This is a genomic window from Bacteroidota bacterium, assembly GCA_040388375.1.
Taxonomy (GTDB): Bacteria; Bacteroidota; Bacteroidia; order UKL13-3; family UKL13-3; genus JAAFJM01.
Window position 1 is genome coordinate 115,344 of record JAZKBU010000006.1, and the last position, 57,671, is coordinate 173,014.

The 57,671-nt window shown below is 35.4% G+C and carries 57 protein-coding genes (1 of these 57 only partly in view); 37 read left to right on the forward strand and 20 right to left on the reverse strand.

Annotated elements, in window-relative coordinates:
* Positions 1 to 90 carry the end of a prolipoprotein diacylglyceryl transferase family protein gene (locus V4538_10395; protein ID MES2381439.1) on the forward strand. The gene continues 1,200 nt to the left of window position 1, outside the view, so only the last 90 of its 1,290 coding nucleotides appear in the window; its start codon lies beyond the left edge, outside the window; the stop codon is at positions 88 to 90.
* 80 nt (positions 91 to 170) lie between these two features.
* Here V4538_10395 and V4538_10400 read toward each other — a convergent pair whose 3' ends face one another.
* Complete coding sequence (locus V4538_10400; protein MES2381440.1) at positions 171 to 626, reverse strand: hypothetical protein; 456 nt, start codon at positions 624 to 626, stop codon at positions 171 to 173.
* 132 nt (positions 627 to 758) lie between these two features.
* On the opposite strand from V4538_10400, the gene V4538_10405 reads away from it, so the two are divergent.
* The 7 genes from V4538_10405 (at position 759) to V4538_10435 (ending at position 6,604) form a co-directional block, all read left to right on the forward strand.
* Positions 759 to 2,819: a ComEC/Rec2 family competence protein gene (locus V4538_10405; GenBank protein MES2381441.1), complete on the forward strand. Its 2,061-nt coding sequence runs from the start codon at positions 759 to 761 to the stop codon at positions 2,817 to 2,819.
* An 11-nt stretch (positions 2,820 to 2,830) separates the two neighbouring features.
* Positions 2,831 to 3,607 carry an enoyl-CoA hydratase-related protein gene (locus tag V4538_10410; GenBank protein MES2381442.1) on the forward strand — a complete coding sequence of 259 codons (777 nt, stop codon included), beginning with the start codon at positions 2,831 to 2,833 and terminating at the stop codon, positions 3,605 to 3,607.
* Positions 3,608 to 3,810: 203 nt separating this feature from the next.
* Positions 3,811 to 4,665 (forward strand): alpha/beta hydrolase, encoded by an 855-nt coding sequence (locus V4538_10415; GenBank protein ID MES2381443.1) that lies wholly within the window; start codon positions 3,811 to 3,813, stop codon positions 4,663 to 4,665.
* Positions 4,665 to 5,135, forward strand: a complete 471-nt coding sequence (locus V4538_10420; GenBank protein ID MES2381444.1) for a sigma-70 family RNA polymerase sigma factor — start codon at positions 4,665 to 4,667, stop codon at positions 5,133 to 5,135. Before V4538_10415 ends, V4538_10420 begins: the two co-directional genes overlap by 1 nt.
* Positions 5,125 to 5,718 carry a hypothetical protein gene (locus V4538_10425; GenBank protein MES2381445.1) on the forward strand — a complete coding sequence of 198 codons (594 nt, stop codon included), beginning with the start codon at positions 5,125 to 5,127 and terminating at the stop codon, positions 5,716 to 5,718. Before V4538_10420 ends, V4538_10425 begins: the two co-directional genes overlap by 11 nt.
* Before the next feature lie 82 nt (positions 5,719 to 5,800).
* On the forward strand, positions 5,801 to 5,965 hold the full coding sequence (locus V4538_10430) for a hypothetical protein (GenBank protein MES2381446.1): 165 nt from the start codon (positions 5,801 to 5,803) through the stop codon (positions 5,963 to 5,965).
* 36 nt (positions 5,966 to 6,001) lie between these two features.
* The gene (locus tag V4538_10435) at positions 6,002 to 6,604 is read left to right on the forward strand and encodes a GrpB family protein (protein ID MES2381447.1); all 603 of its coding nucleotides are present in this window, start codon (positions 6,002 to 6,004) and stop codon (positions 6,602 to 6,604) included.
* 38 nt (positions 6,605 to 6,642) lie between these two features.
* On the opposite strand, the gene V4538_10440 is transcribed toward V4538_10435, so the two are convergent.
* Positions 6,643 to 10,752 (reverse strand): FG-GAP-like repeat-containing protein, encoded by a 4,110-nt coding sequence (locus tag V4538_10440; GenBank protein MES2381448.1) that lies wholly within the window; start codon positions 10,750 to 10,752, stop codon positions 6,643 to 6,645.
* Between the two features lie 266 nt (positions 10,753 to 11,018).
* Here V4538_10440 and V4538_10445 point away from each other — a divergent pair, with 266 nt between their 5' ends.
* A complete protein-coding gene (locus tag V4538_10445; protein ID MES2381449.1) occupies positions 11,019 to 11,822 on the forward strand; it encodes a class I SAM-dependent methyltransferase in 804 nt (267 codons plus the stop codon).
* A 77-nt stretch (positions 11,823 to 11,899) separates the two neighbouring features.
* Here the strand turns inward: V4538_10445 and V4538_10450 are convergent, their stop codons facing one another.
* Positions 11,900 to 12,913, reverse strand: coding sequence for a T9SS type A sorting domain-containing protein (locus V4538_10450; protein MES2381450.1), 1,014 nt, complete (start codon positions 12,911 to 12,913; stop codon positions 11,900 to 11,902).
* A gap of 235 nt (positions 12,914 to 13,148) precedes the next feature.
* Here V4538_10450 and V4538_10455 point away from each other — a divergent pair, with 235 nt between their 5' ends.
* From V4538_10455 to pbpC, 7 genes are all read left to right on the forward strand, one after another.
* A complete protein-coding gene (locus V4538_10455; GenBank protein ID MES2381451.1) occupies positions 13,149 to 14,123 on the forward strand; it encodes a HEAT repeat domain-containing protein in 975 nt (324 codons plus the stop codon).
* Positions 14,124 to 14,138: 15 nt separating this feature from the next.
* Positions 14,139 to 14,498 (forward strand): DUF4180 domain-containing protein, encoded by a 360-nt coding sequence (locus V4538_10460; protein MES2381452.1) that lies wholly within the window; start codon positions 14,139 to 14,141, stop codon positions 14,496 to 14,498.
* Positions 14,499 to 14,572: 74 nt separating this feature from the next.
* Entirely contained in the window at positions 14,573 to 15,046 is a 474-nt protein-coding gene (locus tag V4538_10465) for a DUF1572 domain-containing protein (GenBank protein MES2381453.1), read from the forward strand.
* 3 nt (positions 15,047 to 15,049) lie between these two features.
* Positions 15,050 to 15,526 carry a GNAT family N-acetyltransferase gene (locus V4538_10470; GenBank protein MES2381454.1) on the forward strand — a complete coding sequence of 159 codons (477 nt, stop codon included), beginning with the start codon at positions 15,050 to 15,052 and terminating at the stop codon, positions 15,524 to 15,526.
* 37 nt (positions 15,527 to 15,563) lie between these two features.
* Positions 15,564 to 15,920: a VOC family protein gene (locus V4538_10475; protein MES2381455.1), complete on the forward strand. Its 357-nt coding sequence runs from the start codon at positions 15,564 to 15,566 to the stop codon at positions 15,918 to 15,920.
* A gap of 42 nt (positions 15,921 to 15,962) precedes the next feature.
* A complete protein-coding gene (locus V4538_10480) occupies positions 15,963 to 16,424 on the forward strand; it encodes an SRPBCC family protein (protein ID MES2381456.1) in 462 nt (153 codons plus the stop codon).
* A 121-nt stretch (positions 16,425 to 16,545) separates the two neighbouring features.
* The gene (pbpC, locus tag V4538_10485) at positions 16,546 to 18,876 is read left to right on the forward strand and encodes a penicillin-binding protein 1C (protein MES2381457.1); all 2,331 of its coding nucleotides are present in this window, start codon (positions 16,546 to 16,548) and stop codon (positions 18,874 to 18,876) included.
* A 4-nt stretch (positions 18,877 to 18,880) separates the two neighbouring features.
* On the opposite strand, the gene V4538_10490 is transcribed toward pbpC, so the two are convergent.
* Positions 18,881 to 19,366, reverse strand: a complete 486-nt coding sequence (locus V4538_10490) for a low molecular weight protein-tyrosine-phosphatase (protein MES2381458.1) — start codon at positions 19,364 to 19,366, stop codon at positions 18,881 to 18,883.
* A 75-nt stretch (positions 19,367 to 19,441) separates the two neighbouring features.
* On the reverse strand, positions 19,442 to 20,152 hold the full coding sequence (locus V4538_10495) for a phosphatase (GenBank protein MES2381459.1): 711 nt from the start codon (positions 20,150 to 20,152) through the stop codon (positions 19,442 to 19,444).
* Positions 20,153 to 20,423: 271 nt separating this feature from the next.
* On the opposite strand from V4538_10495, the gene V4538_10500 reads away from it, so the two are divergent.
* A complete protein-coding gene (locus tag V4538_10500; GenBank protein MES2381460.1) occupies positions 20,424 to 21,602 on the forward strand; it encodes an HTH domain-containing protein in 1,179 nt (392 codons plus the stop codon).
* 103 nt (positions 21,603 to 21,705) lie between these two features.
* Here the strand turns inward: V4538_10500 and V4538_10505 are convergent, their stop codons facing one another.
* On the reverse strand, positions 21,706 to 21,927 hold the full coding sequence (locus V4538_10505; protein MES2381461.1) for a DUF2795 domain-containing protein: 222 nt from the start codon (positions 21,925 to 21,927) through the stop codon (positions 21,706 to 21,708).
* A 150-nt stretch (positions 21,928 to 22,077) separates the two neighbouring features.
* Here V4538_10505 and V4538_10510 point away from each other — a divergent pair, with 150 nt between their 5' ends.
* Entirely contained in the window at positions 22,078 to 22,881 is an 804-nt protein-coding gene (locus V4538_10510) for a hypothetical protein (protein MES2381462.1), read from the forward strand.
* 142 nt (positions 22,882 to 23,023) lie between these two features.
* Here the strand turns inward: V4538_10510 and V4538_10515 are convergent, their stop codons facing one another.
* The 6 genes from V4538_10515 to V4538_10540 form a co-directional block, all read right to left on the reverse strand.
* The gene (locus tag V4538_10515; protein MES2381463.1) at positions 23,024 to 23,641 is read right to left on the reverse strand and encodes a hypothetical protein; all 618 of its coding nucleotides are present in this window, start codon (positions 23,639 to 23,641) and stop codon (positions 23,024 to 23,026) included.
* Positions 23,642 to 23,700: 59 nt separating this feature from the next.
* Positions 23,701 to 26,034, reverse strand: coding sequence for a TonB-dependent receptor (locus V4538_10520; protein ID MES2381464.1), 2,334 nt, complete (start codon positions 26,032 to 26,034; stop codon positions 23,701 to 23,703).
* Positions 26,035 to 26,169: 135 nt separating this feature from the next.
* The gene (locus V4538_10525) at positions 26,170 to 26,565 is read right to left on the reverse strand and encodes a hypothetical protein (protein MES2381465.1); all 396 of its coding nucleotides are present in this window, start codon (positions 26,563 to 26,565) and stop codon (positions 26,170 to 26,172) included.
* 137 nt (positions 26,566 to 26,702) lie between these two features.
* A complete protein-coding gene (locus tag V4538_10530; protein MES2381466.1) occupies positions 26,703 to 28,316 on the reverse strand; it encodes a CTP synthase in 1,614 nt (537 codons plus the stop codon).
* A 191-nt stretch (positions 28,317 to 28,507) separates the two neighbouring features.
* Entirely contained in the window at positions 28,508 to 29,278 is a 771-nt protein-coding gene (locus V4538_10535) for a DUF1223 domain-containing protein (protein ID MES2381467.1), read from the reverse strand.
* Positions 29,279 to 29,324: 46 nt separating this feature from the next.
* Positions 29,325 to 29,471: a hypothetical protein gene (locus V4538_10540; GenBank protein ID MES2381468.1), complete on the reverse strand. Its 147-nt coding sequence runs from the start codon at positions 29,469 to 29,471 to the stop codon at positions 29,325 to 29,327.
* Between the two features lie 39 nt (positions 29,472 to 29,510).
* On the opposite strand from V4538_10540, the gene V4538_10545 reads away from it, so the two are divergent.
* The 15 genes from V4538_10545 to V4538_10615 all read left to right on the forward strand — a co-directional run bounded on the left by V4538_10545 (position 29,511) and on the right by V4538_10615 (position 46,285).
* Entirely contained in the window at positions 29,511 to 30,665 is a 1,155-nt protein-coding gene (locus V4538_10545) for a methionine aminotransferase (GenBank protein ID MES2381469.1), read from the forward strand.
* A 6-nt stretch (positions 30,666 to 30,671) separates the two neighbouring features.
* On the forward strand, positions 30,672 to 31,469 hold the full coding sequence (locus V4538_10550; GenBank protein MES2381470.1) for an amidohydrolase: 798 nt from the start codon (positions 30,672 to 30,674) through the stop codon (positions 31,467 to 31,469).
* 64 nt (positions 31,470 to 31,533) lie between these two features.
* A complete protein-coding gene (locus tag V4538_10555; GenBank protein ID MES2381471.1) occupies positions 31,534 to 32,643 on the forward strand; it encodes a DUF1573 domain-containing protein in 1,110 nt (369 codons plus the stop codon).
* Between the two features lie 51 nt (positions 32,644 to 32,694).
* The gene (locus V4538_10560; GenBank protein ID MES2381472.1) at positions 32,695 to 34,140 is read left to right on the forward strand and encodes a trypsin-like peptidase domain-containing protein; all 1,446 of its coding nucleotides are present in this window, start codon (positions 32,695 to 32,697) and stop codon (positions 34,138 to 34,140) included.
* 55 nt (positions 34,141 to 34,195) lie between these two features.
* Positions 34,196 to 35,635 (forward strand): oligosaccharide flippase family protein, encoded by a 1,440-nt coding sequence (locus tag V4538_10565; protein ID MES2381473.1) that lies wholly within the window; start codon positions 34,196 to 34,198, stop codon positions 35,633 to 35,635.
* Between the two features lie 52 nt (positions 35,636 to 35,687).
* Positions 35,688 to 36,692 (forward strand): Wzz/FepE/Etk N-terminal domain-containing protein, encoded by a 1,005-nt coding sequence (locus V4538_10570; protein MES2381474.1) that lies wholly within the window; start codon positions 35,688 to 35,690, stop codon positions 36,690 to 36,692.
* 2 nt (positions 36,693 to 36,694) lie between these two features.
* Positions 36,695 to 38,155: an O-antigen ligase family protein gene (locus V4538_10575; protein ID MES2381475.1), complete on the forward strand. Its 1,461-nt coding sequence runs from the start codon at positions 36,695 to 36,697 to the stop codon at positions 38,153 to 38,155.
* 119 nt (positions 38,156 to 38,274) lie between these two features.
* Positions 38,275 to 39,168: a T9SS type A sorting domain-containing protein gene (locus V4538_10580; GenBank protein MES2381476.1), complete on the forward strand. Its 894-nt coding sequence runs from the start codon at positions 38,275 to 38,277 to the stop codon at positions 39,166 to 39,168.
* 7 nt (positions 39,169 to 39,175) lie between these two features.
* On the forward strand, positions 39,176 to 39,763 hold the full coding sequence (locus V4538_10585) for a hypothetical protein (protein ID MES2381477.1): 588 nt from the start codon (positions 39,176 to 39,178) through the stop codon (positions 39,761 to 39,763).
* Positions 39,747 to 40,028: a transcriptional regulator gene (locus V4538_10590; protein ID MES2381478.1), complete on the forward strand. Its 282-nt coding sequence runs from the start codon at positions 39,747 to 39,749 to the stop codon at positions 40,026 to 40,028. The genes V4538_10585 and V4538_10590 overlap by 17 nt, the downstream gene beginning before the upstream one ends.
* Positions 40,029 to 40,244: 216 nt before the next feature.
* Positions 40,245 to 41,465, forward strand: coding sequence for an ADP-forming succinate--CoA ligase subunit beta (gene sucC, locus V4538_10595; protein ID MES2381479.1), 1,221 nt, complete (start codon positions 40,245 to 40,247; stop codon positions 41,463 to 41,465).
* A 108-nt stretch (positions 41,466 to 41,573) separates the two neighbouring features.
* Entirely contained in the window at positions 41,574 to 42,269 is a 696-nt protein-coding gene (locus V4538_10600) for a 2-C-methyl-D-erythritol 4-phosphate cytidylyltransferase (GenBank protein MES2381480.1), read from the forward strand.
* 30 nt (positions 42,270 to 42,299) lie between these two features.
* The gene (gene hisS, locus V4538_10605; GenBank protein ID MES2381481.1) at positions 42,300 to 43,721 is read left to right on the forward strand and encodes a histidine--tRNA ligase; all 1,422 of its coding nucleotides are present in this window, start codon (positions 42,300 to 42,302) and stop codon (positions 43,719 to 43,721) included.
* A 24-nt stretch (positions 43,722 to 43,745) separates the two neighbouring features.
* A complete protein-coding gene (locus V4538_10610) occupies positions 43,746 to 45,002 on the forward strand; it encodes a hypothetical protein (protein MES2381482.1) in 1,257 nt (418 codons plus the stop codon).
* Positions 45,002 to 46,285: a hypothetical protein gene (locus tag V4538_10615; GenBank protein ID MES2381483.1), complete on the forward strand. Its 1,284-nt coding sequence runs from the start codon at positions 45,002 to 45,004 to the stop codon at positions 46,283 to 46,285. The genes V4538_10610 and V4538_10615 overlap by 1 nt, the downstream gene beginning before the upstream one ends.
* 8 nt (positions 46,286 to 46,293) lie before the next feature.
* Here V4538_10615 and V4538_10620 read toward each other — a convergent pair whose 3' ends face one another.
* The 3 genes from V4538_10620 to V4538_10630 are packed head-to-tail and all read right to left on the reverse strand — an operon-like array spanning position 46,294 to position 48,696.
* Positions 46,294 to 47,043: a DUF3298 domain-containing protein gene (locus tag V4538_10620; protein MES2381484.1), complete on the reverse strand. Its 750-nt coding sequence runs from the start codon at positions 47,041 to 47,043 to the stop codon at positions 46,294 to 46,296.
* On the reverse strand, positions 47,024 to 47,896 hold the full coding sequence (gene dapA / locus V4538_10625) for a 4-hydroxy-tetrahydrodipicolinate synthase (protein MES2381485.1): 873 nt from the start codon (positions 47,894 to 47,896) through the stop codon (positions 47,024 to 47,026). The genes V4538_10620 and dapA overlap by 20 nt, the downstream gene beginning before the upstream one ends.
* 26 nt (positions 47,897 to 47,922) lie before the next feature.
* Positions 47,923 to 48,696 (reverse strand): methyltransferase domain-containing protein, encoded by a 774-nt coding sequence (locus tag V4538_10630; protein ID MES2381486.1) that lies wholly within the window; start codon positions 48,694 to 48,696, stop codon positions 47,923 to 47,925.
* Between the two features lie 236 nt (positions 48,697 to 48,932).
* On the opposite strand from V4538_10630, the gene pckA reads away from it, so the two are divergent.
* On the forward strand, positions 48,933 to 50,528 hold the full coding sequence (gene pckA / locus V4538_10635) for a phosphoenolpyruvate carboxykinase (ATP) (protein MES2381487.1): 1,596 nt from the start codon (positions 48,933 to 48,935) through the stop codon (positions 50,526 to 50,528).
* A gap of 158 nt (positions 50,529 to 50,686) precedes the next feature.
* Here pckA and V4538_10640 read toward each other — a convergent pair whose 3' ends face one another.
* Together V4538_10640 and V4538_10645 are read right to left on the reverse strand one after the other, a co-directional pair.
* Complete coding sequence (locus V4538_10640; protein ID MES2381488.1) at positions 50,687 to 51,496, reverse strand: HNH endonuclease; 810 nt, start codon at positions 51,494 to 51,496, stop codon at positions 50,687 to 50,689.
* Positions 51,497 to 51,553: 57 nt separating this feature from the next.
* Entirely contained in the window at positions 51,554 to 52,099 is a 546-nt protein-coding gene (locus tag V4538_10645; protein MES2381489.1) for a transposase, read from the reverse strand.
* A gap of 600 nt (positions 52,100 to 52,699) precedes the next feature.
* Here V4538_10645 and V4538_10650 point away from each other — a divergent pair.
* The 3 genes from V4538_10650 to V4538_10660 all read left to right on the forward strand — a co-directional run bounded on the left by V4538_10650 (position 52,700) and on the right by V4538_10660 (position 56,042).
* On the forward strand, positions 52,700 to 53,962 hold the full coding sequence (locus tag V4538_10650) for a lactonase family protein (protein MES2381490.1): 1,263 nt from the start codon (positions 52,700 to 52,702) through the stop codon (positions 53,960 to 53,962).
* 9 nt (positions 53,963 to 53,971) lie between these two features.
* Complete coding sequence (locus V4538_10655) at positions 53,972 to 55,453, forward strand: rhomboid family intramembrane serine protease (protein MES2381491.1); 1,482 nt, start codon at positions 53,972 to 53,974, stop codon at positions 55,451 to 55,453.
* Between the two features lie 136 nt (positions 55,454 to 55,589).
* A complete protein-coding gene (locus V4538_10660; GenBank protein MES2381492.1) occupies positions 55,590 to 56,042 on the forward strand; it encodes a DUF1569 domain-containing protein in 453 nt (150 codons plus the stop codon).
* Between the two features lie 14 nt (positions 56,043 to 56,056).
* Here the strand turns inward: V4538_10660 and V4538_10665 are convergent, their stop codons facing one another.
* Genes V4538_10665 through V4538_10675 form a run of 3 tightly spaced genes read right to left on the reverse strand, consistent with a single transcriptional unit; the run spans position 56,057 to position 57,648 of the window.
* Entirely contained in the window at positions 56,057 to 56,428 is a 372-nt protein-coding gene (locus tag V4538_10665) for a DUF1801 domain-containing protein (GenBank protein ID MES2381493.1), read from the reverse strand.
* A gap of 2 nt (positions 56,429 to 56,430) precedes the next feature.
* Positions 56,431 to 56,880, reverse strand: a complete 450-nt coding sequence (locus V4538_10670) for an effector binding domain-containing protein (GenBank protein ID MES2381494.1) — start codon at positions 56,878 to 56,880, stop codon at positions 56,431 to 56,433.
* Between the two features lie 54 nt (positions 56,881 to 56,934).
* Positions 56,935 to 57,648, reverse strand: coding sequence for a YafY family protein (locus V4538_10675; GenBank protein ID MES2381495.1), 714 nt, complete (start codon positions 57,646 to 57,648; stop codon positions 56,935 to 56,937).
* Between the last annotated feature and the right edge of the window lie 23 nt (positions 57,649 to 57,671).

Below are 57,671 nucleotides of genomic sequence, written 5' to 3' on the forward strand. Positions count from 1 at the left end.
ATCATCTCCACTTTAATGGTTGTATGTGGCGCTTTGATGTTTTACTATTTCAATAAACAAAAAAGCCCTGCTTCAAACGCTCTAAGCTAATCTTAACAACTTAAAATATGGGCATAAAAAAACGACATTATTCAAAAGAACAATGCCGTTTCACTCATAAATCTAAACAATTATAAGCCTCTAAACATTTCGGAAGTAGCCCACGGAATGCAGGAAAGGATAAGTAATAACCCTAAAGAGTAATAAATTAAACTGCGGGTATGTTTTACTTTATCTTCATAAGCCTTTTTGCTTTTTATTCTGCCAAACTGAATTAAAAAGGCTCCAAGTATATTTACTATTGGGTGTTCTATTACCATAGCACGCATTACTTTATCTTTCATAAAAACGGATGCACCCTGCGATAAAGCAGCCTGCACATTAGGGCTCACAAACCATAAAATAATACCTAACAATAACATGGTATGTGTTAAAGCAACTAAAATAGTAGCTGCGGTATTGTCGTCTTTACCAAAAGGTTTGTCGTTAAACTTACCATTAAGTGAACGGAAAATAGCGTATAAAGCGGCTAATAAGAAAAGCCAACGCAACCAACTGTGAATTAAAAGAATAGTATAGTATGCCATAAAATAACTAATTTATTATTACAAACATAAAGCACCTACACTTTAAAAATATTTAGTTAATGAACACTTTTATGCACCTTTTTAAGAATTTGTATAGCCATTTTACACTAAAACACTTTAATTGTGGTAGAAATGTTTGCAGGTTACTGGCACCACATACCTTTTGTAAGAGTTATTATACCTATGTGCATAGGCATTGGTATCAATATGTTTTTTCCAATGCCTCTTCTTGTTAATGGTATTGGGCTTATTGTTTCTTTTGTATTATTACTTGCAGTATGGCATTTCTCCAAGTATAAAATGCGAGGTATTTTATTCGGACTTTGCTTTAACATAAGTTGCTATTTTACGGGTGTGGCCATTCATAACAGTCATAACCATTTAAACTATGCAAACCATTATACTTACCATCAGGCGGAACAATTATTGGTAGAGGTAATAGAACCTGCTCAAATGCGTAAGCATAGCATTAAGTGTAAGCTACGGGTACTAAAGGTTTATAACCATAAAATAAGTACTGATGTTGATGGCTTTTTGTTGGCCTATTTTAAAAAAGATGCGGCTATATTGACCAAACTTAAATACGGAACGCATTTACTTATTCGAAATGATTATAAGTTAATCAATGAACCACAAAACCCTTATGAGTTTAACTACAAACGTTATTTAGGTTTCAATCAAATTTACAGGCAAATATATTTACAAGCCAACGACTTTTTAGTGGTTGACAATGACGGTGGAAATGGTATATGGCAGTTGGCTTATGGCGCACAGGATTTTTTCAATGTAGCACTCCAACAATATGTAAATGGTGCTACTGAAATTGCTATTTTAAAAGCGCTGCTATATGGTTTTGATGATGACATTGACCCTGACTTGGTAAGTGCTTATTCTAACACGGGAACTTTACATGTACTAGCGGTTAGTGGTATGCATGTGGGCTTAATATTCTGGCTCATTAATTTGGTGTTACGTTACTTTGACAAACGCCATTACCAACGTATGTTCAAAGCCATTATTTCCATAGCTTGTATTTGGGCCTACTCTGTTCTTTGTGGTTTATCGCCATCTATTTTAAGAGCCAGCGTTATGTTTAGTTTTGTGGCCGTAGGCAGTGCGTTTAAAAACAAACCAAACATATATAATACACTGGCAGCATCGGCTTTTACACTTTTATTGTTCGATAGCAATATGTTGGCTAATGTTGGGTTTCAATTGAGTTTTTTAGCGGTATTTGGTATAGTAAGCTTACAGAAATATTTTAAGCAATGGTTTAGTTTTGACACCTGGATTATGAATGAAATCTGGACTATTATCTCTGTTTCTATTGCAGCTCAACTAGCTACTTTTCCGCTTGGCTTATTATACTTTCACCAGTTTCCGGTTTATTTCATGGCGAGTAACTTATTAATTATTCCGCTTACCACTGTTATTATTTTTGTAGCTATCGGCATGATTGTATTAGCGGGTTTAACACAAGTCATTCCTGCTTTAAGTATTGCTACTTTAGCACTTGGTTATATAGTAAAGTACCTGATTGTGGCTACCAACTATATTGTGGTTTGGTTAGAAAAACTTCCGTTTTCTTTTATAGCCGGCATACATATTAATGAAATTGAAACAATACTCATTTTTGTGTTAGTAGCTTATACATGTAATTATTTTATCAGCAGAAAACAGTATTTATTTAAGTATGCATTGGTATGCCTGTTATTACTAGCTATTACACATACTATTGAGCAAATAAAAATAAGCAAACAACAATTTATTTGTTTGTACAATATCAATAAAACATTTGCTATGCAAATTTTTCAAGGCAATAAAAGCACTTTAATTGCTGATGCTTCTTTGTTAAATGATAAGGATAAATTTCATTTTCATATACAACAACATATTTGGGCATGTGGCATTGAAAGTGTTGACACCATTGCTTACACACAACCTTTGCAACTACAAATACAAAACACAACCATTGGCATTGATGCAAGTATTCACCCAAACACCATTAACATTTTAACACAAAAAGAAAAGATAGATACTACACCACTGTTTAAACAAAACGAATTGGTTTTGCTCAGCTCTAAATTGAACAACAGGCAAATGAAAGTATTGCTGGAAGTATTAAACACCAAAAATTTAAGTGCAAAAAATGTTTGCGAAAGTGGTGCTATTACCATTAATCTTGAACCATAAATAATAACCCTATGGATAATTTGGTTTTATACCATGTAAAGGAACGTGTTGGATACATAACCTTAAACAGACCTGAAAAAAGAAATGCTTTAAGTTTTGAGTTTGTAAAGAACATAAAACAAGTATTTACACAAGCTGAGGCAGATACTAACTGCAAGGTAATAGTGATAAAAGCCAATGGCGAAGCTTTTTGCAGCGGTGCTGATTTAAGCAGCTTGCAAAAAATGCAAAACAATACTTTTGACGAAAACTTAGCCGACAGTAAAAACCTGATGGAGCTGTTTGCTATGATTTACCAGTCGAAAAAGGTGGTGATAGCACAGGTAGAAGGTGCAGCATTGGCAGGAGGATGTGGCTTAGCAACCATTTGCGATTTTTGTTTTGCTACTACTGATAGTAAATTCGCTTATACCGAAGTTAAAATTGGTTTTGTACCTGCTATAGTAATGGTATTTTTAATTAGAAAAGTAGGCGAACAAATAGCTAAAAAAATAATGCTCACGGCCGAAATTATAGACTCTGAACAAGCCCAAGCATACCAACTGATAAACGAAGTAGTTAACTACGACCTGATAGAAGAACATGTATTTAACTTTGCGCAAAAGTTATGCAAGCAGGCATCGGGCGAAAGTTTAGCGCTTACCAAGCAAATGATAAATGAGGTACAAAACAAAACCTTAACTGATGCATTAAACTATGCGGCTGCTATGAATGCGCAAGCACGCCAAACAGATGATTGCAAACGCGGTATCAATGCCTTTTTGAATAAAGAAAAATTAAGCTGGTAGATAAAGACGTTGCATGCAACGTCTCTACATGCAGGCTATCGCTCGTGTGCCTCGAGTGATTATATACATTGGCATTTCGTCTATTAAACGATTCTTATCCGATAGCTATCGGACGAGAATCTAAAAAAATTTCTGCTAAGAGTGTAACATTTTTATAAGTACTGTATCTAATGGTCGAATTAAATTATTTAACCATGACAAAAATGAAAAAGTACTACATTCTTATTATCGCCTTATTATTTGCCGCTTTGTGTTTAAACGTATTCGGACAAACAAAACCATTGCCTTTTGAAGTTAAAAAATCGGGTCAGGGAAAACAATCTATTGTTTTTATTCCGGGCTTTGCCAGCTCCGGCCAGGTTTGGGACGAAACAAAAGCTGTATTCGAAAAAAACTATACTTGTTACACGTTTACCATGGCAGGTTTTGCAGACGTTAAACCTTTGGTCAATCAGCCTACATTTAAAGCATGGGAAACGGCTATAGCCAATTATATAAAGGACAACAAAATTGAAAAGCCTATTATTATCGGGCATAGTATGGGTGGCGGTTTAGCCTTAGCCATTGCGGCTGACTACCCTCAGCTTATTCAAAAAATTGTAGTGGTTGATGCATTACCATGCTTATCTGCTTTAATGAACCCCTCATTTAAAGCCAAAAGCAATAACAATTGTTCTGAAACGGTTCAACAAATAACGAGTATGAACGATGAGCAATTTAAGCAAATGCAAAAAATGACTATTCCACGCCTTTTGGCCGATACGATGAAACACGACTTGGTAGTAAACTGGAGTATGCAATCGGATAGAAAAACATTTGCTGAAATGTTTTGCGATTTCTCCAATACTGACTTAAGGGAATCAATTAAAAATATACAGTGTCCTTCGTTAATTTTACTGGAAGCTAATTTTAAAGGCATACACACCAGTATTGAGGAACAATACCGTAATTTAAAAACAGCCCAATTACAATATGCCAACAAAGGTTTGCATTTTATTATGTATGACGATAAAGAATGGTATTTTACGCAACTAAATAACTTTTTGAGTCCGCAATAATGGTTTTTGAAGACGTATACAAAACATATTGGCAAAGGATATTTCGTTTATGTATGGGCTATGTAAACGATTATGCTTTGGCACAAGATATGGCGCAGGAAACCTTTATTATAGTATGGCAACAACTACCAAAATTTAGAAGCGAAGCCAATATAGGAACCTGGATTTTTAAAATTGCATCCAATAACTGCTTGCGGCAAATGGAAAAAGAAAACCGTTTTACCAAAACTGATTTACCCCACAATTTAGCCGAAGAAAAACAAGTTTCTATAGAGCCACATATTCAGTTTTTGTACAAGTGTATTGCTGAATTGCCAGAAATGGATCGTATTATTATTTCACTTGAACTGGAAGACGTAAAACAAGCTGAAATAGCCAATATAGTTGGGCTTTCAGAAGCCAACATCAGAGTAAAAATTCATAGAATAAAAGAGAAACTAACGCAACAGTTTAAAAACAATGGACAATAATATTGATTTTAAGGATTTATGGAAAAAGCAAGTTGTCAGTGAACCTAACATGGATGATTTGATGCAAAAACTTAATCAGTTTAAAAAACAGAGTTTACTAAAATTGATAGTAACAAATGTTTTATTGATTGCTACCAGTTTATTCATTATATACATTTGGTACGCTTACCAACCACAACTCATCACAACCAAATTAGGCATTGTACTTGTTATTTTAGCTATGTTTATATACCTTATTGCGTACAATAAACTATTTACTGCTTACCAAACAATTGACAATACACAAAGTAATAGCGAGTACCTGCAAAAGTTAATTGGCATCAGAACCAAACAACAGTTTATGCAATCAACCATGCTTAACTTATATTTTGTGCTACTATCATCGGGTATTTGCTTGTATATGTACGAATATGCCTTAAAAATGAAAACAGAAAAAGCCGTTCTTGCCTATGCATTAACCGTTGCCTGGATTGCGTTTAACTGGTTTTATACAAGGCCACGACAAATGAAAAAACAACAATTAAAAATAAACGAATTGATTGGCCAGTTTGAAAAAATAAACAAGCAATTAAACAACGACTAAAACAAGTCACTAATTGTAAAAGTATTAAGCCCTTATGGAATTGCTACAGCAAAATTACTATTCTTGTATTTTACAGAAACACATGAAAAAAGCATTTCTCGTCATTCTTTTAATATTAAATGTAATAGTACTATTGGGTCAGATTTGGCCGGCAGGTGCACCACCTTTTGCAAGGGTAGTTAACATTATTTTCCTAACTGGCAGCTTTTTATTCTTTGCTTATTCAGTCAAAGATTTGAAGCAGTAAAATATTACTACAAATAGTACCGGCATACAACAAACAATGAAAGTTCAATTTGAAAAATACAACCCCGACTGGCCGCTTACTTTTGAAAAAATAAAAACAGACTTGTTAACCACCATTGGTTTTGTCAATCCAATAATTGAACATATTGGCAGTACATCGGTAGAAAGCTTATCAGCCAAACCTATTATTGATATTTTAGTTGGCTTAACACACGAAAATGACTTAGACCGGGTAATTGAACCTTTGGTAAAGGAAGGATATATTTATTACGAAATATACAATAAGGATATGCCTTACCGCAGGCTTTTTGTAAAGCATAAATCCAACGTGCAGAACTTGCATATGGCTAGTGTTATTACAGCCGACAATGAAATACCACGGTATACGGAAGAACACAAACAGCGGCTGGCTCATGTGCATATTTTAGCTTACAATACGGAGCACTGGATAAGACATATTGCTTTCAGAGATTACCTGCGCAGCCATCCAAAGGTGAAAGAAGAATACCAGCATTTAAAAGAAATATTAAGTACCAAAGAGTGGAAAGATGGAAATGAATACAGCCAGGCAAAAAACAACTTCATTAAAGCAGAGGAACAAAAAGCCATTCATTGGTATAGTGATAAAAATAAGTACTAAACTAATGGTTCTAGACTTCGCTCGAACTGAAAAAGAAGTTAATACTTAACCAATTTAAATGGTTCTTTTGTATTCATATCGGTATACATAAAATATACGCCTGCTGCCAAATGACTTAAATCTATTGCGGTTTCTTCCTGACTGGCTTCATCCGTCAATATTGTTCTGCCTAACTCATCATGGATAGTATATTTTAATGGTTCTTTTGAAAAGTGTTTAAGTACTATTTTTCCGCTTGTAGGATTTGGATACACACTGATATAAGCATTAGATAACAACTCTTGTGTGCCCATTTTTGAAACAGAAAGGTAGGCATAGTTGCTGGTATCAGCACAACTGTTGCTATTAATATAACACCTATACATTTCATTGTTTTGTGTCAGAGAAACATTGGTAATAGTTAATTCATTGCTATTAACTCCCGCATACTTGGCATTGTTACTTAGGTTTATATAATTATTACCTGTTTTTATTTGCCATTGATACAAGACACTGCTTCCGCTCACTACTAAACTAAATTTAGCATTACTGCCTTCGCTGGCAGAAACACCTGTTGGCTGTGTTAAAATAGCGGGAGCAGCATTAGCTTTTACTGTTTGGTTAGCGGTATTGGTACAACCATTGCTATCTGTTCCTGTTATGGTATATTGGGTATTACCCACCGGTAAAAAATAAGTGTTGTTGGTAATGCCACCATTCCATGTATATGTTTTTGCACCTACACCTGACAATTTAACCAAAGTACCGGCACATACTACAGCACTTGGCACCACATTGATAGTGATGGTTGGTTTAGGCAATACATTTATTGTTTTGGTAATTGTGCTTTTACAATTATTGAAATCGACAGCAGTAAGCGTATAAGTATGCGCATTATTGATGGCAAAATAATGATCGTTAATAATATCATCGCTCCAGGTATATAAGTGCGCACCAGAACCTATCAGTTTAACAAAAGTACCAGAACAAACTTTATCGGCAGGCACCTGCTCCACACTTAATACAGCAGGTACAAAAGTATTTACTGTTTGTATAAGGGTATCAGTACATCCACTTACATTATCAGTACCAACCAGTTTGTATTGATTAGTAGCGGTAACTATAAATGCTTTTCCATTTATAACTCCTTTATCCCACGTAAACGTATTGGCTCCCTGTGCGGTCAATGTTACAGAGTCGCCAATACAAACTGTACCTGCAGGATTGGCTATTATACTTAATGGCGCTATTTTAACTGTAACCAATTTGTTTACCATATTGGTACAGCCTGTTGTAGTATCAGTCCCTATTACTGTAAATTGTTTTGTTTGCTTAACAACAAATGGCTCTCCATTAATTACATTATCTGACCAACTGTATTTATGTGTTCCAACACCATTTAATACAATGGATGATCCTTTACATACAATAGAATCAGGCGCAACAACAGCACTTATTACGGGTAATGAATTTACTTTAACCGTTTGGTTATAGCTATTGCTACAGCCGTTGCTATCGGTTCCGGTTACGGTATATGTATCGGTCAATAAAGGACTAAAGCTAACACCATTGTTTACATTTTTATTCCATGTATATGTTTTTGCACCTGTACCTGTTAGTGTTACTGATGTGCCTTTGCATATACTATCGGCAGGAAAAGTACTCGCACCAACTATAGGCAATTGATTGACGGTAACTGTAACAGAATCCGTATTGGAACACCCACTAATTGTATCAGTTCCTATAACTTTATACTTTTGGGTAAATGCGGGTATAATGGCTGTACCACTTACAACACCTGAATCCCAAGTATATTTTGTAGCGCCAGTAGCATTTAAATAAATAGATTGTCCGGCACAAATAACATTGCCCGGTGTAACATTTGCCTCTACAAGTGGCAATGGTTTTACAAAAACAACAACTGATTTTGTATTGGTACAACCGTTGGTATCAGTTCCTGTAACAGTGTATGAACCAAAAACTGATACGGGAATAAACGGAAGCCCGTTGCTAACACCTGCATCCCAGGTATAAGTGCTTGCTCCCGCCCCTGACAAAACAACAGGAGAGCCTTTACAAACAGAGTCGGATGGAAAAAAACTAACACTTAAAACAGGTTTTTTATAAACCGTAATATATATATTTTCTGATTTCCGGCAACCATTGGTATCAACACCTACAACTGTATAAGTACCAGAACTGGAAGGATTAAAAGGTACTCCGTTGGTATTGCCCGTTACCCATATATAAGCATTGGCACCTGATGCAGTCAGTGTTAAAGGAGTAAGCGCACAAACGGCCATGGCTGATGCTGTTATAGTAATAACAGGCAGCGGCTTCACCTTTATTCTTACGCTATCTTTACTTGAACAACCGTTGGTATAAGAGCCTGTTACAATATAAGTGGTATCAAAAGTGGGTGATGCAATCACATTTGCCCCATTGGTAGAATTCAATCCAAATGCAGGACTCCACACATAAGTATCAGCACCTTTTGCTTTCAATAATGTACTTGATCCTTTGCATATAGTCTCTAATTCAGTGCTATCCTTTACAACAGGTGTTCTCTTTAAACGAACACTTACTACATCTGTATCAGTACAACCATAAGTATCAGTGCCTGTAACTTTATATGCTTTATAAACTGATTTAAAAACCTTGAATATGTTATTGTTTATATTGGTAATTAATAATTCCTTGATGCCATCATTATCCAGATCACCTGAAGTTAATTCGAACGATCCGGTACCTATGGGATATGTTAAGGTATCTAAAAATGAGTTAGCATTGATCACATTTTTCAGCCCTGCATTCCTGTGTATTTTAATGAGTCCTACATCGCTCGATACGGCTATATCATTTTTTTCATCACCATCTATATCTTCCACTAATAAGGAGCTGGGATATGCATTGGTATTAAAATCGACTTTAGCTTGTAGGGAACTTGTAGTAAGAGTGCCTGTGGTATGTATATTTTTAAATACTGAAATGGTATTAACAAAAAGATTAGTAATTACTACATCTTTTTTATTGTCCCTGTCAATATCAGCTACCGCTATATTATAAGGGTAGTTGCCTGTAACAAAATCAACTTTGCTGGCGAAAGAACTGCTGTTAATGGCACCTGAAGTGCTATTGTTTTGCAGAATAGAAATGGTATTGCTGGTGGAATTGGTTACTATAATATCCTCTTTGCCATCATCGTTCATATCAGTCATAGCAATATCAAAAGGTAAAGCTCCCACAGCAAAATCAACCCTGGTAGAAAAACTACTGCTTATAATACCTCCTACACCTGTATTACGCAAAACAGAAACAGTATTGCCTCCCTGGTTAACAGTAATAATATCCTTTCTCCCATCGCCATCTACATCGCGGATTACTAAATTCAGCGGATTAGTTCCTGTTGCAAAATCAACCTTTGTGGCAAATGAAGCTGTATTAATTGCACCGGCTAAACCCATATTCCTGAAAACAGAAACGGTGTTACCCAAATAATTTAATACCACTATGTCATTCTTGGTATCACCATCCATATCTGCTATTTCTATTCCCTGCGGGCCATTGCCTGTTGTAAAATTAACTTTGGCTTCTAAAAAGCTATCTACAATAGGCACTAAAGTTGATCCATATTTATTGCGGAATACTGATATGGTATTAGTGCTGTAACTACCCACTATTACATCTCTTTTACCATCGCCATCTAAATCGCCACTGGTTATGCTTTGCGGATTATTTAAAGTAAAAAAATGGCTTTGAAAAGCCATTAAATCATCATTATCTGTTAATGGTGCAGGAAAAGAAACTCCATTTATTACACCATTATTCCACGTATAAGCATTCGCTCCTGTACCTGTTAAAGTTATAGGTGATTTAGCACAAACGTAATCACCGGGACTAATTACCCCCCGCACATTTGGTTTCGGTCTTAAAAAAACATTTTTTACATATGTAGTTCCATTGCCGGATATATCTAAAGGTTTAACGGTTACAGCTCCTGAAGTAGTTCCAAATATTACATAAATAGAATCTGTATTTTGTCCGTAGCTAATAAAGGTGCCCGCTGGCACTGTCCATAAATAAGAAACCGTTCCAGGTACAGGAGTCATTTTATAAGCAGCAGCATAACCTATACAAACAGAATCGCTACCAGCAATCTGAGCTTTCATTTGCAAGCTAATCAGTATAAAAAAACATATCAATATCCTGCTTTTCATTTTTAATAAATTAAATGATGAACAAATGGCCACAAAGTAATACAAGCACTTTAACGAAGTAAGCCAATTATAATAATAGAAAAAATAGTAAAATTGTTAATAATTTATAAATTAATGGCGGTAAACACCCTTGCTTGTTTGCATACTCAGGGCAAATAAGTTTATTTGCCTGTAATAAAATATAAGGCTACGAAAGCCTGCTTTAACAACAAAACTAAATGACAACAGAAATAGATTACTTAAGTATTAATAAAGAATCGTGGAATAACAGAACGGATGCACACGTAGCTTCTGACTTTTACGATGTACCGGGTTTTATAAAAGGCAATACCTCGCTCTGCGATATAGAACTAAAATTGTTAGGCGACATAAAAGGCAAAAGCATTTTGCACCTCCAATGCCATTTTGGACAAGACACCATTTCATTACAGCGATTGGGAGCACAAGCAACGGGCGTTGACTTATCAGACAAAGCCATTGCAAGTGCCATTGATTTAGCTAAAAAAACAAATACCGATGCTCGTTTTATTTGTTCTGATATTTATGATTTACCCAACCATTTAAATGAAAAATTTGATATTGTATTTACCAGCTATGGAACCATAGGTTGGTTACCTGACCTTACCAAATGGGCTCAGGTAGTATCAAAGTATTTAAAGCCAAATGGGCAATTTGTGTTTGCTGAATTTCATCCGGTAGTTTGGATGTTTGATGACTATTTTAAAGAAATTGGCTACAATTATTTTAATACAGGCGCCATTGTAGAAACTGAAAGCGGAACTTATGCCGACCGCAATGCCGATATAAAACAAGAGTACGTAATGTGGAACCATGGCATGAGTGAAGTGTTAAATAGTTTAATTCAAAACGGATTGGAGATAAATTCATTTGATGAGTTTGACTACTCGCCATACAATTGTTTTAAAGAAACCGTTGAAGTAGGCCCAAAACAATTCCGTATTAAACATTTGGGTAATAAAATACCAATGGTGTATGCATTGGTAGCCACTAAAAAACAGTAATCGTTTAAAATAAAACACCCAACTATTTACGAAAAACAGTTAGGTGTAATGAGGATAGTCTTATTCTTAAATTAAAACTAGTTTTTTATAAACTTCTTGCTACTGGTACCAATAGCAGTAGTAAGCTTAACGAAGTAAAATCCGCTTGTTAAATGGCTTACTGCAATACCTGCACTGGTTTCATTTCCTTCAGTCAATAACTTTCCGGCAATATTGTAAACAGCATACGATAAAACCGGCTGTGCTGATTGAATATATAAAACATCGGTAACGGGCATAGGATATATATTAAAGCTATTACCATCCAATTCCTTTGTTCCTGTTTGCGGATTTCTGTTTACCCAAGTTATAAAGTTATGTAATCCTTTCATTGGGTTACTGTCTTTACTAAACAAGCAAGTACTGTTTATACTGGTACCGGCAATGGTATTATCCCAAGTGTGCGTTGCATCTGTCATGCGGGTAGCAAAATCAGTATTACTGGCTCCTTTTATGCCTACCGATAAATTATTACTTACATTAGCGTTTAATCCCATGTAGCCATAAGTAATTTGTACACGGTCATCTTCAAAAGCAAACAATTGCATTTGAATCGTCATGGTATCAGCACCATCAACATCGTTCAATGCATCAAAACGCGAAGTATTTTTCCACTCAATAATAAAGTTATCAATGCGCCCAATAAAATACTGAGGACCCGAGCGAATAGTAGTTGCAGGGCCAGAAATACGTGGATGCAAATCAATACCAAAAGCACATACTACACCCTTAACACCGGCAGGTAAAACAGCAGTCATGGGATTTGTAATACCAAACAACTCACTTGGTTGTGCAGGGCCAAACCATATAAAACCATTTTCCGAAATACCCACTGAGTCATAAAAAGCACCATTAAATTTAAAGTTGTAACCAATTTTCACTTTAGCCGGCAATACCATATCATCGGCAATGGTGTGTGTAGTTACATTGGTATCGTTAGGATCTAATTCAAATAGCTGTCCACCCTCTCTTATAAATTGGTACTGACTAATTTGCGCCATGCCTGCAAAGGCAAAAAATAAGGGCAATATGCTTGTAATAATACGTTTCATGTTATGTATAAAATTTAGGGGTGCAAATAAACAACATCAACTATTTAATTTATGTAAAGAATTAATCCAACCCGTGTTTGTTTGTAATGAACGCCATAAATAAATGTTTAAACCATTTTACACATCACACTTTTTGTTCTTGTTAGCCTGTTGAATTTTAAAACTTACAGGTATTCAAAACTTATTTGCAAACTACCCGTAAATGAATTTATTTGCTTGTAGTAAATATCAAAATATGACAATAGACCCTTACTTGGCTGACTTAATAGATAGAATGACTGACCGTTCGGACAGCATAATAGATATGCCTGATGGGACAAAGCAATCAAACTCACATGCAAAATTTTACAATGCATATATAGAAGCAAAAGCATTAAACAATACTGCCTATTTTGAACAGCTAAAACATTTTATTGAAAAAACAAAAAAGGAAGATTTAAAACAAAAAGCTTATGCGATTTTAATATCCATCTATGCAAACACCGGGGAAGAAAGCATTATAAACTATGTACTCGACAGGCTTGCTGTGGAGCAAAAAGAATGGACACTTCATACTATTTTATTCGAAATTGAGCACATGAAGAATCCATTGCCAAGCCATATATTTATTGATAATATTCTACATTTAACAACCAATAAAAAACATATAGTCCGCGATAATGCTATAACCTGCTTAAAAAACACAAACAATACCAAAGCGGAAGAAAAGTTAATTGAAATAATCAGCCATGCCACCGACCCATTTCAGTTAACTTATGCTAACGGTACATTAGCAAAAATAGGAACCCAAAAATCAATACCCTATTTACAAAAACTAACAAACCATAAGCAACAAAATGTAGCAGCAAGTGCATTGGGTGCTATTTTAAAGCTGTCTGACAGTTCTTATTTGCCTTTATTTATTGAACACCTTGAAAATGGAAAACTAAAATACTTAGGATTGGAAGGAGTTATTAGATATGGCGATAAAGATGTTGTTCCCATAATTGAAAAACGAGTAAAAGAACTTGTATCTAAAAAGAGAGCAATGCAGCTATATTTATCAAAAGACGAAACTGAACTAACCTTTGCAATGCGTTTTCTGACAAACTACGTAGCAGAATTTAACAGTATAAAAAACCTGTATCAGTTACTCATTACAAAAAAGGCGGCCCTGCTTTGGAACAATGAAATACAATGGTTGAACGACAATAAAAAGAGTTTTGAATAAAAACATTAACACCAAATGAAAATTGAAACACACCATATAAAAAATACAAAAATTGCCGAAGTTATTTCTACTGATACCATTATAAAAAGGGCTGAGGATGGATTGGATTTATTAGGTAATTTATACTATCAGGACTTTGATAAAATAATTATACATCAACACAATATTACTCCTGATTTTTTTGATTTAAAGACTGGCATAGCAGGCGATATACTGCAAAAGTTTTCAAACTACAGAGTACGTTTGGCTATAGTTGGTAATTTTACCCACTATACTAGCAAAAGCATAAATGACTTTATATTTGAGAGCAACAAAGCAGGGCAAATTAGTTTTGTAAATTCAACCGAAGAGGCCATCAATAAACTTTCAAGTTAAGCTTACAACAATACATTTCCCTTGAGTAATTTTCCCATCAATGTAAAACACTGGCAAAGCAAAATACAAAGTATATGAATTTAACTAAACAAATAGCAAAGCATGTAAGAGATGTTCATTTTGGAGGCAACTGGACTACCTCCAACCTGAAAGATAATTTAGCCGGTGTTACATGGCAACAAGCCACTACGCAAGTATATTCATTCAATACCATTGCAACGCTTGTTTTCCATATAAACTATTATGTAAGTGCCGTACTAAAAGTATTACAAGGCGAACCACTACAAGCACACGATAAATTTAGTTTTGATTGTCCACCTATTCAATCACAGGCAGACTGGGAACAATTACAGCAAAAAGTGTGGACAGATGCAGAAACCTTTGCTAACTTAATAGAGCAGCTACCTGAAAACAAGTTACTCGATTTTTTTTCAGACGAAAAATATGGAAACTACTTTAGAAATTTACATGGCATTATTGAGCATACCCATTACCACCTTGGGCAAATTGCCTTAATCAAAAAAATAGTATTACATAACAATAACTAAACCATGCTAATCAGACAATATACTCCTGCCGACAGACTCCAATGCATAGACATATTCAATAGCAATTGTCCAACCTATTTAGACCCGAGTGAAATAAATGGATTAGAGAATTGGCTCAATGGCTTAGATAAAGGAGAAATAGTATATAAAAATTCCGCTGCTGATTTCTTTTATGTAGTAGAACATAACAATACCGTAATAGCCTGCGGTGGATTTTATATTGTTAAAGACAAACAACAAGCCAACATGACCTGGGGTATGGTTAACAACTTATGCCATAAACAAGGTTATGGCAAACAATTGTTTCAATACCGTGTAATACAAATAAAAAAACTATTCCCTACACATAGTATTGTACTAGACACCTCTCAACATACCTATCCTTTCTTTGAGCGATTCGGTTTCACTGTAACCAATATAATACCCAATGCTTACGGCCCCGGGCTAGACAGATACGACATGATTAATACCGGACAATAACTTAAGAAAATTTACATTTACAACGAATAAAACCATTATGCTGACAGCAATAAACCCTAAATTACCGATGCGCGATAAAGCCACCACAAAAGACTTTTACCTGAATAAATTAGGGTTTAAAGAACTGGGAAGTGCTGATTTTGACGGCTACTTAATGGTAGCTAAAGACAATATAGAAATTCACTTTTTTGAGTTTAAAGCACTTGACCCAAAAGAAAATTACGGGCAGGTTTATGTAAGAACAAACAGCATTGACAGTTTGTACCAAGAGATGTTAGACAACAAAGTGGAGATACATCCCAACGGACATTTGCAAACCAAACACTGGCAACAAAAAGAATTCTCCATACTTGACCCGGACAACAATTTACTGACCTTCGGGCAAAGTTTATGAACCGATATTAAATGACAAAAGAAAATTAATAATCTTACAAAAATGACTTCAGAAATTATTACTACAACACCAGACTGCGAAATTGTAAGCACTAGAATTGTTAACGCACCAAGAGAACTTGTATATAAAGCATGGACAGACCCAAACCATTTAAAAAACTGGTGGGGGCCTAAAGGCTTTACCAATACGTTTAACGAGTTTGACTTAAGACCGGGTGGAAAATGGAGTTTTATTATGCATGGACCCGACAAAGGAAATTATGCCAATGAATGTGAATTTATAAAGATAGAAAAGCCTGCACTTATTGCCTGGAAACGATTTTCCAAACCATTATTTCAAGTACTGGCAACATTTGAAGAAGTAGCAGACAACAAAACAAAAATTGTTTTTAAAATGCTTTTTGATTCAGCAGACGAATGCAACAAACTAAAAAAATTTGTACCCGAAAAAAATGAAGAAAACTTCGACAAGCTGGAAGATGAATTAATAAAAATGACCTTATAGTAGAGCCGTTGCACACAACGACCCTACCAGTTTGAAACAATAGCCTAAAAAATTTGATGTAAATAAATAGTTTTGTGATTTACAATTGCGCTTCCTAAAAAAACATATATACAAACTCCTGTTGCTACTGCTGGCAGTATGGTTTTATTTGTTACTACCCAAGCCCTTATTTAAAGTACCATATAGCCTTGTATTGTTCGATGAACAAAACAACCTGTTACAAGCCCAGATAGCACGTGATGGTCAGTGGCGGTTTCCGCAAGCCGACTCCACTCCTTTTAAATTTAAACAATGCCTTATCCAATATGAGGATAAAAGATTCAACTACCACTTTGGTATAGATGTATTAGCATTGGGTAGAGCCATTCAGCTCAATACAAGCAAAGGTAAAACAGTAAGCGGAGCCAGTACCATTACCATGCAGGTAGCGCGTATGAGCAACCACGGTAAACGCACCATATGGAATAAAATATATGAGTTGCTATTAGCCATTCGCATTGAATGTAGTTTCTCCAAAAATGAAATCATTAACCTATATGCATCACATGCACCATTTGGTGGCAATGTGGTAGGTTTAGAAGCTGCCAGTTGGCGTTATTACCAACGTCCTGCCCATTTACTCAGTTGGGCAGAAACCGTAAACCTAACCATATTACCCAATGCACCATCTATTATTCATCCATCAAAAAACAGGGATTGGCTACTCAAAAAACGCAACCAATTATTAGATAAACTTTTACTGGCGCATATTATAGATGCAGAAACCAATCGCTTATCAAAACTAGAACCCATACCCGATAAGCCCGGCAACTTGCCACAAAATGCACCACACCTTATACAGAATATTCAAAAGCAACTCAAAAAAGCCAAAGAACCTAACAGCGTTGTTAAAACCAGTATCAATACCTATTGGCAACAACAGGTAAACCAAATACTATTTGCCCACCACAAAGCTTTAAGTGCTAATGGTATTCAAAATGCATGTGCCATGGTAGTGCATGTGCCCACAGGTACCATTAAAGCTTATATTGGTAATATATACAAACCACGCGAAAATACATTTGACAACTATGTAGATATTATACAAGCAAGCAGAAGTCCGGGTAGTATTTTAAAACCTTTACTATACGAAGCCATGTTAGAAGATGGCATTATATTACCCAAAACATTAATAAACGATATACCTACCCAAATAGCAGGTTATTCACCACAAAATTTCGATTTGGGTTACAGTGGTGCAGTACCCGCTAATTTAGCTTTATCGCGCTCCTTAAACGTACCTGCTATACGTATGTTAAATGCTTACAAGTACCAACGTTTTTACGAGCGTTTAAAAATGTTAGGCATTACAACCCTTACCAAACCATCGCCATATTATGGCTTAGCACTTATATTGGGTGGCTCGGAAAACACCATGTTTGAGTTAGTTTCCGTTTACGCTAACATGGCAAGGCTATTAAACAATTACCATAGTCAGGCTGGTCATTATAACAATGCACATTGGTTTAATGCAGGTTATACTTACCAGGCCATTAGCCAAACCCCATTTATGCAGCTACCTACTTTTGGAAAAATGAATGCGGCATGTGTATACCAGACTTTCGAGGCTATGGACGAAGCCATGCGCCCCGGTGATGAAGCCCTGTGGCAACAATTTGAAAGCAGCAGAAAAATAGCTTGGAAAACAGGCACCAGCTTTGGTTTCAGAGATGCCTGGAGCATAGGCATAACACCCGAATACGTAGTAGCCGTATGGGCAGGCAATGCCGATGGACAAGGCCGTGCCGGTTTAATTGGCGTACAGGCAGCAGCACCCATTATGTTTGATATATTTAAAATACTACCACGTACTACTTGGTTTGAGCCTCCGTTTGACGAAATGAAACAAAGCCTGATATGCCACCAAAGCGGCTATAAAGCCAATCCTTACTGCACACAAACAGATACCCAATACATAGCCAAACAAGGCGAAAGAACAGCAGTTTGCCCTTTTCATGAATTAATACATATTGATAAAAAAAGTAAACTGCGTGTAAACAGCAATTGCGAAAGTGTAAGTAATATGGAACATATACCTTGGTTTATTTTACCACCTTCCATTGAGTATTATTACCGTGCCAGTCACCCCAATTACAACACTTTGCCACCTTACAGAAACGATTGTAGCGATGGTAGCAATAAACAGGTTATGGAATTAATCTATCCTAAAAAATCGAACAAAATATTTATTCCTATAGAGCTAGATGGAACAACCGGCAAAGCCATTTTTGAAATTGCCCATAAATATACCGATGCTAAAATATACTGGTATATTGACGAAGCCTTTATGGGCACTACAGAAAAATTTCACGAATTGGCTGTTAAATCAAAACCGGGCAAACACAGCTTAACCGCAACGGATAACAAAGGAAACAGTATTGCTATTAATTTTGAAATAATAAACAGGGAGTAAATAACTAAAGGGCAATGCTTTTTTCTTCCACAATAGCTTGCAGCAAATTTTTAGTACAATCTTTCAATAGTTTATGTACCTCTTCAAAATCTTTGGTAGTGCCGTAATACGGATCAGGAATAATTTCTTCCGTTATGTTTTTCGAATCGTAATGGCGCATCATTAATACCTTGGCTGTACCTTGTAATGGTTTTAACATAATTATATTCTGGTAATTTGTTTTATCCATAGCCACTATATAATCAAAGCTAAAAAAATCGTTGGCAACAAATTGTCTGGCCTTATGGCTAAGTGAAAGACTATCTTGTCTAACAGCCATTTCCCTGGTTCTTTTATCGGCTAACTCGCCTAAATGATAAGCTGCAGTACCGGCAGAATCTATTGTAAAAAAATCTTTTAAGCCTTGTTCGTTCACATGCATTTTAAACAGACCTTCCGCTAGTGGCGACCTGCATATATTACCCAAACAAACAAAAAGCACCGAAATCATTGTTGCAAATATGATTGATTAATTGAAATAAACTATTGCTTATACGTGTACACTATTAACAATTTATTCAATACTTTATAAAGTGGTATCAGCTTTCACATGATTTCCTTCCATTGTAAAAAATGCTGTAGGCAAAGTTTGACGTTGTGTAATGTAAGCAGCATACGTATCGCTATAGGCTGTTCTGTGTTGCATAATACTGTTGTAAGTTCCGCTTAAACCTATCATCATTTCACAAGCTTCTCTTACCGCAAAATTGCCACTTTCGTGTGCGGTTATATAATCGGCCAATTGGTTATTTATTACATAGTTTTTAAACAAAGGATTGGCCTTTCTGTTAATTAACACACGCACACCACAAACCTCGGCCATACTCAAATCCAACACATCGTCAAACATATAACATACCTCCTCAGGTTTTATGTCATGCTGCTGGCAAAAATGTTGCAAGGCTATTATTTTATTAGGCACTTTGTAATACGAGGCATCAAAATGTTCTCGCTGGCAAAAGTAAAAAGCCATTTCGTTTTTCTCTCCCGATATAATTGCTGTTTTAGGTAACACATCGTTTAACAAATAATGGTTAAACCGAATCAGATTAGTTCCCATACTATCGGCTTCGTTAAAATTAGAGCTTTTGTTTTCATTCTTAACGGCATTGTTAAACACACCATCCCAGTCAAAAATAAAAGCTTTAATGGTTTTTAACTTATCAGCCAACTGAGAAGCTGGTGTACAAAAAGTACCGCCAATATTAGAAAAAACCAATGCTACATCGCTAATCATACTTGCTATTTATTATTAATTATAATTTGCAATTATATTATAATTTACTTTCATTATTGGCACTAAATATTACCTGGCAATAGCCTATCGTTAAGCAATTATTAACACCAAAAAATTCAACTGTCTATTTTCTCTAGTCCAGCTAAGTTACTGTATTATCAATAGCTAACAGCAATGCAAGTATAAATAAAAACACTTCCATTGGCTTATCCACCATACACTGCGCTAAGCTCCATTTTGGCCATAAAATGTCGCACTTATATTCGTATCAATGATACTGATTAACAAATACGAGCCTGCTATTAGCATTGATGAAGCCTTTGTACAATGCCTGCATCAATATGAAGAATTGAAAAAGATTTTCAATTTTATTGATTTGCCAGAAAGTATTGTAGAAACAGAACAAATAAACAGTTCTATTCTTCGTAACTACTATGCCAATGCTATTGACCATAATTTGTTAGAAGTAAAAACAGTTAAATATATAGTTAACAAAAATGTGCGCCCAAGTGGCTCAGCCGAAGGTGCCGTTTACCAATACTTTAAAGCTGAACAGTTTTTACAGGCACATATAGCCGAACCTTTATCATTATCGTTAATTTACCAATTACACAAAGTATTGGTTACCGATTTGTACAACCAAACGCCAGAAGTAAGCTTATTCAACAACAACTCATTTAAGCAACCGGAAAAACTACATCAGGAAACCGAAATGGAGTTAGACAGTTTGTTTGAGTTTTTAAATAACGACAGTGAATTCCATCCTATTATTCAAAGTTGGATATTACATTTTAAAGTATTGGCATTACCGCTATTCAGTGAAGCCAAAAACAAATTTGCATCGTTGTTACAAAACTTCTGGTTACGTAAACATAACATGGACTTAAACGGTATGTTAAGTTTAGAGCACGAGTTGTACATTCAAAAAAATGAATACCAATCGTACTTCCATGAAAACAAAAAAACGGATGCTCCTGTTAACAACGACCAACATTTAAACGACAAAATAACTTTTGGACTGGAACTACACGCTAACCAATTAACACGCTTATACCAATTATTACAATCGTATTTCCGCAAGCAAATTGATTACGATAAGTTAACACCTCGTCAGAAAAACATTATGAACTTTGTTTTTCAACGTGGTTATAAGTTAAAAGAAATTGACGACTCTATTTTAAACAAACGCCAGAAGTTAATCATGTACATTATACAACACCGCGGTTTTGTAAGCACCAAAGAATTGGTAAGTGAGTTTGAGTGTAACCGCAAAACCATTCAGCGTGATTTTGTGCATTTATTGGAATTAAACCTCGTAAAAGTAATTGGTCAAGGTAGCGCCTTAAAATATTCGCTTAATCTGGACGAACACAAACATGAGCCTATTAACGAATACCAAGCGGTTTACCTTAAAAACAGTGACGAGCAGGTTATATTAGGCGAAGTGTAGATTCAATTCATGTAGAGATGTTGCATGCAACGTCTTTACATGATGAAAACCCTATAAAACAAAAAAAGGAACTTAAATAACTCAAGTTCCTTTTTTTATAATCTTACAACTCATCTTCATTGTAAAAATAATCTTCATTTGTTGGGTAATCAGGCCAAATCTCCTCTATACCTTCAAATGGCTCTCCATCGTCTTCTATTTCTTGTAAGTTTTCAATTACTTCAAGTGGAGCACCACTTCTAATTCCATAATCAATTAACTCATCTTTTGTTGCAGGCCAAGGTGCATCATCTAAATAAGAAGCAAGTTCAAGTGTCCAATACATAATATTATAAGGTTTTTAAATTTAACGCGAAAATATATTTTATTCGCACTTAAGCAACCACAAAATATTTACTTAAAAAAAAATTATTATTGATTTAAACCTTTTGGTAAATAATACATCAGACTGGCATAAATTAAATAAAATCATTTTATGAAACGCAAACTATTAATCGCCATTATGGCCTTAGGTTCAGTAAGTTTAGTTCTTTCTTCGTGTAAAAAAGACAAAGAAAATGACTTTGATACTGAAAGTACCGTTGACAATAGTAATTCTGAAAGCAGTTTTGACCAGGTTTTTAAACAAGTGGATGAAGCTGCCAGCAGCAAAGCTTTAGGAAAAACAGGCCCGACCGTTACTATTGACTCCAGCAGTTCACCAAAAGTAATGACCATTGATTATGGAACGGGTACTATTTGCAACGATTTAAAAGTGCGCAGTGGTAAAATAATTGTTACCTACACCGGCAGATACAGGGAAACAGGAACAGTTATACATGTGACGTTTGAGAATTTTGTGCAAAATGGTAAACGTATCAACAATGCATCAACCAAAACCATTACCAATAATGGCCGCAATGGACAAGGTAATTTAAGTTGGACTATACAGGTAAATGCTTCTATTTTACTGGAAACAGGCCAAACCATTACTTGGAATTCAACCCGCAGCCGTACCTGGATAGCAGGCGAAAGCACTCCTGCTGATTGGACCGATGATAAATATGAAATTACCGGTAGCACAACAGGTACAAACCGCAGAGGTGTAAACTACACTTGTAATATTACCTCACCTTTATTAATTGATTTAAGCTGTAACCTACGCAGAATAACCAAAGGTATAGTTGAACTGACTCCTGAAGGTAAAAATGCACGTACCATTGATTTTGGAAATGGTGAGTGCGATAACGAAGCTACCTGCAATGTTAATGGCAGAAGCTTTAAAATAGGTAAATTTTAAAATATATTTCATAAGTATATTGGTTAAACACCCAAAGCCGCAAATTTTTCAATTTGCGGCTTATCTATTTTTATACTTTATACTAAAAAAGCCGGTATCCTCTTTCGAGCATATCGGCTTTTTTGTTAGCTATGATTAATGTTTACTTTAACTTAACAGGAAAGTTAATATCAATATCACTCTCTGCCGATTTAGCCGTTGTTTTAGGCACACCATCATAATGGCTCAATACCATATTTAAGGACCCTAGCAAAGGCGTTGTATACGAAGCATTGCTGGTGGTATTTAAATGAAACTCCAAACCAACCGGTAATGCAGGTGTATTGTTGTCAAAATCCAATATCTCCGTTTCAAACTTATCATCCAGGTTACTGCTGGCCGTGTAAAAAAACTGGTGCATATTTTTCTCGTCTTCAATGGCATAAGAAACCGTATCAACAGGTATTTTTGTTTTATCTAAAATAAGGACATGGCAATGGTATTCAATACCCGTATCCAAAGCCAAAGTATCAATAACGGGATTTAAGCCTCCGTCACCATCCAAATCTTCCCACTTATAGCTAAAATGGTATTGGGTATTATTAGGATCATCGTGGTTATAACCATTAATAATGATAGTAGTTAATACTTCCTGCGGATTGGTAGCAACAGGTTGTTTGGGGTCATCTTTTTTACACGAGGAAATGACTAATATGGTAAATACTGTTAGCATAGCTAAAGTACTTAATTGTTTTGTGATGAAATTATTGTTTGTGTTCATGATTTTTTGATTAAATGTTTTTACTGTTATTTTTTTATTGTTTATCTTATCGTCTGTTATTACTTCCCAAACGGAATAGTTAATTTTAAACTAATATTTCTGCCCGGGTCTAATGCGTAATAACGATACCTGCTTAAATAATCGCGGTAGGAGGTATTAAATATGTTTTGTACACCAATACTCCAACGAATATTTGCTTTGGCTATATTACTCCCACCAAAAGCCATATCAAATAATTGATAAGCTGCCGGAGGATTTGTAAAATCTATACCCAAAGGAACTCTTATCTGCTCAAATACATATTGATAATTGACTTGAAAAAAAGCATTTTTTATTTTTTTAAGCGATGATATTTGCCACGTTAAACTACTTTGTATTTTATTAGCCGGCATAAATATTAAGGGCACATTTTTGCTTATATCATTGGCATATAAAAAAGTATAGGCAGTAGTTACATCTATGTTTTTATGCAATTGATAGCTTATATTGGTTTCAAAGCCTTGCAGCAAAGCATTTGTTTGCATATAATTAAACACAGGAAATACACCCCTGAAACTGGTATTAAAAGTGTTGCTCGGCAGGCGGTATATAAAGTTATTGATTACATTATTGTAAAGGCTTATATCAAACGCTAATTTGTTTTTAGCATACTTAAGCGTTAACTCACTATTATAACTTTGTTCCATTTGTAAACCGGCATTACCTTGCTCATAAGTAGCTACTGCTGCATGCAAACCTTGTGCGTACAATTCATTAATACTTGGAGGTCGCCAGGCAGTACTAAAACTACCCGTTATTTTCCATTGCGTATTAAAGAGGTAAGCTACACCCGCAGAACCCGATGCGTTATGGTAATAAAGCGTATTGTTTAACACCACATTGTTTACATTGATATAGCGTGTTAAGTCCATCCAATCATACCGAATACCCGCCTCTGCCTGCCAGTGTTTTTTATTCCATTTTTCTATAATAAATAAGCCATAATTATTACTTATAAAATTAGGAATAAAAAACTGTTTGCCCGTAGCGTAGTTACCTTGGTTGGTATAACTTAAACCCAACAAACCTTTAACACCAAAATACTTTTTGTGTTCGTATTTCACATTTACTTGGTTTGTTGTTAATGTTAAATCGTAAACAGGTTTATCTTTTAAATCGCTGTTGGCATTTAAAAAACTCAATACATCAAATTCCTGTCGGTTATTTACTTGTTGGCTTATGTCTACACTTAACTTACTTACATTTTTAAACTGATAAAACCATTTTACTGCATTTATTATATGCGTAACATCTTGCCTTGGGCGTCCGATCTGATACGTAAAATCTTTAATTACGCTGGGCCTTCCACTAGCAATGGTATTCTCCAAATCAGTTCTGTTGTGTAAATGTGCAGCACGTAATATACCCAGGCTCGATTGAAAATAACTAAACGTATACTCAATGCTGCTATGTTTAAACCGGTATTGCGCAGCCATATTTACATCAAACTCCGTAAAAGCCGTATTGCTTAAAATATATTCAGGTGTTTTCGCATCGCCAGCCTTGCGGTAACTGCTTTGTAAACGCCAGCTTAAATTTTGCTTTTTTAGATGATTACCTTCTACAAATAAACTATTAGCCACTTGCCAGTTATTACTAAACGCATTTAAAGTATAAGCACCGGCTATTCCATTTTGCTGTTTAAAATCTTTAGCCGAAACTTTAATAACACCACCAATGGCTTCCGGCCCATACTGCAAACCACTGGCTCCTTTTATTACTTCTATTTTATTAATGGCAAACGGATCAATTTCAGGTCCGTGGTCGGCACCCCAATTTTGTCCTTCTTGTTTAACACCATTATTTAAAGTAACCAATCTGTTGCTATGTAAACCTCTTATAACAGGTTTGACAATACTTGGCCCACTGCTTAACAAAGTAATACCCGGTGTATTTTTCAGCATTTCACCCATTGTTTGTCCGCGTAAAATATCCAGTTTTTTAGCATCTATAAGCAAATGGTTTTGTAAATTATAATCGCTTAATGCTAAATTTTTATCCGTATTAATCACTACTTCATGCAAATGGTTTTCTTCAGATGCCAGTTCAATTTTCAATAAATCGGTAACAGGTACTTTAACTTTTACCGTAACAGGATGGTAACCTATATAAGCAATGGATAGCTGGTACTTGACTCCTGTTAAATTGGTAAACTCAAAAAAACCTTTGGCATCAGTATAAGTTTTTAACTGGCTGGGCAATAAAGTAACCACAGCGCTTACCAAGGCCTTTTTAGAAACACTGTCCGTAATAATTCCTTGTATGTTATAGGAGGCTTTTTGCTGTGCATAGTTATGGCCTGTAAAAGCCACAAACAATAAACACCCCACAAAAAGTGCTTTTAATTGTGTCAAAATAAAAAAATAAAATGTTTTTTAGATAAGTGTGCTTTACGCACAAAATGAATTCAATTATTTCTACAGACACTGCATTACATGGACTGATTCGTCAAGTCGAAACAATCATGCTGCTTTATCTCAAAATAATTTTTAACTAAAAAAGCTTTGGGGTGGTCCTTTGTTATTGAGCAGTAAAACAAACTGAATTTGTTTATTGATGATGATTTGCTCAAAATAATGTGCTTTAAAAAACTCCATAAAGCTACAAGGGCTTGAAGCTAAACTTATATTTTTTATAAAATGATATTTGCTTACAAAACACTTCTCTCCGCTTTCGTCCACGTGTTGTTCATGGTCACATTGCTTTAAAGAGCTGTCCTGGCAATAATTTTCATCTAACTTACAATGGTGGTCTTCTGTATTTTTTGAAGCACTGGCCACATGATGCACTATTTCCATGTGTTCGTGAAACGCATGAAAAGGAATGAGTGTAGCTATAAAAATAGCTGCAAGCACTAAATGGCAATATGTTTGAATTGTTTTCAAAAAAACCGAAATGCAAAATTAACTTTTGCAAACGTAAAAACTAACCGTTTAAAAAAAGGCGAACTAAAATTTAGTTCGCCTTTTTTATTTGTAAAGACGTTGCATGCAACGTCTTTACAAGATCTCTACCAGATGGGTTAATTACCTAAACTCTTTGTTAAAGCCGCTTTTATAAAGCGTACAAACAAAGGATGCGGGTTTAACACCGTACTTTTATATTCAGGATGAAACTGTACTGCCACAAAATAAGGGTGCGATTTTATTTCAACAATCTCAGCCAGTTTGGTTTCCGGGTTTATACCTGTTATACTTAATCCTTTTTTCTCAAAGTCCTTTTGAAACTTATTGTTAAACTCATAACGGTGGCGGTGACGCTCTGTTATTTTACTTTTTTCATAAGCCTTATATGCCTTACTATCTTTGGCAATTTCACAAGCATAAGAGCCTAAACGCATAGTGCCACCTTTAGCCGTAATATTTTTTTGGTCAGCCATCATATCTATTACCGCATGTTTGGTATGTGCATCCATTTCAGTACTATGTGCATCTTTCCAACCAATTACATTGCGTGCAAACTCAATAACGGCCATTTGCATACCCAAACAAATACCAAAAAATGGAATATTGTTTTCACGTACATATTTTATAGCGGTAATTTTTCCTTCTATTCCCCTATCGCCAAAACCCGGAGCTACTAAAACACCATCCAATTCACCTAATTTCTGCGCTACATTTTCGTCCGAAATTAATTCACTGTGAATATACTGAACCCTTATTCTGCACTCATTGGCAGCACCGGCATGAATAAATGCTTCTATAATTGATTTGTAAGCATCAGGCAATTCAACATATTTCCCCACTAAACCAATTTGCAATTCGTTTTTAGGGTTTTTATGGCGGGTTAAAAACTGTTTCCAGCTATCCAAATCAGGGTCGATTTTAGACGACAACTTCAACCTGTTTAAAGTAATTTTATCCAACTTTTCCTTTAACATCATTAAAGGCACATCGTAAATAGTTGGTACATCCAATGCTTCAATTACCGCATCGGGCGATACATTACAGAACAAAGCTAACTTACGTTTTTGTTCTTTGCTGATTGAATGTTCTGTTCTGCAAACCAATATATCAGCTTGCAAACCACTTTCTAACAATAATTTTACCGAATGTTGGGTCGGTTTGGTTTTAAGCTCTTTGGTCGAACTTAAATAAGGCAATAAAGTTAAATGGATAATTAAACAATCTTCGTCCTTCAATTCCCAATGTAACTGACGAACTGCTTCTATATATGGCAATGATTCAATATCGCCAACCGTTCCACCAATTTCAGTTATTACAATTTCGTACTCACCCGTTTCGCCTAATAATTTTATTCTGCGTTTTATTTCATCTGTAATATGCGGAACTACCTGCACTGTTTTACCTAAAAAAGCACCTTGGCGCTCCTGGTTAATAACATGCTGGTAAATTTTTCCGGTAGTTACATTATTAGCCTGCGAGGTAGGAACATTTAAAAAACGTTCGTAATGGCCTAAATCCAAATCTGTTTCGGCACCATCATCAGTAACATAACATTCGCCATGCTCATAAGGGTTTAAAGTACCCGGATCAACATTAATGTATGGATCTAACTTTTGAATGGTAACAGAATAGCCGCGTGCCTGAAGTAATTTAGCTAATGAAGCAGCAATAATTCCTTTGCCTAATGATGACGTTACACCGCCTGTAACAAAAATGTATTTGGTTTGCATAATTTTTTGTGAATAAAACACAGCTAATGCCTTTACCAAAAACCAATTAAGTATTTTTCCGTAAGCAACAAAGTGTATTTACGGGTCACAAATATAAGTTAATGTGGTTGACAAATTACAAGTCGTTTTCCATATTTTTTAAACATCCTACTTAAGTCCTTTTGTTTAGGTGTTTAAAAAATTCTTTTCGGCTAATTTACCAATTGATCTGCCGCTTTTACGTGCCAGTTATTTTCGTCCTGTATGTAGGTAATAATCCTGCTTTGTTTCAAAGCCACACCAGCAGGCACTCTTATATAAGCTGTCCCTTTAGCCCCTTTTACTTTTTCCGTTTTAAAAACCCTTACTATATTATGGTGGTGCAGTAATTTACCTGCATTTTCTCCTGCAGTTACTTTTGTATAAATATCGTTTTCGGCAATGGCAAAATTAATAAGCAAACTATCCGTTTTTCCTAAAATTTCGTACTCAATGGTAATTGAATCGGCATGAGTTTGGTAAGCGTTGGTGGTAATATAATGGGTACTTGGAATTTTTAAATTTTGTTTTATAAATCCGCTTATATTCTTTTTATCAGAACCCGGCACAGTAAACAATCCATTTAAAAAACTTTGTGGCGTGTACATAGCCTGCCCTTTCATTAAACTCAAATAAGTAGCCTGGCGTTTGGTATTTAAACTATCGCTGTATTTATCAACCCAGCCGCTTTTATCCCACACATCCACATGAAAATCCAATATATAAACCGGTTGAAAAGCACTGTCAACCACATGGCGTAATTCACCTAAAAACTTATCAGCCTCAGGGCAGCTACTACAGCCTTCCGAGCTAAAATTTTCAATTACTACAGATGGTCTGTAAACCCTGCTTGAATCTTTTTTCAATAACTGCGCATAGGCATTATTGAAAAAGAAAACACACAAACAAAAAGCTACTAATAATTTTATATTTACTATTTTCATGAATTGGGTTACACTAAAAATTTTGCCAAAATTATATTATTAACATTTAAAAATTTATCAAAATTGCTTCCGTTATCGTCATATTTATTTCTACTCCCGTTAAAACAAATCTATCTACCGTTAAAATATTTTTTTTGATGGCAAATAAAGCAAGTCCCCTGTCAACTAAAAACTTATTAACAATAACAGTCATTGTTTTGCCTTATCAAACCAATATTTGCATATTGCAAGCATGCAATTCAGTGGGTCTATAAAAACTAAATTACCTAAGGTTAACACCAGTATTTTTGCTGTAATGACAGCTTTGGCTAATGAGCATGGTGCCATTAATTTAGCACAAGGCTTTCCGGATTTTTCTGTATCGCCTAAATTAATTGAACTGGTAAATAAATACATGCAACAAGGCATGAATCAATATGCACCTATGCCTGGCCTATTGAGTTTACGCGAAAAAATAGCACAAAAAACATTTGATTTATACTCAGCCCAATATGACCCCAATACAGAAATAACCATTGTACCCGGGGCTACACACGGCATTTATGCAGTAATGAGTGCTGTTATAAGAGAGGGTGATGAAGTAATAATAATTGAACCTTGTTACGACAGTTATGTACCCGCTATTGAATTAAATGGTGGCAGAGCGGTGTACGTTGAGCTCAAATTACCTGAATTTAAAGTTGACTGGAACGAAGTAAAAAAACTGGTTAACTATAAAACCAAAATGATTATTATAAATACACCACACAACCCAAGTGGCAGTATTTTAAGTTCGCAAGACTTATTGAAACTGGAAAAAATAGTACGTGGCACTGATGTAATAGTTTGCAGCGATGAAGTGTATGAGCATATTATTTTTGATAAAGTAGAACACCAGAGTGTGGCCAGGTTTCCGGCTTTGGCCGAGCGGAGTTTTATCATTTCATCGTTTGGAAAAACATACCACACTACCGGTTGGAAAATGGGCTATATATTGGCTCCGGCTAACCTGACAACTGAGTTACGCAAAGTGCACCAGTTTATGGCTTTTAGCACCAATACACCCATACAGTATGCCATGGCTGAGTTTATGGACGACACCAGTGCTTACAAAGAGTTGAATGAATTTTATCAGGAGAAAAGAGATTATTTCAGAAAACTACTCAAAGGCTCCAACTTTAAGCTAATGCCTTGTCAGGGAAGTTATTTTCAACTGTTAAACTACGCTAAAATAACCCAAGAAAAAGATACTGAGTTTGCAACCCGCTTAACCAAAGAAAATAAAATTGCAAGTATTCCGGTATCCGTTTTCTACCAAAAACATACCGACAATAATTTACTCCGCTTTTGTTTTGCCAAACAAAACGAAACATTGGAGAAAGCAGCAGAAAAACTAGTTAAAATATAAATAGCTATGCAAAACGAGGAAACCGATAAACTCTCCATAACCTTAATACAAAGTAATTTGTTTTGGGAAAATAAACGTGGCAACCTCAATCAATTTGCAAACCGAATTTCGAACCTAACTACCAAAATAGATATTATTGTTTTGCCCGAAATGTTTTCGACCAGTTTTACGATGAATGCCGAAAAACTAAGCGAACCAATGGATGGCATTACCGTTACCTGGATGAAAGAGGTAGCTAATTTTACAGGGGCAGCCGTTTGTGGCAGTGTAATTATTAAAGAAGGCACTGCTGTTTACAACCGCTTTATATGGATAGAACCGGGTGGCTACATTACCTTTTACGACAAAGCCCATTTGTTTAGAATGGGTGAAGAAAATAAACATTATGATGCAGGCAAAACCCGCACCATTATTAACTATAAAGGTTGGAAAATAGCACCCTTTGTTTGTTACGATTTGCGTTTTCCTGTTTGGCTGAAAAGAACCACTTCATTTGATTACGATTTAATGATAGTAGTAGCAAGCTGGCCCGAAAAAAGAAGTGCCCACTGGCAAGTGCTATCACAAGCACGTGCCATTGAAAACCAATGTTATGTAGCAGCACTAAATAGAGTTGGCGAAGATGGAAATCAGGTAACCTTCGATGGTAAATCAGCTTTGTACAACCCGCAGGGGAAAATAATTAACCAGCTTACTTCAGACGAATTTGAAGAAACATACACCATTCATTTACCTGAGTTAAAAACATATAGAAAAGCCTTCCCTGTGTGGCTTGATGACGATGACTTTGAAATAAAAAAATAATACACGCAACTATTTATTTTTAATTACATCAAACAAAAACTAACAAACTTTATTATATATAAACATGAACAGACTTCTTATTCTATTTATTTGCTTCACTTTTTCTTCTCATTTAAGCTTTGCACAAAAAAACAAATCAACTAAAAAAGAAACCGTAGTTGAAAAGGCAAATTTTCAAATGGACGAAATCGAATTTGACTTTGGTGTGGTAAATGAAAACGGAGGATTGCTTATTCACGAATTTTCTATTAAAAACACAGGTAATGTTCCGCTACTTATAAAAAACATTGATCCTGAGTGTGGTTGTACCAAAACCGAATACTCAGACAAACCAATACCTGTTGGCTCAGTTGGTTATATAAAAGCCGTGTTTAACCCGATAGGCAGACCCGGTATGTTTAGAAAAGCCATTACCATATTTACCAATACCGAAAAAGAAAAATCGCAAATATTTTTAAAAGGCAATGTAGCTCCTGCCAAATATGAGTTTAACTCAACCTACACTTACCAGTATGGTTTTTTAGCGGTTAATAACAACACGTTTAACTTTAACGTTTTAAATACCAAATCAGACAGTACTTACTTAAGAATGTACAACCTGAGCAATAAAAAAATAACCATCAACAAAATAATGACTCCTAACAATATTGAAATTACAGGCCCTTATTACGAAATAAGACCTAATACCGATATTGAATTATTGATTAAATACAGGCCTAAAAGCCCCGATGATTTTGGAGACTTTAGTCAGGAAGTAAAACTAATGACCAATGACGATTCATTGCCGATAAAACTCATTTATATTAATTCAACTGTTAAAGAAGACTTCTCCTACTTAGGCCCTAAAGACTTGAAAAAAGCACCTAAGTTTACCATTGATAAGTTAGCCCATAACTTTGGCGATATTGGCCATAAGGACAATATGAATACCGAGTTTACCATAACCAACAAAGGCAAACAGGATTTAATTATCAGAAAAATTAAACGCTCATGCAATTGTGTAAGTGCCGATATGGAAACAATGGTGATTAAACCTAAACAAAAGGTGAAATTAAAAGTGGGTTACACTTCATTTAACACAGTAGGTATTGATTACCGACAAATTAAATTAATTACCAATGATCCTAAAAATCCGGAAATTGTTTTAAATATTATTGCCAATATTGTGCGATAATTTTAAACTTTTTAAATTTGCATTCTCGTTAATTAAACTTTTTTATTGAAAATGATGATGAATAGAATAGCTATTATTTTAGTAAGTTTTATCAGCGGACTTGCCGGTTCCTATGTGTTTTACAAAACAATTGTTCCTGTAGTACTAGTTCAGGATTTTAGTAACAACAAAACAGAAGCCGAAGTTTCAGCCATCAGTTACAAAGGCAGCAGTTTAAACAATACTGATTTTGTAAAAGCTTCGGCTCTGTCAACACCAAGCGTAGTGTTTATTAAAACATTAAGCAACCAACGCAATTATGTTGATCCTTCATTTGACTTTTTTAACAATTTCGACTTTTTTGGAAGACGCGGTCCTGTAGCCAGCTCGGGCAGTGGTGTAATAGTAAGCACTGATGGTTATATAGTAACCAATTACCATGTAATAAAAGATGCCACCACCATTGAAGTTATTTTAAACAACAACAAACAATCATACCCGGCCAAGTTAATTGGCAGCGATCCATCAACAGACATAGCCGTACTGAAAATTGAAGGCAAAAATTTACCCCACATTGTATTTGGCAACAGCGATGATGTAGCCATAGGCGAATGGGTTTTAGCTGTTGGTAATCCATTCAATTTAACATCGACCGTTACAGCCGGTATAGTAAGTGCAAAAGGCCGTAACATCAATATAGTAAACAACCAGTTTCCTATAGAATCATTTATACAAACCGATGCAGCTATTAACCCCGGTAACAGTGGTGGTGCTTTGGTTGATTTAGAAGGCCGCTTAATTGGTATTAACACCGCTATTTCAAGCCAAACAGGAAGTTATATTGGTTACGGATTTGCCATTCCGGCCAACATCGTTTCAAAAATTTTCCAGGATTTAGTTAAGTTTAAAGAAGTGCAAAGAGGTTACACCGGTATGGACATTGTCGATATAGATAGTCGCTTGGCACAAAAATTAAATATAAGCAATAACTTAGGTGTATATGTAAATTCAGTATTAGCCGAAGGACCTGCTGATAAATCAGGCATTAGAACTGGTGATGTGATTGTTAAAATAAACGGTAAGGATATTGACAGCAAAGCCATATTTGATGAATACATTGCTTATATGCGCCCGGGTGATAAAGCCAAATTCACCTTGCTAAGAAATGGCAAAGAAGTAGAATCGAGCATTGAACTATTAAACAGAGAAGGCACTACCGTTATTATGCGCAAAGGAACTGTTAGTTCAGAGTTATTGGGTGCCGACTTCCAGGCTTTACCTAAACTGGAAAGAGACAAATTGGGTATTAAAAACGGTATTCGCATTAGCAATATACGCAACGGAAAAATTGCCAATATCGGCTTAAACGAAGGCTTTATATTAATTGCCTTAAACAAAAGAGAATACGAACGTCCGGAAGATTTAATTAAAGATTTTGAACAGGTAAGAGGGCAAGTGGTAATGGAAGGTATTATGCCAAATGGTGGCCGTATGGTGTTTAGTACTTACGTGTACTAGCATTTACGCTTTTGCAATATGCCAATAGCTATAATAAACTATATTTGCCCTTTGCATGAGAAAAACTTTTATTACCAACCTAATATTAATGTTGGGTGTAAACCTGCTTATAAAACCCTTTTGGATATTAGGTATTGATAGAGTTGTACAAAACAAATTAGGTTTTGATGTTTATGGGCAATACTATATTTTATTCAATTTTGCCTTACTACTATCCGTTTTACTCGATTTTGGCATAGCCAGTTATACCACTTCCAGCCTTGCCCGTAACCTCAATCTGCTCGAAAAACAGTTTCCTGCTTTACTAACGGTAAAAATTATTTTTTCAGGTATTTACTTATTGGCCACCTTAATACTGGCTATTGTTTTAAACTTTGACAGCAGTATTTGGTATTTGGTTTTTATGCTTGCTATTAACCAGATACTATCGTTTTTTCATATCTATTTCCGAAGCACCATAAGCGGTTTACAACTATTTAAAACCGACTCGCTATTTTCAGTAGTTGATAAGTTTTTAATGATTGTGCTCTGCGTTATTTTAATTTGGGGTAATGTATTTGAGCTTACCATACTTAATTTTATATATGCGCAAACATTGGCTTATTTCCTAAGCGCCCTCGCTTCGTTTTTATTTGTACGCACCAAATTAACACATATTCAATTATCGTTTGATAAAGCAACCCTTTGGCAGGTTTACAAGCAAACAGCCCCTTATGCTTTGCTGGCACTGATAATGACTTTATACACCCGTACCGACAATATTTTAATTGGAAAATTATTACCCGATGGCGATTACCACGATGGTATTTATGCTTTAGGCTATCGCTTATTGGAAGCCGCTAATATGTTTGCCGCTTTGGTATCTATGCTATTGTTGCCCATTTTCTCCAAAATGATTGCCGAAAAACAAAAGCTAATGCCCATTATTGAATTGGCGTTAGGCTTAATGGTAGCTCCGGGTTTAATATTTGGTGTAGCCTGTTTTAGTTTTCAAAGCGAAATAATGCTTTTGCTTTCGCCCAATGCTACTAATTATGCTATCAGTGTTTTTGGTTATGTAATCCTTTGTTTTATACCACTCACTTTTATGTATATTTTTGGCACCTTATTAACAGCCAATACATCCCTTAAAACATTAAATATATTAGCCGCTATAGCTTTTGCTATTAATTTTATTCTAAACCTCATACTTATTCCTAAGTACCAGGCTTTAGGCGCAGCCTATGCAGCTATTATTACTCAAGGTTTTATTGGTTTAACCAATACCATTTATGCTTATAAAATATTAAAACTACCTTATAACTTAATGCTGTATTTTAAGTTACTGATTTTATTAGTTTTAGTAATACTTGCCGCCACTATTTGCAAAACATATACTATTGCGTTAATTCCCTCGTTAATAGTGCTTGGATTTGTTGGTTTTTTAACAATTTTTGTTTTTAAACTGTTGGATATAAAGCAGCTAAACGTTTTATTAAAGAGCAAATTCAATTAAAATTTCGCACCTAAACATATTTTTATATTTTTGGCCTATTCATAATTAAACAATGACGCAAGAAAAAAGAACGTACTATTTTGAACTAGTTGATGTAGTAAAATTCCTGATTAAGTATAAAAAACCACTTAGTATTATATCAATTGGTGCAGCTATTGTTGCTATTATATTTTCAAGCCCTTGGTTTATTAAACCTTTGTATAAATCAACCGCGGTATTTTATCCTTCTACCAATAACTCTATTTCCTCAGCATTACTTTCAGATACCAGGGTAAAATCAAAAGATCCGTTGGAATTTGGAGAACAAGCCACCGCACAGCAGTTTATTCAAATGCTTGAAAGCGATAATTTAAAAAACAGGGTAATTAGTAATTTTAAATTACGCGAGCATTATAAAATAAGCGAAAGCGATGGCGAAAAAAATTACAAAATGGGTAATTTGTACAAAAAAAATATAAGTGTCCGTAAAACCCCCTATGCCTCTATTGAAGTAAGCGTATTAGACGAAGTGCCTGAAAAAGCAGCAGAAATAGCCAATGGTATTATAGTTTTATTAGATAGCGTAAAAACAGATATACAAAGAAGAGTAGCCTTACAGGCACTGGCCATTGTGGAGCAACAATACAAAAACAAAGAGGCCGAAGTAAACCAGATTAAACAAACCATGCGCGACTTAGGTGCTAAAGGTGTTTATAGTTTTGAAGAGCAATCAAAAGCCTTAACAGAATTAGCAGGAAAAGGTGGCAACCAGGACTATATTAAAAAACAACAAGCCAGTTTAGCGCAATATGGTAGCGAAGCTCTTTCATCACAAGAAACATTGGTGCTTGAGTTAGAAAAGCTGAGTGATTTACGCAAAAAACTAGAACAGGCAAATGTAGATGTAAATGCTACCTTGAGTAATGTATTTGTATTACAACAAGCAACAGCGGCTGAGAAAAAAGCGTATCCTGTTAGATGGTTAATTGTAGCCATATCAATAATGGGTTCTTTTATTATGGGCTGTATCGTGTTATTGTTTACCGAAAAAATTCGCCAAATAAATATTAACGCATAATTTTGGAGTTAAAGCAAAATCAAACTTGGTTTTATGGTATTGGCATTGCATATATTATTTTAAATGCAATAGCTTTATCGTTTGGCTTTGAGTGGTTAGCTGTTTTACCAGTAGTGGCACTTATTTTATTAGCTGCTATTTTCCGTTCCGATTTATTAATATTATTCCTTTCCTTTATTATTCCCCTGTCAATTGAATTTGACAGTATTGGCGGTGGCTTAGGTATTAGCTTACCTGACGAGCCTTTACTTATGCTGTTAACGAGTACCGTTATTTTTAAATACATTATTGATGGCAACTACGATTACAGGATTTTTAAACAACCCATCACCATTGCCATATTTATCAATACTGCCTGGCTCTTGTTTGACTGTGCTTTTAGCGACCATGTATGGGTATCTATTAAATTTGTTATAGCCCGTATCTGGTACATTACTACTTTTTACTTTCTGGCCGTAGTATTGTTTAAAAACATAAAAAACATCCATGCTTTTATCTGGCTGCATATAGCAGGTTTGTTCATCGTTATTGTTTACACCTTTGTACAACACAGCCAATACGATTTTGCACAAATAGTTTCCTTTACCATTATGCAACCCTTTTATGTGGGTCATGGTGTGTATGCAGCGGCTATAGCCTTTTTTATACCTTATTTGTTTTTAAACCTGTTGTATGCTTATCGGTTAAAAATATCACCTTGGTTACTCAGCGTAACAGGTGTTATGTTGATGGCCTTTATACTGGGTGTTATATTTAGCTATACACGTGCGGCTTGGTTAAGCCTTGCTGCTGGTTTTGGCTTACTTTGCCTTATATGGATAAAAATTAAATTCCGTTTTTTATTAGCTGCTTTTATAGCTGTTTTATTAGTGGTATATATAAACAGCGATGAAATTATTTATCGCTTATCCGATAACAAACAAAACAGTGCCGAAGGCTTTGACAGGCATTTAGAATCGGTTAGTAATATCAATAACGATGTATCAAATTTAGAACGTGTAAACAGGTATGTGGCCGCACTCAATATGAATAAAGAACGCCCTTGGTTAGGCTTTGGACCCGGTACTTTTTCATTTGCATACGGAGTATACCAGGAACCTGAATTTGAGACAGAAATTACTACTTATTTTGGCGATGTGGGCGCTTCGCACAACGAGTATCTAGGACCTTTGGCAGAGAGTGGCTGGCCGGGCTTATTAACTTTTTTATTTATTATTTATTTGGTGTATAGTGTTGGTTATAAAATTATTTTCAAAACCAATAATATCGAAGTGAAAATTATTGCCATATCAACCTTAGTAGGTTTATTTACTTACTTAATACATGGCCTTTTAAACAGCTATAGCGAAACTGATAAAATAGCGATTATTCTATGGGGCAGTTTTGCTATTATTACTGCATTAAATCAATACCACTTTCAGTCGTCAGACGAAGTAGATAACTCCCCTTCCCTAAGCAATTAAATTACTTTTCATAAAAAATAGTTCTGACTATCAGTCAATTGTATTTTTATTTATAAATTAGTTTATAATATAAACTAATTTATAAATATTTGCTCCATCAAATTAAAAATACAAACAATATGAAACACTTATTTATTTTACTAATCAGTTCATTTGCTTTTGGCAGCGCTGTAGCCCAACAAGTAGAACCTTTACCAAACGGAAATTTTGAACAATGGGATTCTATTGACGGTTATGCAAATCCCCGTAATTGGTACACACTTAACGAATTAATTGTTTTCGGTTTCCAGGCCACTACCGAAATGACTACAGATGCACACAGTGGTAGTTATGCAGCAAAACTGGAATCAAAAGATGGTCAGTCTGCCGACTTATCAGGTGTAATTTGCACCGGCCCTATTTTAAACGCAAGCGGACAGCCTGATTTTTCGCACATGAAAATTGCTTTTAACAAACGTCCTTCGGCACTTCGTTTCTTTTACAAAACCACATTCAATCTTCCTGACACTGCAGTATTGGGTTACTTTTTAACCAAGTGGAATGCTACTACTCAACAAACTGATACCATAGGAATGGCGCAGGCCGAATTATTCGGAACCTTTAGCACCTACCAACAAGCAGTAATCAATTTTGAATATTTTTCCAATGCAACACCGGATTCTGCTTTTTTCATTGCTTCATCAAGCATAGATGGATTTAACCCAACCGTTGGTTCTACGCTTTACTTAGACGATATGGATTTGTTGTATTATGCTGCAGGAGTGAATGAAACGACTGCAAACTTAAACCGCTTAACCGTTTGGCCTAACCCAACCAACGCTACTATTCATGTAAGTGCTGGTGAAAAAATACTAAACGTTAGCATTTTTGATATGGAGGGTAAGTTAGTTTACGAGGCTAAGCATAACGATACACAATACCAGGCTGATTTAAGCAACTTAAAAGAAGGCTTGTATATTTTACAAACCGAACATGCATCAAGCATTAACCGTACAAAAATTTTAGTTAAGTAATAGTGCCATGAAAGAGAAAGAAGCTATTTTGTTAATTGAGGAAATGATTAGCAAAACAAAAGAAGATATACGCGACAATGGATTTCTCTATTATTTCTGGGGTTGGTTGGTATTTATAGCTGCCCTCCTTAATTATACTATTCTCCACTTTGATTTGTTTGAGTTTCATGGTTTACCCTGGATGGTATTAATGCCATTGGGTGGTATAGTAACAGCTATTATTTCAAGGAAAAATGCCAAACTAAGAGTGAAGGTTAAAACTTATGTATCTCAGAGTATGTCAGTTTCGGTTACTGCTTATGCTATATCGCTATTTATTGTTTGTTTTGCCATGCCGGCAGGTGAACAATGGAAAGCCTTTTACCCAACCATTATGCTCATTTATGCTATCTGGCTTTACATATCGGGTGGTTTATTAAAATTTAAACCTCTAATGTGGGGAGCAGCTTTAAACTGGTCATTGGCTTTAACAGGCTATTTATGGGCCAGTACCGAAGTACATTTATTACTAATAGCACTCGGTGTATTGGGTGGTTTTATTATTCCCGGCTACTTATTAAAAATGAAAGCAAACAATAGTGTTCAAACAGCTTGATCCCATATTACACTCGCAACTTCGCTTGGCTATTATGTCGTTATTAATGACCGTAGAAGAAGCTGAATTTAATTACCTGAAGGAGAAAACAGATGCTTCTTCAGGTAATTTGAGTGTGCAAATAGATAAACTAAAAAAAGCCGAATACATTACGGTAAACAAAACTTTTAGAGACAACTACCCGCTTACCATTTGCAAAAAAACCGATAAAGGGGCTAAAGCTTTTGCCAAGTATGTAGAAAACCTAAAAAGTTATTTAAATTGATTGCTTCACTAGGCTGCATCATAAGCCTGTAAACGGGAATGATTATACAGGGCCATTCCTTCTTTTTTCAGAACATCTAATTATCAGCCCATTCACCTGTTTATTGGCTTCCAAAAGCAAACAAATTATATAACATATATCTATAAATTTTTAATTGCTAAATTGGTGTAAACTGCTATTTTCGTGCGCACTTTAAAAGAATTATAATTTTACAAAATGAATATACATGAATATCAAGCCAAACAAATTTTAAAATCGTTTGGCGTTGCTGTGCAAGAAGGCATAGTTGCAGAAAATGCTGATGAAGCCCATGCTGCAGCGTTAAAATTAAAAGACCAGTTTGGTAGTGATTTTGTTGTGGTAAAAGCACAAATTCATGCCGGTGGCCGTGGTAAAGGTAGCATTATAGGAAAAGAGCAACGCGGTGTTGCTGTTGCTAAAAATGCTGATAAAGCCAAAGAAATTACAAGCAACTTAATTGGAGGTACTTTAGTTACTATTCAAACAGGCCCTAAAGGTAAATTAGTAAGCAAAGTTTTAGTAGCGCAAGATGTATATTATCCGGGTCCTAACGAGCCTAAAGAATATTATATGAGTGTAATGCTTGACAGAGGTCAAAGCAAAAACATTATTGTTTACAGTACTGAAGGTGGAATGGATATTGAGCACGTAGCTGAACATACTCCACACTTAATTCATAAAGAAACTATTGACCCTAAAGTAGGTTTACAAGCTTTCCAGGCTCGTAAAATTGCTTTTAACTTAGGTTGCGAAGGTGAAGCTTTTAAACAAATGGTAAAATTTGTTACTGCTTTATACAAAGCTTATGTAAATTCAGATGCAGCTATGTTTGAAATCAATCCTGTTTTAAAAACCAGCGATGATAAAATTATAGCGGTAGATGGTAAAGTTGATATTGACGATAACGCTTTATACCGTCATGCTGATTACGCAGCTATGCGTGATACGGCTGAAGAAGATCCAACAGAAGTAGAAGCTAAAGAATTTAACTTAAACTATGTAAAATTAGACGGCAACGTAGGTTGTATGGTTAATGGTGCAGGTTTAGCTATGGCTACTATGGATATTATTAAATTAAGCGGTGGCGAGCCTGCTAACTTCCTTGATGTTGGAGGTAGCGCTAATGCTAAAACAGTAGAAGCCGGTTTCCGTATTATTTTAAAAGACCCGAACGTAAAAGCTATCTTAATTAATATTTTTGGTGGTATTGTTCGTTGCGACAGAGTTGCACAAGGTGTTGTTGATGCTTACCAGTCAATTGGTAATATTCCGGTACCTATTATAGTACGTTTACAAGGAACAAATGCGGAAGCAGCTAAAAAATTAATTGACGAAAGCGGATTAAAAGTTTACTCTGCTATCGTATTAAAAGAAGCAGCTGATTTAGTTCAGAAAGCAGTAGCAGGAACTATTTAATACAGCTTAATTATATTTTTAAAAAGACCGGACTTGTAATGAGTCCGGTCTTTTTATTTATACAGTTTAAGATTACTTTTACCCTCACGTTTTGAAATGGCTTCAGCAATGAAAAAAATAGCATTAATAGTAGCAGGTGGTAGCGGAACCCGTATGGGAGCAGATGTGCCTAAACAATTTTTACTGATAGGTAATAAGCCTGTTTTAATGCATACGATGGAAGCCTTTCATACAGCAAAGGTTGATGAAATATTGATTGTTTTACCCAGCAGTGAATTTGATAGCTGGCAAAACTTATGTAAACAATACAATTTTAAAATTCCGCACCAGGTAATAGCCGGTGGCGATGCCCGTTTTTATTCGGTACGCAACGGGCTTGACCAAATAGATAATAACAGCTTAGTAGCCATACATGATGGGGTAAGGCCCTTTATTACAACCGCTATTATTGAAAACAGTTTTAGTACCGCACAGGCAAAAGGCAATGCAGTAGTCAGTGTGCCTTTAAAGGACTCTATACGCAGGGTTGATTTATTAAGCAACAGAAGTGCAAACAGAAACAATTACTACTTAATACAAACGCCACAAACTTTCCAAAGCAAGCTTATTAAAGAAGCTTATGCAAAGGCTGAACATATTAATTTTACTGACGATGCGGGTGTATTGGAAGAAAACGGGCATGCTATCCATTTAATACATGGTGATTATAAAAATATAAAAATAACTACGCCTGAAGATTTGATTATAGCGGAAGCTTTTTTGAAGCAGACTTCGACTCCGCCTGACACAACATCCATTCATTAAGCTCAGTCAAAGTCGAGCTAAAACTTAGTTTTGAAACTTGCTGTAAGTGCCTTTACTTTGCCGGCTACTATTATGGCAAAAGAAAAACCAGGCATTCCTAAAGGTACCCGCGATTTTGGACCTCAGGAGGTTGCTAAAAGAAAATATATATTAAACACCATTGAGCAGGTTTTTATAAAATACGGCTTTATGCCTATTGAAACACCTACCATGGAAAACCTAAGTACCTTAACCGGTAAATATGGCGATGAAGGTGATAAGCTTTTATTTAAAGTATTAAACTCAGGTGAATATTTAGACAAAGTAACGCCTGAAATACTTGCTACCAACAACACACAATTAGCCACTAAACTTATTTCGGAAAAAGGTTTGCGTTATGATTTAACTGTTCCTTTTGCCCGTTACGTGGTAATGCACCAAAACGAAATTACTTTCCCTTTTAAACGCTACCAAATGCAGCCTGTATGGCGTGCAGACAAGCCACAAAAAGGCCGCTACCGCGAGTTTTGGCAGTGCGATGCAGATGTGGTAGGCAGCGATAGCTTATTGAATGAGCTGGATTTAATTCAAATATACCATGAGGCTTTTTCGCAATTACATATTCCTTATGAGTTGCGTTTTAACAACAGGAAAATATTAGCAGGTATAGCTGAAGTAGTAAAAGGTATTGAGCATTTAAATACCATTGCTGTAGCTATTGATAAGCTGGATAAAATAGGAACGGAAGGGGTAAGCAAAGAATTAAATACACTTGGCTTTACGGAAAGCGAAATCAATACTTTGTTTGATATTATTGCCATTAAAGGCAGCAATACTGAAATGCTTGCTACACTTAGTGGTAAATTACAGGCATCAACCGAAGGTTTAAAAGGCATTGAAGAATTGTTATTTATACTTAACCTGAACCAGTCAACCAATCAAGATATAAACCTGAAACTTGACTTTAGTTTAGCACGTGGCCTCTCCTACTACACGGGTTGTATTTTTGAAGTAGCTGCAACTGAAGGCTCTTTAAAAAGTAGCATTGGCGGTGGCGGACGTTATGATAACTTAACGGGTATATTTGGTTTAAATGGCGTTTCGGGTGTAGGTATATCGTTTGGCTTGGATAGAATATATGATGTAATAGAGGAGTTGAATAAATTCCCTGTTGCGTTGAACCAATCAAGCACCAAAGTATTGGTTTGCTGCTTTGAGGAAAACGATTTACCACAAGCATTACAAACTTTAAAACAACTACGCGAAGCAAACATTGCTGCGGAGATATATGCTGATAAAGTAAACCCTAAAAAGCCATTGGAAAAGCCTATTAAATATGCTACAGGTAAAAAAATTCCTTATGCACTTTTATACAATTCGGATGGCAGCTTAACTTTAAAAAATCTAGTGGCAGGTACGCAGGAAAATGTATTGCTTAATGCTGCCATTAATCAAATTAGCCAATCTGTTTAACTCCATATATTTATTATTTGTTTCATGAATAAAATACTTGTAAGCCTCGCGCTTATTATGCTTTTAATGTCGTGTACTAAAGAAGAAAGTACATTATCCATTAAATTAAATAGTGTGGTACTTACCGAACTCGGTGATTCAGCCACGCTCAGCTGGACCGTAGCTAATAGCTCTTCAAAAATTGAGTATTTCCGTTTATCAGGTAATTTTGACGGGGGCGAGAGTATGGATTTTTATAACAATAACAACCACATTACTATTAAGATTCCAACCGTTCCCTTGTTAACTTTTCAGGTAACTGCTTTTTCAAGTAAAGACATTGATTTGGCTAAAAGTAATATTATTACTATCACCAAACCCGGCATTAAACTACTTAATATGGATGTCAAAGATGGCCTATACGATAACTTGAATAATAATATTGTACTTGTTGACCCTATAGGTAAAATTGCCTTATACAGTTTAAATACCAATAGCATTGTAAACATGGTTACTTCTAATTCTAAATTAGGTTATTGCGATTTAATAGTAAATCAGGATACCGCAAAACTGATAGTACCCAGAAACGATGGTTGGGTATTTATATACAACGCTAAAAACCTTGAATTGATTGACCAGGTTCAAATACATAATGCTCCTTTAACAAGTGTTATTAGTCAAAGTGATTTATTTTTTTCTTCAAGCTCAACAGGTTCTACTTTTTTTCAGGTATACAATAGAAAAACAAAAACAACTGTTCATGCTGATGTAAATTCTCAAAAAGAATATCGAATGAAAGTAATACCTGAATCACTCCCGGCCATTTTACAAACCAATCAAAACAACAAGTTATGTATTAAACGATTTTCTGATTTAGGTAACATAACAGATACAAAAGAATACAAAGGCTCTCCATTAAACGCCAGTACAACGGATATATTAGAGATGTCGCCTGCAACCAAAAAAATTGCTACTTCAAACAGGGGAATTATTTTAAACACCAATTTAGGCTATTTAGCCACCTTAAAGACAGATAGTGCTACGTGGTTTACTGCCTTTGCTTTCGATAGTGATAAAAAAGAAATTATTGGAGCTACTACACTAAAAAATATCCAGTTTTATGCGGAGGCTAATTATCAAAAAACCAAAACGATTAAAACCGAAGGATACCCAGTTAAAATACTTAAAGTACCCGGAAAAGTAGTATGTATAAGCTCTATACTCAAACCAGTTGAGTCGGTTGAACCAGGTCAAGAAGGAAATGTTAAGCCCAATAGTTTTGTAGAAATATTTGAAAATTAATGAAAAAAATACTAATAATTTTTTTAGCGTTTATTGCTTGTACTGCTGCTTGTAAAAAAGAAGAAACAAGTACTGATAGCAGCACAGATTTTAAAGATGCCATTATACTCAATGAACCTAAAATATATGGAGATTCTGTTGTGGTATTAACATGGTCTATAAAAGACCGAAGTAAATTTAAATCCATAGTAATTATAAGAAATGACAACATCAATAATGCTCCTCCTTCTTTTATAGGTGTTAGCTTAGATTCCTCACAATATATTGACACCCTTATTCCTTACTGTCCTCGATTTGACTATAATATCAGGGGCTACATCAAAGGGACTAATTCGCAATTCTATTTTAGCAATTCGTACTATTTTTTCGATAATGAAATAAGTAAGTTTGAAATAAAACCAACCAATATACTGCACGATAAAGAAAATAAGTTTATTTATTTCTTTGAATCGAATGGCAATATCAGCTTATACGATATTGCTAAAAAGGCAATAATCAAAACGGTAACAATAGGTAATGGAAACGGTAATTGCGATTTTGGGTACTATAATGGTGTACAAGAACTTTATATACCAGATGACAATGGTTGGTTATATGTATACGATGCGCAAAACCTCACTGAAATTACTAAATTCAATGTGGGTAATAGTTTAACAAGCGTGGTTGAAAACAACAATATTCTTTTTATTTCAAACACCTTGGGTTTTGACAATTCTTTGATTGCTTTTGACAGAGCTACCGGAAAAAATATATCAACGCAGGTAACGGATAAAATTGTTTGTTTAAAAAAAGTAAGCAATACTCAAACCAATTTATGGGCGTTGTGTGAAAGCAGTTGGAATAATTTCAGCTATTTTCAATACAATAATCAAAACAATCCCATTAATTCACCTAATCAGCTTAGCTTAACTTTCCCCGCAGATATTTTTACTTTCCCTTTTGAGTCATCTCCCCAAGGTAATTATATGCTTTTTTCGTCAGGCGGGAATATTATAACACAGGATTATATCATAAAATATAATTTACCCAAAGGCAATTATAAATTCAGTTCTTTTACTATTGATAAAGAAAATAATAGAATATTGGGCACCACCAGTAGTAAAACAATAGAGGTATATGATGCGACTACTTTTAAATTTATTAAATCTATTCGCACCAAAACATATCCTATGCATGTAGTTATACAAAACAACCGCTTAATATGCGTTGGTAGTTTAGTAAACCTGACTCAAGACAACTATTCGAATACAGATAAAATTACTGTTGAGGAGTTAAAGTACTAGGTACTTAATTATTTCAGTGGAATTTTTATTTCTGTTTGTCCTTCGGCATAACTGGTTATTTCGTAAGGATTGAACATAAAAACCAAGGTATCTTTTAACAGGCCAAAGTTGCCGTTTAAGCTGAATTTATTTTTTTCAAACCAATAACCCTGGTCATTAATTTCGGTAGCGGTATCAATGCTTTTTTGTTTATAAAATAATTGCTGTGCCAGGCTGTTTAGTTTAACAGTATCAGGGTACAATTCAGCCAGGCGCACTTGCTTTCCGTTTTCCCTGTTAAACACATAATACAAGGTGCTGTAATTACCATGTGCCCCACCCATATAATCGTAGTTTTCGTTTTTCAGCGTTAAGTACTTTTCATTATGGAAAGCTACATGCAGCTTTAAATCATACTGGTAAGTTAATGGAAAATCGGCCTGGTTAAACTCTTCAAAATCGCGTAAATAACTTTGATAAAAACTATCGGCTTCGGCTTTTACCATTTGTTGCAGGCTTTCGCTATTACTGCTTTTTCTGAAAAAATGTTGTGCAATAAAAGCATTCACAGAATCAACTAAAACGGGATTGCCTCCTGCTAAAATGGGAATGCTTGTAGTAAATGAACAGCTGCGTGAGCTGTCGTTGGCAATAGGTAATTTGGTTTCAGTAAAAGTATAATTACTGTAAGTAAAAGGCTTTGGTTCCTGTTGACTGCAGGCAGCAACAAAAACCAAAGCTATAATGGCTAAAACTATATTACAGTTTAGCTTCGCCATACACTTTTTGAATAGTAGCATATGCCTGGTTATTGACAGTAGTTAATGGTAGGCGCACTATATTTTTGCAAATACCCATTAAGCTTAACAATGCTTTTATACCACCCGGGTTTCCATCTAAATAAATAGATTTCATGCTGCTGTATAACTCATAGTGTAAGGTGCGGGCTGTTACAATATCGTTGTTCAATGCGGCACGCACCATGTTTGAAAATTGTTTTGGATACGCTTGCCCTATTACGGAGATAACTCCGTTCATACCCATAGCTATAAACGGAACGGTTAAATTATCATCGCCACTCAATACTTCAAAGCCTTTAGGTGCCTGGTGTATTAAATCCATAAATTGTTCAGCATTGCCACTGGCTTCCTTTACGGCTATAAATTTATTGCTGGCATTGGCTAAACGCAAAGTTGTTTCTGCGTTCATATTGCTGCCCGTGCGGGCAGGTACATTGTAAATAATAATTGGTTTGGCACTGACATTGGCCACCGCCATAAAATGTTGGTATATACCTTCCTGGCTTGGTTTGTTATAATACGGACTTACTGATAATACGGCATCGTAACCAGTAAAATCAAAAGCTTTTATATACTCCGTTAATTCGGCTGTATTGTTACCTCCTAAACCGGCTACACACTGCACCCTGCCCTTTACCTGCTGTTGAATAAAAGCATATACTGCCTTTTTTTCATCGTTACTCAGCGTAGCTGTTTCGCCTGTGGTTCCAAGCGCTACAACATACTCAACACCTCCGGCTATAACGTGTTCTATTAGGTTTGATAAAGCATCAAAGTCAATAGATAAATCATCGTTAAACGGAGTTACAAGGGCTAATCCGGTTCCTTTCATTTTTGTTGGTTTTGTTAGGTATTATTTTATTTGCGAGCTATTAAAAATATATCCCAGGTTGTATCTAAACTATCGGTAGTTAAATAAAAATCTTTGGTGCTTATTTTCAACGTATCGTTATTGGTTTCTTTTAAGTTTTTGCGCATTAAGCTGGTTAAAAAATTATAGGGTGCTACCAACCAGTTTGACGGTAACATTTTATGCAAGCCCAATGGGTCAAGCATTAGTATTTTTTTAACCCATTTTGAATTGTCGGCATAGTATTTATTTACCACATCGTTGCCCTGCAATCCTTTTAACTCTATGTTTTCAAATACGCTGCCAGCTTCTTGTTTCATTTCATCGAAAGTGTACTCATGTACGTGAAACGGGTTGCGGGCAATACTCATTTTTATATTGGGGGTAGTGCATAAAAATATACCTCCCGGTTTCAATACGCGTTTTACATCGGCCATAAAGGCTTTGCGTTGTTCTATATGCTCAATAAACTGAAAGGCCGTAACCACATCCACACTTTCGTCAGCCAAAGGTATAGGTGGCACTTTGCCCGATTTAAAAGTTAAATTGGTTTTGGCTGCATGTTTTTTCCTGGCTTCTTCAATAGTTACTTCGCTGTAATCAACACCTACAGTGGTAGCGGTAAAATCGGCTAAATGTTGGGTTCCGTAACCATCAGCACAACCTATATCGGCTGTGTTTTTACCTTTTACAAAGGCTTCGGCAAACTCGTACGCAAAAAAACATCTTTGAACCGTTACGTTATTACTATCTTCAAAACTAGGTCTTTCTCTGTCAAACATTAAAAAAATGGAATTAAATGAAGGGCGAAAGTAATTAATTTTTACAGAAAAAAAATGACTGCGGGGGCTTTTAACTCGGTAAAAATTTACGCTGCAAAGGGGCTGCAAAAGCCTTATTTTAAGCGTCATTTTTTTTGATTTTAATCATTGACACCAAAATATAGATAAAATGTGCTTTTAAAAGTGAAATAAAAAAATACTTTCGCAGGATATTTATTAATCATAAGAACCTGAATATGACAAACATTTCTATCGTTGATAGGATTTTGAAAAGTGCTTCAAAAGCACACCAAAACCTTACCCCTGCTGAATTAGTTAGCCACGCTGTAATAAATGGCGAAGGTGTATTAACTGATACTGGCGCGTTAATGGCTGATACTGGCGAATTTACCGGACGTTCTCCTAAAGACAAATTTTGTGTGGTTGATAGCAAAACAGAAAACACTGTTTGGTGGGGCGATGTAAACAATCGTTTTGAGAGCGACAAATTTGAAAAATTAATGAACAAGGTAATTGCTCATTACGCAGGTAAAAAAGTTTACATGCGCCATGCTTATGCATGTGCTGACCCTCGTTACAGACTAAACGTAACGGTGGTAAATGAAACTGCTTACCATAATTTATTTTGCAATAACTTATTTTTACGTCCTGAGGCTAGCGAATTACCTAATTTTGAAACAGAGTGGTTAATTTTAAATGCCCCTAGTTTTAAAGCGGTAGCTGCTGAAGACGGAACCCGTCAACATAACTTCTCTATCATTGATTTTTCGAGAAAAATTATTTTAGTAGGTGGTAGCGGTTATACCGGTGAAATGAAAAAAGGTATTTTCACGGTATTGAATTATGTATTGCCACAAGAACGCAATACTTTATCAATGCACTGCTCGGCTAATATTGGTAAAAAAGGCGATACTGCTGTATTCTTCGGTTTATCAGGCACAGGTAAAACTACTTTGAGCGCTGACCCTGAACGTAAGTTAATCGGTGACGATGAGCACGGTTGGGCTGAAGATTCGGTATTTAACTTTGAAGGTGGTTGCTACGCTAAATGCGTTGATTTAACCAAAGAAAAAGAGCCACAAATTTTTGATGCGATCCGTTTTGGTTCATTGGTGGAGAATACCCGTTTTATTCCGGGCACTTCAACTGTTGACTATACTAACATTTCGGTAACTGAAAATACACGTGCTGCTTACCCAATTGATTTAATTGATAATATAGCGGTACCTTCAGTAGGTAAAACACCTGAAAATATTTTCTTTTTAACGGCTGATGCTTTTGGTGTATTACCTCCAATTTCTAAATTAAACGTAGGTCAAGCTATGTATAGCTTTATTAGTGGTTATACGGCTAAAGTGGCCGGAACTGAAGCCGGAGTTACTGAGCCATCGGCTACTTTCTCTGCTTGTTTTGGTAAAGCATTTTTACCATTGCACCCGGGTAAATACGCTGAGTTATTAGGTAAAAAATTAAAAGAAAATCCTAACGTAAACGTATGGTTAATTAACACAGGCTGGAGCGGTGGCGCTTATGGTACTGGTTCACGTATGAAATTATCGTACACCCGTGCTATGATTACAGCCGCTTTAAATGGCGACTTAAACAACGTAACATTTGAGCAACACCCTGTATTTGGTTACCAAATGCCAACAGCTTGTCCTAATGTACCTGTTGAAATATTAAACCCACGTAATACTTGGGCTGATAAAGATGGTTACGATGCACAAGCGAATAAATTAGCTGGCATGTTTGTTAAAAACTTTGAGCAATATGCAAGCGGTGTAAGCGAAGAAATATTAGCAGCAGCTCCAAAAGTATCTGCACATTCATAATTAAATAAAAGATTGGTGGAGGACACCAACCTTGAACATAAAGAAAAAGCGACTCGAAAGGGTCGCTTTTTTTTGTTTGGGTTGATGCAGCTATTGCAGGCGTCAATCTTCAGATGCTGTAGATGTTGGCAAGGACTCCAACGTGAGCTAAAAGATTATTATAACTTTTTTCTACTACCCAACTGGTGATATGTTAGATACTCTTTATTGGGATAATGTTTTTCATCATCAGGAAGTTTAATTTTTTTTCTATGCAATTTCAAAGTATTTAATTTATCATAATTAGAATGTAGACCTGTTTTTTCATTCGGGTCAAAATAAGAAATAGTATAATCTTGATTAACCGTAATTATTCCACTATCAAATAGTTTATGGTGATTTGAACAAAGTAACAAGCCATTCCTAATATCTAATCTTTGATTTAAATTTGATTTAGAATACGGAATAATGTGAGAAGAATCTAAAGCCTCTTCAAAACTTAAACCACAAAAAGAGCAGGAATAATCATAAACTTTTAAAAGTGCCAGTCTAAACATCTTTTGAGCCATACCTCTTACTTTCACTCTTGTGTAAACTTCAGATGATTTTTCTGGAAAATTAATCAATTGTTTAACTATTCTATGTTCTCTATATCCAAGCTCCGCATATTCAAATGGATTACTTGATTCATCCCATTTATATTCTAAAACATCAGATTTCTCTAAGTTGTAATCACTAACATCAGAATTAAGAAACTTCTCACTTGGTAAGCGTGTACTCTTGATTACAACTAAGATTGTCAAAGGAGGAAGATTGTTTTTTTTACAATAATCCTGAATAAGGTCCAATACAAATCTAATGGCTCTAGGATGTGTACCTATCTCCTCTGCAAGAGACCCATAGGTAATATTTATCTTCTTAATAGCACATTCCACAAGGACATCCCACGCATAAAAAGCTCTCTCTTCTTGATTAACTCTCAATTTCATAATATCAATTTATAGGTAATATCTTTCCCCGCTGGTTTGGATTTGTAATCCGCTTTTTTACCATGCTAATAATGTATTAAGTAGTCCTTTTCCTCCGGCATAATTAATGGCTGAACTAAATTTATACTGCTCTGCATATTCAACTATTTCTGCTTTAACAGGATTGTTATGGATATAATCAATCTTTTGTTTTAAAAACTCAAAGCTATAGATTGGTTTGGCTTCATTTCCGTCTTGCCAAAATGTATAGTTTTTTATCTTTTTATCATTTCTACCTGCATATTCAAACCTATTCAACATCCATTCTTTTCTACTTTCATTTTCTACTAATATGGCTGCTGTAATTTTTTTGCTTGTGTATTTTTTAAAATCACGCATAGTGTCAGATAAATGAAAACCAGGTTTGGACGCAGCCACTAAATGTATATGGTTTGACATGATAACCCAAGCATATAATTCTAAACCTTTTTCATTCATACAATACCTTAACGAATCTATTATTATATAGCGATAAATTGGGCGTGTAAAAACATCAACCCAATCAACAACTGTTGAAGTTAAGAAATACATTCCATCTTTGTCGGTTATGGTTTTTAAAGGCATATAACAAATGTATTAATTGATATTGATTTTTTTCGCATTACAAATGCTCATAGTAATTAAGTGCGGTTTGCAAAACCGCACCAGCTGTCTGAATAGTATTTGGTTTGGATGTTTACTCGCTGGTTTGGATTTGCAATCCAAATCATACATTATAAGGATTTGTAATCCGCTTTTCACCACCGTGTTCATTAGGCAGATGTATTCATTGGTATTGATATTTTCCGCATTACAAATGCTTATAATAATTAGGTGCGGTTTGCAAAACCGCACTGGCTGCCAATATTTATCCTCTAAAGACAATATTTATAAAGTGGGAAAGTCTGCTCCGCAGCGGAGCAGACTTTCCCGCACGCAGTTTTTGTTCCTCCGCAAGGGAGCAAGCTTTCCCGATGGCGCAAAAGGTTGCTCCGCAGGGGAGCAGGCTTCTGCGCACAATTTTTTATCCCCTCCCCTGCGGAGCAAGATTTATATCCTTCATTTTTAGTTCCTGCAAAGTGTAGCAGCCTTTCTTACGTTTTATTTTATTGGTTTTTAGCCTTTGCAGGCGTCCTCGCCTGTAATAATGTTCGATACTTCTAAATGTTGGTGGGAACGCCAACATTGGCAGAACATAGACTAAGAGGTTACCGTGGGCAGCAAGCTTATACAATCTCCATTATTTATCTTTTATTTGTCGCCTGCTTCATTATATGGCAACAAAAATACATGGCAATAAAACCAAGCATCACTTATACTTATTTACTGGCTGTTTTATTTTGGTGTTTATGCTTGCCTGGTAACGCACAACAACGCACTTATTTATTTGTAGGCACGTACACCAATGCTGTACCCAATAAAGGCCTTTTTGTATATGATTTTAATAACCAAACCGGTGAGTTAAAAAAGCTAAGTCATGTACAAAACATTACCAATCCATCCTTTATTACTATTGCTCCTAACGGACAGTATTTATATGCTTGTACGGATACTAAAATGCCGAATGCGGGTAGTGTTTCTGCTTTTAAAATAGACAGCGTAAAGGGCCGGTTAACGTTTATTAATAAACAAGCCAGTGGTGGCGAAAATCCTGTTTATGTTAGCGTACATAAAAACAACAAATATGTTGTGAATGCCAATTATACCGAAGGCAATGTTTCGGTTTTTACATGTAATGAAAATGGCAGCTTAAATCCATATACGCAACTTATTCAATTTACCGATAGCAGCATAAACCGAGAAAGACAAGACAAAGCGCATATACATGCGGCTGTTTTCTCTCCACAAAACGACTATGTATTTTTACCTGATTTGGGTGCGGATAAAATACGTGTATTTAAATTTGATACTTTACAAAAGCAACCGCTTATAGCCATGCCCGACTATACCGTGCAAGCTACTTTAGGAAGCGGACCACGGCATTTCACCTTTCATCCAACAAAACCCCTTGCATATTGTATTGAAGAGCTTGGCGGTACTGTTACTGCTTATAATTACCAAAACGGAAAGCTGGATACGATACAAAGAATACGTTCGTACCGTAAACTACAAACATCATACGGCAGTGCTGATATTCATATTTCGCCCGATGGTTTGTTTTTATATGCTTCCAATCGTTGGGACGATGAAAATACCATTGCCATTTTTTCTATTAATCAACAAAACGGAAAGCTAACATTAGTGGGCCATCAAAAAACGTATGGCGACCATCCAAGAAACTTTACCATAGACCCAACAGGTAATTTTTTATTGGTGGCTAATCAGGTAACAAATAATATTATTGTATTTAAACGCAACTCAAAAACAGGCTTATTAACCAAAACACGTTACAGTGCTCAGGTAACACTTCCATCGTGTTTGCAAATGAGAACGTATAACAAAAACTAATACTTACACATGGCAATAGGACTTACACCCAGACATACGGAAACAATTGTTTTAACCGATTTAACCGAACAGCAATTTTTAATAATAGCTATTGAAACGGCTCAGCAATTAAACTGGGAGTTTTCCTATATAAGTCACAGCGGTTTTATAGCTTATACAAACAACGATCCGCTTATGTGGTTAGCAGAAGTTAGGGTAAAAATTAAAAATGGTTTGGTTTACATCACCAGTTCGTCAATGGGTACTGAGTTAGTAGATTGGGGTAAAAACAAAAAAATTATACTCGAGTTTATGGCTGCGTTTGATAGGCTTAAATCTACTTTCAACAGTGATGAAACGGCAGCAAAATACGAGGCAATGCAGGCAAGCTTTGTTCCGCCAGAACAAGATATTTTAAGCTTACCTGCTTCGAGCGATGTAAGTGCACTTCAAGAGCTGTTATATCTTTTTAAACCTACCAAAGACTTTTTCTTTACGCCTATTATCATTGATATAAATATTCTTATTTTTATACTGATGGCTTTTAGCGGAGTCAATATTATGTTGCCCGACAATGAAAGCTTGTTAAACTGGGGAGCTAATTTTAAGCCATTAACTTTAGAAGGGCAATGGTGGCGCTTATTAACGGCCTGCTTTTTACACATAGGTATTATTCACCTGCTGCTGAATGTATATGCTTTGTTATATATTGGTGCTTTGCTGGAACCTATATTGGGTAAGGTTAAGTTTATTACTGCTTACTTATTAGCAGGTATTGCAGCAAGCATTACCAGCCTATGGTGGCACGACCTGACTATTAGTGCAGGTGCATCAGGAGCTATATTTGGTATGTACGGTATTTTTTTAGCATTGCTGAGCACTAATTTAGTGGAGCCGGGCAAACGCAAAGCCTTATTGGCAAGTATTGTTTTTTTTGTAGGCTATAACTTATTAAACGGACTTAAAGATGGTATTGACAATGCGGCTCATATTGGAGGATTGGTAAGTGGCCTGTTAATAGGCTTTGCTTTTTTACCCAGCTTAAAAAGACCTGATAATACCAGATTATCTTATGCAACAATTGCTTTAGTAAGTGTAGTTATGCTTATTTCATCATTTAGTGTGTATAAAACCATACCTAATGATTTTGGTAAATATGATACGCAAATGGCAGCATTTGGCGTCATGGAAGAAAAGGCTTTATCGGTATTTCATTTACCACCAAACACACCTAACGATAGTGTTTTATTCGCAATAAAAGACAATGGTATTGATAACTGGAAAAAAATGATTACGCTGCTTGATGGTTTTAAAGATTTAGACTTACCACTTAAAGTTAGAAGCCGAAACAGGCTGTTAAGAGAGTATTGCGAATTAAGACTCCAAAGTTATGAATTGTATTATAGAGCCCATGCAGAAAACACAGGAGCATACAAATACCAAATAGCCGAGTTTGATACTCAAATTGAAAATAAAATAAAGGAATTGAATGGCGAAGCACCCAAAAAGTAAAAGGGTTTAAACAAATTTAATATAGTTAAAAAACTATCCATTTGCATTGCTGTAAGCTTGTTATAAATTTAACTTTTCAATGCCAAAGGTTTCTTTATATTTATTGCCTTATTTAATAAAAACCAATAGCCCCAAAATGAAAAACGTATTTAACCCAAACGATAGCGCAGAACTAATCAGTCGTATTGAAAAACTAAACGCAAACACCAAAGCAAACTGGGGTAAAATGTCAGTGGCTCAAATGTTGGCTCATTGCAATGTAACTTACGAGCTTGTTTACGACAACAAACACCCAACGCCCAATGCTTTTAAAAAGTTTATTTTAAAAGCATTTATAAAAAATTTAGTGGTGAGCGAAAAGCCTTATAAAAAAAGCAGCCCTACAGCAACTGAGTTTGTAATAAAAGACGAGAAAAATTTTGAGGAAGAAAAAAGCCGCTTAACCAATCACATAAAGAAAACACAAGAGTTGGGCGAAGCTTATTTCGACAATAAAGAATCACACTCATTTGGCCCGTTAACCAAAACGGAATGGAATAATATGTTTTACAAACATCTTGATCATCACTTAACTCAGTTTGGTGTATAATTACGTTATAAAACTTAAGGGGTTTTTGTTTTAACTATACCTGTTTTATACAACTGTATAGCCTGCTGTAAAATAGTTTCAATGTCTTCAATGGGTAAATCATTGTTGGGGTCAAACATCATTATTTTCATACGGGCCCGCTTTTCTATAATCAGCTTTGGATGGGTAATGTGCTTACCCTCTACTATGCCCAAATAAGGTTGCAGGTGTTTTTTATGTACCCATAAATAACAGAACATTTTACCTTTGTAAGTAAAAACAGGCATACCATATTTCCAGGTAGCCACCACATTTTCATCCTGTGCCAGTATAATATTTTTCAGCGCCAATAAGCATTGACTTATTGGCGCTGTTTGTTGTAAATAAAATTGCTCTTGTGGGTTCATGTTTATTGTACACCTACAAATATATCAATTGTTGCGTTGGCAGGGTCTTGTGCTTTTTCGCCATATATTTCAAAGTCGGCTATAAAAGTTCTTGGTAAATCAGCATCCCAAATTTTCAACCATTCAGTATACACTATGCCTTCCATTATGTTTCCCTGCACGGTATGTACAGCATATTGTGCTGTTTCAATTGTTTTACCTACCATACCCGTTGGCACATTAGTTAAGTCTGCTACTTTACACCCTATAATGGTTGTATAGGGTTTGGTATGGTCTTTTTCATACTCAGTGTACATGCAATAAATATCATCGCTTATTCTGTTGGGTATTTTTGCTAAAATACCTTCTGCCATAAATGTATTCCATAACGCAGGAATATCCTTGCTTGATTGCCCGTTTTCGTTGGTAGTTCTCACTGCTATACCAATAATGTTAAAAGTGTCTATTTGCATATTTTGTTGTTTAAATTCAAGGCAAACATAGCTATGCGTTTTGACAGCCTTATGTCAAGGGTGTAAAGATTTTTCTAAACAAATTTTAAAATACTCCTGTATGCTGATGGTATGTGGCTCAAATTTTTCTTCCAAAACCTGTAAGCGTTTTATTCTATCTAATCTAAAAACCCTGAAATCGTTGCGTAAACGACACCAGGCTATTAACAACCAGTTTTCTTGGGTGCTATATAAAGCAAAAGGCTCAATGGTTCGTGTACTTATTTCTTCTTTCTCCAGTGTGTTGTATTCAATATGTGTAAGCATATAATTGGTTAAAGCCAGTTGCAGCGTAGCTAAATAATTGCTGGTTCTATCGTGGTTTAAATTATGCCTGAACACTACTCTGTTAGCCAATAAATCAGCTTTGTCTTTGGTATTGTATTTCAATACTGCTTTTATTTTGCTAATGGCCTCGGTGTATTCACGGATAAACGAAGCATCTTTATTGGTTAATACCAATTGCTCAGCGGTTATTAAAGCATTGGCTTCACTTTCCGTAAACATAACAGGTGGTAATCTATATCCTTCCAATAATGAAAAGCCTTTGCCCTCCTCCGTTACAATAGGTACACCTGCTTGTTCCAATGCTTTTATATCGCGGTATATAGTGCGTGTACTTACCCCAAATTTACGTGCTAAATCATTCGCTGTTACCATACGTTTAGCCTGCAACTGAATAAGTATGGCAGTGAGTCGGGAAAGTCTTTTAGTATCTTTATGCTCCATGTTTAGTTTTAAAACAAATAATT

Coding starts and splice junctions, on each gene's coding strand:
- V4538_10415 (MES2381443.1), top strand. CDS start 3,811: ATGAAAAAGTACTACATTCTTATTATCGCCTTATTATTTGCCGCTTTG.
- V4538_10425 (MES2381445.1), top strand. CDS start 5,125: ATGGACAATAATATTGATTTTAAGGATTTATGGAAAAAGCAAGTTGTC.
- pckA (MES2381487.1), top strand. CDS start 48,933: ATGACAAACATTTCTATCGTTGATAGGATTTTGAAAAGTGCTTCAAAA.
- V4538_10600 (MES2381480.1), top strand. CDS start 41,574: ATGAAAAAAATAGCATTAATAGTAGCAGGTGGTAGCGGAACCCGTATG.
- V4538_10570 (MES2381474.1), top strand. CDS start 35,688: ATGACGCAAGAAAAAAGAACGTACTATTTTGAACTAGTTGATGTAGTA.
- V4538_10470 (MES2381454.1), top strand. CDS start 15,050: ATGCTAATCAGACAATATACTCCTGCCGACAGACTCCAATGCATAGAC.
- V4538_10480 (MES2381456.1), top strand. CDS start 15,963: ATGACTTCAGAAATTATTACTACAACACCAGACTGCGAAATTGTAAGC.
- V4538_10530 (MES2381466.1), bottom strand. CDS start 28,316: ATGCAAACCAAATACATTTTTGTTACAGGCGGTGTAACGTCATCATTA.
- sucC (MES2381479.1), top strand. CDS start 40,245: ATGAATATACATGAATATCAAGCCAAACAAATTTTAAAATCGTTTGGC.
- V4538_10410 (MES2381442.1), top strand. CDS start 2,831: ATGGATAATTTGGTTTTATACCATGTAAAGGAACGTGTTGGATACATA.
- V4538_10455 (MES2381451.1), top strand. CDS start 13,149: ATGACAATAGACCCTTACTTGGCTGACTTAATAGATAGAATGACTGAC.
- V4538_10460 (MES2381452.1), top strand. CDS start 14,139: ATGAAAATTGAAACACACCATATAAAAAATACAAAAATTGCCGAAGTT.
- V4538_10535 (MES2381467.1), bottom strand. CDS start 29,278: ATGAAAATAGTAAATATAAAATTATTAGTAGCTTTTTGTTTGTGTGTT.
- V4538_10665 (MES2381493.1), bottom strand. CDS start 56,428: ATGAACCCACAAGAGCAATTTTATTTACAACAAACAGCGCCAATAAGT.
- V4538_10505 (MES2381461.1), bottom strand. CDS start 21,927: ATGTATTGGACACTTGAACTTGCTTCTTATTTAGATGATGCACCTTGG.
- V4538_10440 (MES2381448.1), bottom strand. CDS start 10,752: ATGAAAGCTCAGATTGCTGGTAGCGATTCTGTTTGTATAGGTTATGCT.
- V4538_10465 (MES2381453.1), top strand. CDS start 14,573: ATGAATTTAACTAAACAAATAGCAAAGCATGTAAGAGATGTTCATTTT.
- V4538_10620 (MES2381484.1), bottom strand. CDS start 47,043: ATGGCGAAGCTAAACTGTAATATAGTTTTAGCCATTATAGCTTTGGTT.
- V4538_10565 (MES2381473.1), top strand. CDS start 34,196: ATGAGAAAAACTTTTATTACCAACCTAATATTAATGTTGGGTGTAAAC.
- V4538_10545 (MES2381469.1), top strand. CDS start 29,511: ATGCAATTCAGTGGGTCTATAAAAACTAAATTACCTAAGGTTAACACC.
- V4538_10500 (MES2381460.1), top strand. CDS start 20,424: ATGATACTGATTAACAAATACGAGCCTGCTATTAGCATTGATGAAGCC.
- V4538_10610 (MES2381482.1), top strand. CDS start 43,746: ATGAATAAAATACTTGTAAGCCTCGCGCTTATTATGCTTTTAATGTCG.
- V4538_10550 (MES2381470.1), top strand. CDS start 30,672: ATGCAAAACGAGGAAACCGATAAACTCTCCATAACCTTAATACAAAGT.
- V4538_10430 (MES2381446.1), top strand. CDS start 5,801: ATGAAAAAAGCATTTCTCGTCATTCTTTTAATATTAAATGTAATAGTA.
- V4538_10510 (MES2381462.1), top strand. CDS start 22,078: ATGAAACGCAAACTATTAATCGCCATTATGGCCTTAGGTTCAGTAAGT.
- V4538_10435 (MES2381447.1), top strand. CDS start 6,002: ATGAAAGTTCAATTTGAAAAATACAACCCCGACTGGCCGCTTACTTTT.
- V4538_10555 (MES2381471.1), top strand. CDS start 31,534: ATGAACAGACTTCTTATTCTATTTATTTGCTTCACTTTTTCTTCTCAT.
- V4538_10445 (MES2381449.1), top strand. CDS start 11,019: ATGACAACAGAAATAGATTACTTAAGTATTAATAAAGAATCGTGGAAT.
- V4538_10400 (MES2381440.1), bottom strand. CDS start 626: ATGGCATACTATACTATTCTTTTAATTCACAGTTGGTTGCGTTGGCTT.
- V4538_10560 (MES2381472.1), top strand. CDS start 32,695: ATGATGATGAATAGAATAGCTATTATTTTAGTAAGTTTTATCAGCGGA.
- V4538_10655 (MES2381491.1), top strand. CDS start 53,972: ATGGCAATAGGACTTACACCCAGACATACGGAAACAATTGTTTTAACC.
- V4538_10515 (MES2381463.1), bottom strand. CDS start 23,641: ATGAACACAAACAATAATTTCATCACAAAACAATTAAGTACTTTAGCT.
- V4538_10405 (MES2381441.1), top strand. CDS start 759: ATGTTTGCAGGTTACTGGCACCACATACCTTTTGTAAGAGTTATTATA.
- V4538_10675 (MES2381495.1), bottom strand. CDS start 57,648: ATGGAGCATAAAGATACTAAAAGACTTTCCCGACTCACTGCCATACTT.
- V4538_10490 (MES2381458.1), bottom strand. CDS start 19,366: ATGATTTCGGTGCTTTTTGTTTGTTTGGGTAATATATGCAGGTCGCCA.
- V4538_10615 (MES2381483.1), top strand. CDS start 45,002: ATGAAAAAAATACTAATAATTTTTTTAGCGTTTATTGCTTGTACTGCT.
- dapA (MES2381485.1), bottom strand. CDS start 47,896: ATGAAAGGAACCGGATTAGCCCTTGTAACTCCGTTTAACGATGATTTA.
- V4538_10630 (MES2381486.1), bottom strand. CDS start 48,696: ATGTTTGACAGAGAAAGACCTAGTTTTGAAGATAGTAATAACGTAACG.
- V4538_10640 (MES2381488.1), bottom strand. CDS start 51,496: ATGAAATTGAGAGTTAATCAAGAAGAGAGAGCTTTTTATGCGTGGGAT.
- V4538_10670 (MES2381494.1), bottom strand. CDS start 56,880: ATGCAAATAGACACTTTTAACATTATTGGTATAGCAGTGAGAACTACC.
- V4538_10495 (MES2381459.1), bottom strand. CDS start 20,152: ATGATTAGCGATGTAGCATTGGTTTTTTCTAATATTGGCGGTACTTTT.
- V4538_10420 (MES2381444.1), top strand. CDS start 4,665: ATGGTTTTTGAAGACGTATACAAAACATATTGGCAAAGGATATTTCGT.
- V4538_10660 (MES2381492.1), top strand. CDS start 55,590: ATGAAAAACGTATTTAACCCAAACGATAGCGCAGAACTAATCAGTCGT.
- V4538_10580 (MES2381476.1), top strand. CDS start 38,275: ATGAAACACTTATTTATTTTACTAATCAGTTCATTTGCTTTTGGCAGC.
- V4538_10475 (MES2381455.1), top strand. CDS start 15,564: ATGCTGACAGCAATAAACCCTAAATTACCGATGCGCGATAAAGCCACC.
- V4538_10540 (MES2381468.1), bottom strand. CDS start 29,471: ATGACTGTTATTGTTAATAAGTTTTTAGTTGACAGGGGACTTGCTTTA.
- V4538_10585 (MES2381477.1), top strand. CDS start 39,176: ATGAAAGAGAAAGAAGCTATTTTGTTAATTGAGGAAATGATTAGCAAA.
- V4538_10645 (MES2381489.1), bottom strand. CDS start 52,099: ATGCCTTTAAAAACCATAACCGACAAAGATGGAATGTATTTCTTAACT.
- V4538_10450 (MES2381450.1), bottom strand. CDS start 12,913: ATGAAACGTATTATTACAAGCATATTGCCCTTATTTTTTGCCTTTGCA.